At 64.8% G+C, this 55,258-nt stretch carries 54 protein-coding genes (2 of these 54 only partly in view); 29 read left to right on the forward strand and 25 right to left on the reverse strand.

The window, feature by feature from the left end:
* Positions 1-654 carry the 5' portion of a glutamate/aspartate ABC transporter substrate-binding protein gene (locus HMPREF1224_RS37475; protein WP_003082770.1) on the reverse strand. The gene continues 255 nt to the left of window position 1, outside the view, so 654 of the gene's 909 nt are visible here — the first part of the coding sequence; the start codon lies at positions 652-654; the stop codon falls past the left edge of the window.
* 451 nt (positions 655-1,105) lie between these two features.
* On the opposite strand from HMPREF1224_RS37475, the gene pagP reads away from it, so the two are divergent.
* From pagP to HMPREF1224_RS37490, 3 genes are all read left to right on the forward strand, one after another.
* The gene (gene pagP / locus HMPREF1224_RS37480) at positions 1,106-1,564 is read left to right on the forward strand and encodes a palmitoyltransferase PagP (RefSeq protein WP_003082771.1); all 459 of its coding nucleotides are present in this window, start codon (positions 1,106-1,108) and stop codon (positions 1,562-1,564) included.
* A gap of 95 nt (positions 1,565-1,659) precedes the next feature.
* Positions 1,660-2,454, forward strand: coding sequence for an SDR family NAD(P)-dependent oxidoreductase (locus HMPREF1224_RS37485; RefSeq protein WP_010793963.1), 795 nt, complete (start codon positions 1,660-1,662; stop codon positions 2,452-2,454).
* A gap of 183 nt (positions 2,455-2,637) precedes the next feature.
* On the forward strand, positions 2,638-4,227 hold the full coding sequence (locus tag HMPREF1224_RS37490; protein WP_010793964.1) for a RimK family protein: 1,590 nt from the start codon (positions 2,638-2,640) through the stop codon (positions 4,225-4,227).
* A gap of 10 nt (positions 4,228-4,237) precedes the next feature.
* Here the strand turns inward: HMPREF1224_RS37490 and HMPREF1224_RS37495 are convergent, their stop codons facing one another.
* Both HMPREF1224_RS37495 and HMPREF1224_RS37500 read right to left on the reverse strand, forming a co-directional pair.
* A complete protein-coding gene (locus tag HMPREF1224_RS37495; protein ID WP_010793965.1) occupies positions 4,238-5,803 on the reverse strand; it encodes an aminotransferase class I/II-fold pyridoxal phosphate-dependent enzyme in 1,566 nt (521 codons plus the stop codon).
* A gap of 65 nt (positions 5,804-5,868) precedes the next feature.
* Positions 5,869-6,561: a helix-turn-helix transcriptional regulator gene (locus HMPREF1224_RS37500; protein WP_003082787.1), complete on the reverse strand. Its 693-nt coding sequence runs from the start codon at positions 6,559-6,561 to the stop codon at positions 5,869-5,871.
* A 434-nt stretch (positions 6,562-6,995) separates the two neighbouring features.
* Here HMPREF1224_RS37500 and HMPREF1224_RS45700 point away from each other — a divergent pair, with 434 nt between their 5' ends.
* The 4 genes from HMPREF1224_RS45700 (at position 6,996) to HMPREF1224_RS37520 (ending at position 10,032) form a co-directional block, all read left to right on the forward strand.
* A complete protein-coding gene (locus tag HMPREF1224_RS45700; protein ID WP_003112384.1) occupies positions 6,996-7,334 on the forward strand; it encodes a hypothetical protein in 339 nt (112 codons plus the stop codon).
* A gap of 182 nt (positions 7,335-7,516) precedes the next feature.
* On the forward strand, positions 7,517-7,867 hold the full coding sequence (locus tag HMPREF1224_RS37510; protein WP_003082795.1) for a YciI family protein: 351 nt from the start codon (positions 7,517-7,519) through the stop codon (positions 7,865-7,867).
* A gap of 174 nt (positions 7,868-8,041) precedes the next feature.
* Positions 8,042-8,791 (forward strand): DUF899 domain-containing protein, encoded by a 750-nt coding sequence (locus HMPREF1224_RS37515; RefSeq protein WP_010793967.1) that lies wholly within the window; start codon positions 8,042-8,044, stop codon positions 8,789-8,791.
* A gap of 17 nt (positions 8,792-8,808) precedes the next feature.
* On the forward strand, positions 8,809-10,032 hold the full coding sequence (locus HMPREF1224_RS37520) for an RNA polymerase sigma factor (protein ID WP_003082803.1): 1,224 nt from the start codon (positions 8,809-8,811) through the stop codon (positions 10,030-10,032).
* Positions 10,033-10,039: 7 nt separating this feature from the next.
* Here HMPREF1224_RS37520 and HMPREF1224_RS37525 read toward each other — a convergent pair whose 3' ends face one another.
* The 3 genes from HMPREF1224_RS37525 to HMPREF1224_RS37535 all read right to left on the reverse strand — a co-directional run bounded on the left by HMPREF1224_RS37525 (position 10,040) and on the right by HMPREF1224_RS37535 (position 12,296).
* A complete protein-coding gene (locus tag HMPREF1224_RS37525) occupies positions 10,040-11,251 on the reverse strand; it encodes an MFS transporter (RefSeq protein WP_003082806.1) in 1,212 nt (403 codons plus the stop codon).
* 169 nt (positions 11,252-11,420) lie between these two features.
* Positions 11,421-11,834: a VOC family protein gene (locus tag HMPREF1224_RS37530; protein ID WP_003082839.1), complete on the reverse strand. Its 414-nt coding sequence runs from the start codon at positions 11,832-11,834 to the stop codon at positions 11,421-11,423.
* A gap of 36 nt (positions 11,835-11,870) precedes the next feature.
* Complete coding sequence (locus HMPREF1224_RS37535; RefSeq protein WP_003086910.1) at positions 11,871-12,296, reverse strand: YciI family protein; 426 nt, start codon at positions 12,294-12,296, stop codon at positions 11,871-11,873.
* 257 nt (positions 12,297-12,553) lie between these two features.
* Here HMPREF1224_RS37535 and HMPREF1224_RS37540 point away from each other — a divergent pair, with 257 nt between their 5' ends.
* The 3 genes from HMPREF1224_RS37540 (at position 12,554) to HMPREF1224_RS37550 (ending at position 14,495) form a co-directional block, all read left to right on the forward strand.
* Positions 12,554-12,823 (forward strand): MoaD/ThiS family protein, encoded by a 270-nt coding sequence (locus tag HMPREF1224_RS37540; protein WP_003086912.1) that lies wholly within the window; start codon positions 12,554-12,556, stop codon positions 12,821-12,823.
* Between the two features lie 20 nt (positions 12,824-12,843).
* Positions 12,844-13,950 (forward strand): WD40/YVTN/BNR-like repeat-containing protein, encoded by a 1,107-nt coding sequence (locus HMPREF1224_RS37545; protein ID WP_003120473.1) that lies wholly within the window; start codon positions 12,844-12,846, stop codon positions 13,948-13,950.
* A gap of 68 nt (positions 13,951-14,018) precedes the next feature.
* Positions 14,019-14,495 (forward strand): YbaK/EbsC family protein, encoded by a 477-nt coding sequence (locus HMPREF1224_RS37550; RefSeq protein ID WP_003086914.1) that lies wholly within the window; start codon positions 14,019-14,021, stop codon positions 14,493-14,495.
* A gap of 15 nt (positions 14,496-14,510) precedes the next feature.
* Here the strand turns inward: HMPREF1224_RS37550 and HMPREF1224_RS37555 are convergent, their stop codons facing one another.
* Positions 14,511-14,909, reverse strand: a complete 399-nt coding sequence (locus tag HMPREF1224_RS37555) for a VOC family protein (protein ID WP_003106807.1) — start codon at positions 14,907-14,909, stop codon at positions 14,511-14,513.
* A gap of 37 nt (positions 14,910-14,946) precedes the next feature.
* On the reverse strand, positions 14,947-15,603 hold the full coding sequence (locus tag HMPREF1224_RS37560) for a helix-turn-helix domain-containing protein (RefSeq protein WP_031628533.1): 657 nt from the start codon (positions 15,601-15,603) through the stop codon (positions 14,947-14,949).
* Here HMPREF1224_RS37560 and rhtA point away from each other — a divergent pair.
* Complete coding sequence (rhtA, locus tag HMPREF1224_RS37565; protein ID WP_003086919.1) at positions 15,602-16,495, forward strand: threonine/homoserine exporter RhtA; 894 nt, start codon at positions 15,602-15,604, stop codon at positions 16,493-16,495. The genes HMPREF1224_RS37560 and rhtA overlap by 2 nt on opposite strands.
* On the opposite strand, the gene pmpM is transcribed toward rhtA, so the two are convergent.
* The gene (gene pmpM, locus HMPREF1224_RS37570; protein ID WP_003112388.1) at positions 16,478-17,911 is read right to left on the reverse strand and encodes a proton-coupled multidrug efflux MATE transporter PmpM; all 1,434 of its coding nucleotides are present in this window, start codon (positions 17,909-17,911) and stop codon (positions 16,478-16,480) included. The genes rhtA and pmpM overlap by 18 nt on opposite strands.
* A 410-nt stretch (positions 17,912-18,321) precedes the next feature.
* Between pmpM and HMPREF1224_RS37575 the strand changes: the two genes are divergently transcribed.
* From HMPREF1224_RS37575 to HMPREF1224_RS37590, 4 genes are all read left to right on the forward strand, one after another.
* Positions 18,322-18,645, forward strand: a complete 324-nt coding sequence (locus HMPREF1224_RS37575) for a hypothetical protein (protein ID WP_003082848.1) — start codon at positions 18,322-18,324, stop codon at positions 18,643-18,645.
* Between the two features lie 228 nt (positions 18,646-18,873).
* Positions 18,874-19,398: an RNA polymerase sigma factor gene (locus tag HMPREF1224_RS37580; RefSeq protein ID WP_003109590.1), complete on the forward strand. Its 525-nt coding sequence runs from the start codon at positions 18,874-18,876 to the stop codon at positions 19,396-19,398.
* Positions 19,395-20,237 (forward strand): FecR family protein, encoded by an 843-nt coding sequence (locus tag HMPREF1224_RS37585; RefSeq protein ID WP_003086924.1) that lies wholly within the window; start codon positions 19,395-19,397, stop codon positions 20,235-20,237. The genes HMPREF1224_RS37580 and HMPREF1224_RS37585 overlap by 4 nt, the downstream gene beginning before the upstream one ends.
* 77 nt (positions 20,238-20,314) lie before the next feature.
* Positions 20,315-22,756, forward strand: coding sequence for a TonB-dependent receptor (locus tag HMPREF1224_RS37590; RefSeq protein WP_010793969.1), 2,442 nt, complete (start codon positions 20,315-20,317; stop codon positions 22,754-22,756).
* A 195-nt stretch (positions 22,757-22,951) separates the two neighbouring features.
* On the opposite strand, the gene HMPREF1224_RS37595 is transcribed toward HMPREF1224_RS37590, so the two are convergent.
* From HMPREF1224_RS37595 to HMPREF1224_RS37610, 4 genes are all read right to left on the reverse strand, one after another.
* Complete coding sequence (locus tag HMPREF1224_RS37595; protein ID WP_003102000.1) at positions 22,952-23,722, reverse strand: Fic/DOC family protein; 771 nt, start codon at positions 23,720-23,722, stop codon at positions 22,952-22,954.
* The gene (locus tag HMPREF1224_RS37600; protein ID WP_003102002.1) at positions 23,719-23,979 is read right to left on the reverse strand and encodes a hypothetical protein; all 261 of its coding nucleotides are present in this window, start codon (positions 23,977-23,979) and stop codon (positions 23,719-23,721) included. The genes HMPREF1224_RS37595 and HMPREF1224_RS37600 overlap by 4 nt, the downstream gene beginning before the upstream one ends.
* A gap of 166 nt (positions 23,980-24,145) precedes the next feature.
* Positions 24,146-24,982 (reverse strand): PhzF family phenazine biosynthesis protein, encoded by an 837-nt coding sequence (locus HMPREF1224_RS37605; RefSeq protein WP_003109588.1) that lies wholly within the window; start codon positions 24,980-24,982, stop codon positions 24,146-24,148.
* Between the two features lie 283 nt (positions 24,983-25,265).
* The gene (locus HMPREF1224_RS37610) at positions 25,266-26,690 is read right to left on the reverse strand and encodes an IS1182-like element ISPa22 family transposase (RefSeq protein ID WP_003112390.1); all 1,425 of its coding nucleotides are present in this window, start codon (positions 26,688-26,690) and stop codon (positions 25,266-25,268) included.
* A gap of 364 nt (positions 26,691-27,054) precedes the next feature.
* Between HMPREF1224_RS37610 and HMPREF1224_RS37615 the strand changes: the two genes are divergently transcribed.
* Both HMPREF1224_RS37615 and HMPREF1224_RS37620 read left to right on the forward strand, forming a co-directional pair.
* A complete protein-coding gene (locus HMPREF1224_RS37615) occupies positions 27,055-27,807 on the forward strand; it encodes a hypothetical protein (protein ID WP_003112391.1) in 753 nt (250 codons plus the stop codon).
* A 22-nt stretch (positions 27,808-27,829) separates the two neighbouring features.
* A complete protein-coding gene (locus HMPREF1224_RS37620; RefSeq protein ID WP_010793970.1) occupies positions 27,830-29,695 on the forward strand; it encodes a DUF7380 domain-containing protein in 1,866 nt (621 codons plus the stop codon).
* Positions 29,696-30,197: 502 nt separating this feature from the next.
* Here HMPREF1224_RS37620 and HMPREF1224_RS37625 read toward each other — a convergent pair.
* The 5 genes from HMPREF1224_RS37625 to fabF form a co-directional block, all read right to left on the reverse strand.
* Positions 30,198-30,899, reverse strand: a complete 702-nt coding sequence (locus tag HMPREF1224_RS37625) for a DUF2290 domain-containing protein (RefSeq protein WP_003112393.1) — start codon at positions 30,897-30,899, stop codon at positions 30,198-30,200.
* Entirely contained in the window at positions 30,892-31,749 is an 858-nt protein-coding gene (locus HMPREF1224_RS44770; protein WP_177327123.1) for an ATP-binding domain-containing protein, read from the reverse strand. Before HMPREF1224_RS44770 ends, HMPREF1224_RS37625 begins: the two co-directional genes overlap by 8 nt.
* A 104-nt stretch (positions 31,750-31,853) precedes the next feature.
* Positions 31,854-33,158, reverse strand: a complete 1,305-nt coding sequence (locus tag HMPREF1224_RS37630; RefSeq protein WP_010793081.1) for an IS1380-like element ISPa33 family transposase — start codon at positions 33,156-33,158, stop codon at positions 31,854-31,856.
* Between the two features lie 57 nt (positions 33,159-33,215).
* Entirely contained in the window at positions 33,216-34,592 is a 1,377-nt protein-coding gene (locus HMPREF1224_RS37635; RefSeq protein WP_010793971.1) for a DEAD/DEAH box helicase, read from the reverse strand.
* Between the two features lie 719 nt (positions 34,593-35,311).
* Entirely contained in the window at positions 35,312-36,580 is a 1,269-nt protein-coding gene (gene fabF / locus HMPREF1224_RS37640; RefSeq protein ID WP_010793972.1) for a beta-ketoacyl-ACP synthase II, read from the reverse strand.
* Between the two features lie 108 nt (positions 36,581-36,688).
* On the opposite strand from fabF, the gene HMPREF1224_RS37645 reads away from it, so the two are divergent.
* Both HMPREF1224_RS37645 and pdxB read left to right on the forward strand, forming a co-directional pair.
* The gene (locus tag HMPREF1224_RS37645; protein ID WP_003140322.1) at positions 36,689-37,195 is read left to right on the forward strand and encodes a winged helix-turn-helix transcriptional regulator; all 507 of its coding nucleotides are present in this window, start codon (positions 36,689-36,691) and stop codon (positions 37,193-37,195) included.
* A 214-nt stretch (positions 37,196-37,409) separates the two neighbouring features.
* Positions 37,410-38,552, forward strand: coding sequence for a 4-phosphoerythronate dehydrogenase PdxB (gene pdxB / locus HMPREF1224_RS37650; RefSeq protein WP_010793973.1), 1,143 nt, complete (start codon positions 37,410-37,412; stop codon positions 38,550-38,552).
* Between the two features lie 34 nt (positions 38,553-38,586).
* On the opposite strand, the gene aceK is transcribed toward pdxB, so the two are convergent.
* Positions 38,587-40,320, reverse strand: coding sequence for a bifunctional isocitrate dehydrogenase kinase/phosphatase (aceK, locus tag HMPREF1224_RS37655; RefSeq protein ID WP_003082886.1), 1,734 nt, complete (start codon positions 40,318-40,320; stop codon positions 38,587-38,589).
* A gap of 135 nt (positions 40,321-40,455) precedes the next feature.
* Between aceK and HMPREF1224_RS37660 the strand changes: the two genes are divergently transcribed.
* A complete protein-coding gene (locus HMPREF1224_RS37660) occupies positions 40,456-40,989 on the forward strand; it encodes a GNAT family N-acetyltransferase (RefSeq protein WP_003082887.1) in 534 nt (177 codons plus the stop codon).
* A 154-nt stretch (positions 40,990-41,143) separates the two neighbouring features.
* On the forward strand, positions 41,144-41,506 hold the full coding sequence (locus HMPREF1224_RS37665; protein WP_003082890.1) for a hypothetical protein: 363 nt from the start codon (positions 41,144-41,146) through the stop codon (positions 41,504-41,506).
* An 89-nt stretch (positions 41,507-41,595) separates the two neighbouring features.
* On the opposite strand, the gene HMPREF1224_RS37670 is transcribed toward HMPREF1224_RS37665, so the two are convergent.
* Positions 41,596-42,429, reverse strand: coding sequence for an oxidoreductase (locus HMPREF1224_RS37670; protein ID WP_003112398.1), 834 nt, complete (start codon positions 42,427-42,429; stop codon positions 41,596-41,598).
* Positions 42,430-42,520: 91 nt separating this feature from the next.
* On the opposite strand from HMPREF1224_RS37670, the gene HMPREF1224_RS37675 reads away from it, so the two are divergent.
* From HMPREF1224_RS37675 to HMPREF1224_RS37685, 3 genes are all read left to right on the forward strand, one after another.
* Entirely contained in the window at positions 42,521-43,486 is a 966-nt protein-coding gene (locus tag HMPREF1224_RS37675; RefSeq protein ID WP_003159903.1) for an AraC family transcriptional regulator, read from the forward strand.
* Between the two features lie 343 nt (positions 43,487-43,829).
* Positions 43,830-44,084 carry a hypothetical protein gene (locus HMPREF1224_RS37680; RefSeq protein WP_010793975.1) on the forward strand — a complete coding sequence of 85 codons (255 nt, stop codon included), beginning with the start codon at positions 43,830-43,832 and terminating at the stop codon, positions 44,082-44,084.
* A 15-nt stretch (positions 44,085-44,099) separates the two neighbouring features.
* Positions 44,100-44,516, forward strand: coding sequence for a hypothetical protein (locus HMPREF1224_RS37685; RefSeq protein ID WP_003082897.1), 417 nt, complete (start codon positions 44,100-44,102; stop codon positions 44,514-44,516).
* Positions 44,517-44,542: 26 nt separating this feature from the next.
* On the opposite strand, the gene HMPREF1224_RS37690 is transcribed toward HMPREF1224_RS37685, so the two are convergent.
* The gene (locus HMPREF1224_RS37690; RefSeq protein WP_010793976.1) at positions 44,543-46,165 is read right to left on the reverse strand and encodes a two-component system sensor histidine kinase; all 1,623 of its coding nucleotides are present in this window, start codon (positions 46,163-46,165) and stop codon (positions 44,543-44,545) included.
* A 145-nt stretch (positions 46,166-46,310) separates the two neighbouring features.
* Between HMPREF1224_RS37690 and HMPREF1224_RS37695 the strand changes: the two genes are divergently transcribed.
* Positions 46,311-46,943 (forward strand): response regulator, encoded by a 633-nt coding sequence (locus HMPREF1224_RS37695; protein WP_003082901.1) that lies wholly within the window; start codon positions 46,311-46,313, stop codon positions 46,941-46,943.
* A gap of 80 nt (positions 46,944-47,023) precedes the next feature.
* A complete protein-coding gene (locus HMPREF1224_RS37700; protein WP_003082903.1) occupies positions 47,024-47,365 on the forward strand; it encodes a hypothetical protein in 342 nt (113 codons plus the stop codon).
* A 15-nt stretch (positions 47,366-47,380) separates the two neighbouring features.
* Here the strand turns inward: HMPREF1224_RS37700 and HMPREF1224_RS37705 are convergent, their stop codons facing one another.
* Positions 47,381-48,301, reverse strand: a complete 921-nt coding sequence (locus HMPREF1224_RS37705) for a LysR family transcriptional regulator (protein ID WP_003082907.1) — start codon at positions 48,299-48,301, stop codon at positions 47,381-47,383.
* A 204-nt stretch (positions 48,302-48,505) separates the two neighbouring features.
* Between HMPREF1224_RS37705 and HMPREF1224_RS37710 the strand changes: the two genes are divergently transcribed.
* On the forward strand, positions 48,506-51,793 hold the full coding sequence (locus HMPREF1224_RS37710; protein ID WP_010793977.1) for an acetyl-CoA carboxylase family protein: 3,288 nt from the start codon (positions 48,506-48,508) through the stop codon (positions 51,791-51,793).
* Between the two features lie 27 nt (positions 51,794-51,820).
* Here HMPREF1224_RS37710 and HMPREF1224_RS37715 read toward each other — a convergent pair whose 3' ends face one another.
* Both HMPREF1224_RS37715 and HMPREF1224_RS37720 read right to left on the reverse strand, forming a co-directional pair.
* Positions 51,821-52,228, reverse strand: a complete 408-nt coding sequence (locus tag HMPREF1224_RS37715) for an ester cyclase (RefSeq protein WP_003118664.1) — start codon at positions 52,226-52,228, stop codon at positions 51,821-51,823.
* Between the two features lie 77 nt (positions 52,229-52,305).
* Positions 52,306-52,971 (reverse strand): O-methyltransferase, encoded by a 666-nt coding sequence (locus tag HMPREF1224_RS37720; protein ID WP_003158267.1) that lies wholly within the window; start codon positions 52,969-52,971, stop codon positions 52,306-52,308.
* A 92-nt stretch (positions 52,972-53,063) separates the two neighbouring features.
* Here HMPREF1224_RS37720 and HMPREF1224_RS37725 point away from each other — a divergent pair, with 92 nt between their 5' ends.
* Positions 53,064-53,696: a TetR/AcrR family transcriptional regulator gene (locus HMPREF1224_RS37725; protein ID WP_010793978.1), complete on the forward strand. Its 633-nt coding sequence runs from the start codon at positions 53,064-53,066 to the stop codon at positions 53,694-53,696.
* A 131-nt stretch (positions 53,697-53,827) separates the two neighbouring features.
* Here HMPREF1224_RS37725 and HMPREF1224_RS37730 read toward each other — a convergent pair whose 3' ends face one another.
* A complete protein-coding gene (locus HMPREF1224_RS37730; protein WP_003082927.1) occupies positions 53,828-54,055 on the reverse strand; it encodes a hypothetical protein in 228 nt (75 codons plus the stop codon).
* A 170-nt stretch (positions 54,056-54,225) separates the two neighbouring features.
* Between HMPREF1224_RS37730 and HMPREF1224_RS37735 the strand changes: the two genes are divergently transcribed.
* Positions 54,226-55,258 carry the 5' portion of a UvrD-helicase domain-containing protein gene (locus HMPREF1224_RS37735; RefSeq protein ID WP_010793979.1) on the forward strand. The gene runs 923 nt beyond the window's last position, so the window shows 1,033 of its 1,956 coding nt (coding positions 1-1,033); its start codon is at positions 54,226-54,228; its stop codon lies off the right edge, out of view.

The following is a 55,258-nucleotide window of genomic DNA, read 5'->3' on the forward strand; positions in this document are numbered from 1 at the left end:
GTCCGGCTTCTTGGCCTTGGCCATTTCGCCGTAGAGCAGCGCGTCGTCCATCATGAAGGCCACCGCGCGGCCGGACTCGAGCATCATGAAGGACTCGCCGTGGTCCTTGGCGGAGATGATGTTCATGCCCATCTTCTTGTCCGCGTTCATGGCCTTGAGCAGGCGCTCGGAGGTGGTGCCGGCGGTGGTCACCACGTTCTTGCCCTTGAGGTCGTCGAAGTCCTTGATGTTGGCGGTCTTCTTCGACAGCAGGCGGGTGCCGACCTCGAAGATGCCGACGGAGAAGTCGACCTGCTTCTGGCGCTCTTCGTTGTTGGTGGTGGAGCCGCACTCGATGTCCACGGTGCCGTTCTGCACCAGCGGGATGCGGGTCTGCGAGGTGACCAGGTTATAGCGGACCTTCAGCTCGGGGAGGTTGAGTTCCTTCTTCACCGCCTCGACCACTTTCAGTTGCAGGTCGTGGGAGTAGCCGATCGGCTTGCCCGGCTCGGTGCCGAGGTAGGAGAAGGGAATCGAAGCGTCACGGTGACCGAGGGTGATGGTGCCGGTTTCCTTGATCTTCTTCAGCGTGCCGGTGAGCTCGTCAGCGACGACCGGAGCGGACAACAGAGCGGCCACGATGGCGGTGCTCAGCAGACTGGGAGCGATACGCATGAATTTCTTCCTCGACTTGTTTTGATTTTTATTGAGCCGCGAGCGCCTGGCCTCTCCGGGACAGGGTGTTTCGCGGTTTTCCCCGGCGGGGGAAGCCACGAGAGTATCGTGCTTGCCGAACAGTGTAGTGGCAGGATGCATGCCAGCTTATGAAATCCGGCTTTTTTTAGCCTAACTAATTGAAAGTAAAAGAAATTAAATTTGGATGAAAATGCCCCGAAATGGCCTTTCGTCCGCTCTTCCGAATATTTTCGGGGCATGGCGTTCGGTTTTCCGAACGTTTCGCCGAGGTCCGTTCTTGAGCCATTCCGGGTTTTTCTGACGGTTCGTTCAGAAATTGTTCAGGCTTCGTTCAGGCCCGATTCAGGCCGGGTTCAGCAGAATTCACGCTGCGAGGCGCAAGCCGTCACGTCTTGCCTTCCTTACCTGGCGACGGCCGCCTGGAGTCCCCATGCGCTATCTCATCCTGAGCCTGCTGGCCGTGCTCGCCGCACCTGCCTGGGCTGCCGACGACGGCGACTTCTGGTACCTGCAGACCAGCGTCTACACCCGGCATTTCAACCCGGATCCGGAACACAACAATCACCAGGACCTGCTCGGCCTCGAATACAACCGCGCCGATGGCGTGCTGGCCGGCGGCGCGACCTTCCGCAACTCGTTCAGCCAGCGCTCCAACTACGCCTACCTGGGCAAGCGCTTCGACAGTGACAGCTACCCGGTCTACCTGAAGCTCACCGGCGGCCTGTTGCAGGGCTATCGCGGCGAATACCGCGACAAGATCCCGCTGAACCGCTTCGGCGTCGCGCCGGCGATCATCCCCTCGGTGGGCGTTCGCTTCGGCCCGCTGGGCAGCGAGCTGGTGCTGCTGGGCAATTCGGCGGCGATGATCAACCTCGGCCTGCGTCTCTGAGGCCAGGAACGGGCACGGAACGCTGGCTGGTCTAGGCTGTCGTCTGTTCCCCGAGCCGCGTTCCTGAGCGGTTCGTCACTCGACAGGAGACTCCCATGCAGATCGATCTGAGCGACAAACTGGCAATCGTCAGCGGTTCCACCGCCGGCATCGGCTTCGCCATCGCCAGCGGCCTCGCCGCCGCCGGCGCCACCGTGGTGGTCAACGGACGCAGCCAGGCGGCGGTGGACCGTGCGATCACGGCGATCCGGAACGGCCAGCCGGATGCCAGGGTACGCGGCGTCGCCGGCGACCTGGGCACGGCGGAAGGCTGCGCGGCTTTCGTTGCGGCCGAGCCGAAGGCGGACATCCTGGTCAACAACCTGGGCATCTTCGAGCTGAAGGACTTCTTCGACATCGAGGACGCCGAGTGGAGCCGCTTCTTCGAGGTCAACGTGATGTCCGGGGTGCGCCTGGCCCGCGCCTACGTCCCGGGAATGGTCGAGCGCGGTTGGGGGCGAGTGGTGTTCCTGTCTTCGGAATCGGCGTTGAACATCCCGGCGGACATGATCCACTACGGCTTCAGCAAGACCGCCAACCTCTCGGTGTCGCGCGGCCTGGCCAAGCGCCTGGCCGGCACCGGGGTGACGGTGAATGCGGTGCTGCCCGGACCGACCCTCACCGAAGGCGTCGCCGAGATGCTTCGCGAGGATGCGCAGAAGGCCGGGCAGAGCATAGAAGAGGCCGGCACCGCCTTTGTCCGGCAGCACCGTTCCAGTTCGATCATCCAGCGCCTGGCGACGCCCGAGGAAGTCGCCAACCTGGTGGTCTACACCTGCTCGACCCAGGCCTCGGCGACCACCGGCGCGGCCCTGCGGGTCGACGGCGGGGTGCTCGACAGCCTGGCCTGACGAGCGCGCAACGCCAGCGTAAAAATGCTCCTCGGCACTCGCGGCGCGGTACCCGGCGGCCCTGGCCGGTTGCCGCGCCGGCGTCTGGCGGCGGCGCTCGTAAAGCTTGCGTAACGAGGCGCGACAGGAGGCGCCGGCAGGTCTAGAACGGCAGGTACCGTCATTCAGAGGATACCGCCACTCATGTCAGCTGCCTCGTTAGCCACCCTCGACGGGTCGCTCCGCATGACCCCCGTCGAGCAACCCCGACCGCCGGCTCTCGCCGACCTCGGCAGCCGCCTGATGATCGTCGTCGAGCGACGCGAGGACTGGGCCTCCTACCTGCCCAGCGAGGAAGTACTCACCGCCCAGGAATACCTCGAGCAATCGGCGCACGACCACGGCGGCCGCCGCGTGCAGGTGATCAACCTGTGCCGCGGCTACAAGTACCTCGGCCTCGGCTACTACTGTTCGCTGCTGGCCGAGGCCCGTGGCCACCGGGTGATCCCGTCGCTGCGCTGCATCAGCGAACTGGCTCGCAAGTCGGTGTACGGGCTGGCCCTGGGTGGCCTCGACAAGGCCCTGGACAAGGCGCTGTGCCGTACGCCCTATGGCGCCACCGACGGCTTCACCCTGACCCTGTATTTCGGCCATACCGAGTTCGAGCCGCTGGCCGACCTCGCGCGCCAGTTGTTCGAAGCCTTTCCCTGTCCGATCCTGCTGGTGGAGTTCCGTCGCCAGCAGGGCTGGCATATCGAGGGCGTGCGCCCTGGCGTGCTGAACCGCTTGCGCAGCGACCAGGAGGATGTCTTCGCCGATGCCCTCGACGGTTTCAGCCGGCGCGCCTGGCGCATGCCGCGTTCGCGGCGGGTGGCACGCTACGACATGGCGATCCTCCACGATCCCGACGAAGCGCTGCCGCCGTCCAACCCGCAGGCGCTGGCCAACTTCGTACGGGTCGGCGCCAGCCTCGGCATCGACGTCGAACTGATCGGACGCAAGGACTACGCGCGCCTGGCCGAGTTCGACGCCCTGCTGATCCGCGAGACCACCCGGGTCGACCACCATACCTATCGCTTCGCCGAGAAGGCCGAGCGCGAAGGCCTGGTGGTGATGGACGACCCGGCATCGATCCTGCGCTGCACCAACAAGGTCTACCTGGCCAACCTGCTTGGTTGCCGGCAACTGGGCATGCCGCTCACCGAGATCCTCTACAAGGAACGCCCGCAGGACTGGCAGCGGGTGGCCCGGCGCCTGGGCTTCCCGCTGGTGCTGAAGATTCCCGATGGCTGCTTCTCCCGTGGCGTGGTCAAGGTCAACGACGACAGCGAACTGCTGGCGGCGGCGAGCGAGCTGTTCGAGCGCTCGGTCCTGTTGCTGGCCCAGGAGTTCTTCTACACCGAGTACGACTGGCGCATCGGCGTGCTCGACCGCCAACCGCTGTACGCCTGCCAGTACTTCATGTCGCGCGGCCACTGGCAGATCTACAACCACAAGGCCGACGGCCAGGACGTCAACGGCGAGTGCCGCGCCGTGCCGCTGGAGCAGGTGCCGCCGGCGGTGCTGGAGCTGGCCCTGGAGGCCGCCGGGCTGATCGGCGACGGCCTCTACGGGGTGGACCTGAAGCAGGCCGGCGACAAGGTGCTGGTCATCGAGGTCAACGACAACCCGAATATCGATGCCGGCGTCGAGGACGGCCAGCTCGGCGACGAACTCTACCGGCGCATCCTCCAGGCCTTCGTCCAGCGCCTGGAACTCAAGCACCGTGGCCAGTTGAGCAAGGCGCTACGCTGAACGGCGCGCCTCAGTCCGGCCGGCGCGTGGCCAGGCGCAGGCCGGAGCCGCGGGCGAGGGCGGCCGGCCTGACGCAACGGACCCGGTAGCGGCCGCGCTCATCGATCTCGATGCCCTGCAACTCGGGAGCGAAACCGGGAAAGTGCTCGCCGAAGGCCTGCAAGGCCAGCAGGTAGTCGATCAGCGCCGGCGATTCATCGGCCACCCGTTCGCCGGGCAACAGCAGCGGCGCGGCCGCCGGATGGACGCCGACCAGGCTGGCGACCACACGGCCGCCGAGCCTGTCGATCGCCACCGCTTCGGTTTCGTCCCTGACCAGGTGCCCATAGACCGTGGCCGGCGCCAGCGCGGCGTGGCCGGCAGCCCTGGCGGCGGCGTCGGCGAGGGCGGTCAGGTGCAGCCGCAGGCTGGCTTCGTGGATCATCGCGCAGAGTTCGCGCAGGCCGATGTAGCGGTACAGCGGCGAGCTGTCGAGCAACTCCGGCAACACCTGCTTCAGCGGCGCATTGTCGTCGTGCCGGCGTTTGAATTCGCACAGCCTGTCCACCAGCGGCTGCGCGTGTTCCGCCCTGGCGCCCTGGGGAAACAGCAGCAGGAAGCGATAGTCGCCGGTGCGCAACGGGGCGATGCCGTGCCGGCGCAGGTAGCGGCAGACCACCGCGGCGGGTACTCCGAAGCTGGCCGGGCGACCGCGCGAATCGAGGCCGGGGGCGCTCAGGGCGACGCGCAGCGGGTCCAGCAGAGGACTGCTGTCGAGTGTCTCGGCGAGCCCGTGCCAGCGCTTCGCCGGCGTCTCCCGGCCGGCCTCGATGCCAGGCCCCGGGTTGCCCCGCAGTATCTCGAAGAACCACGTATCGCCATCCTCCCTGGCGAGCCGCGCGGCGGCTTCCCAGAGCGCCCGGCGAAAGGCCTCGGCGATGTCGCCGGCGTGCGCCGCCGGGGCTCCCGCGGACGTCTTGCGGTAGGCCGTGGAGAGGTCGTTCAGCGGTGTCGCCAGGCGCTCCGCGGTGCTCCCCGAGCCGATCCGCCACTGCTTGGCCGGCGCCAGGTCGAGGCGTGCGCGGCCGTTGTAGCGGGCGCTCACCGGCGTGCGCGGGACCGGCGGGGCATAGTCGCGCAGCCGCCTGGGGCCCGCCGGGGCGCGCCATTCGCGCAGGTCGCTGTCGATGCGCTCGGCGATGAAGCGTGCGGGGCCGGCGGCCAGGTTGAAGCATCCCTGGACCTCGTCCAGTAGCTGGCTGGACAACTGCTCGATGCGCAGTTGACGAAACAACAGGAACAGCGGGATGGACGGCGCGACCTGGCGGAGTTCATCGAGCGCCGCCAATTGTGCGGCTTCGTTCTCGCCTGTCGGCTCCGCGACGAGCAGGAGGATGCCGGCGGGGTGCGCGGCGTTGCCGAGAAAATCCAGGGCGACCTTGCGGCTTGGCGCCTGGAAGAGCCGATAGCCGCGTATTTCCAGTTGTCGACAAAGCTCGGAAAGACGATTCGCATCATTGGCCGCGTTTATGTTGGAAGTGACGAGTATTGAATGACGCGAAGGATTGTTTCGAGACATGCTGTTGTCCTTGTCCATTCGAACCGCTCGGTTTCGCCGGCAAAAGCGTCGCCCGGCACGCCGAAGGCTCTCGCGAGGCGCGACTAGTGATTGATGATGTACTTGGCGCTGGCGAAGGTCGGCGGGATATAGAAGTTCCACTTCTTTTGCCGGGCGAGTGCCTTGAAGGCGCCGATGCAACTGCAACCGACCTTCTGGAAGATGTTGCTCTTGTGAAACTTGACGGTACTCAGGGAGCGGCTGATCTGTTCGGCTATTTCTTTTTCCGAGAGACCGGAAAGCAGCAGGTAGATCACGTCCCATTCGCGCGAGGTGAACAACTCCGAGGGGGGCGTGAAGGTGAAGGTACCGATGCCGTCGGTGGCGATGAAGCCGCGCGGGGCGACCGAGGTCAGGGTCTTGGCATGGGCGATCACCCCGGTGCGGTTGCCGCGCCGGTCATACAGCGGCATGCGCTCGAAGTACAGGCAGCAGGGCGCCGGATGGTCGTCCGGCCTGAGCAGCGCCAGGGCCTCGATGCGCTTGCCGGTCTGGATGACCAGCTTGTCGTGCTCTTCGATGCTGGCACTGAAGGGGGACAGCAGGGAGTTCTTCTGGCCGAACCGCGGGGTGATCAGTTCGGTATAGCGACGATTGACATAGACGAAGTTGAGACAGTTGTCTTTCACACTCCAGGCCTCTTCGCTCTGCTCCCAGGAAATGATCAGTTCGATGGGAATGTGCACCGACATGTGGTGAGTCATGTCCAGCAGCTTTTCGATATCCAATAGCGTCATTGGCTACTCCACTCATTTACATGTGGGCGGGTCTTTGAATGGAAGAAAGATGGCGAGGCGAGTGCGTGCCGGGATGTTCGTTGGGTCCTGCGGAAGTTTCTCTGGCAAGTGCTATCTTCTTTTCGGTGGCGTTCGACTCCTGCGTCTGCGAAGTGTTACCGGAGCAACTACGCCGGGGCGCAATTCGATTTCAGGTTATATCCGCGACCTCATGCCCAGGCTGTACTTTTGATCGAGTTTTTTTGCGCTGTTCTAATAGGGGGCGGGCGCGTTGTTCGAAAAGTCGATTGACAGCTGACGGAGGTGGCCAGGGTCCTATCGAACAATTCCAGGAGTTCCCTTTTTCCAATGCGCGATGCCACCGGTCCGTACTTCGCTCGCCGGGGCCGTTGCGCGGCTATGGTGGAAGTCCCGAGGCCTATCGAGGCTTTGTCATGTCGCGTGTGCTTTTCCTGCTCCTGGCCATGGTGCTCGCCGGCCTGGGCCAACCGACCCTCGCCGCGCCCCTGCCGGACGAGCTGCCGGCAGCGTTGCCCGCCGCGCCGCCGGTCGCGCCGTTGCCCATGGGCAGCGCGCCACAGCCGCAACCGGAAGCCGCCGAGCCGGACCTGCCGGGTAGCGACGCGGCCAGCGCCGACGGGGAGGCGACGACCAAGGACGGCTTGAAGATCGGCAACGGCAGTCTCCGCCTGCGCCAGGACGATCCCGGGCCGACCCGGGAAAGCCCGCTGCGCGATCCCCGCCTGAATCCCTACGCACCGCGCCAGCCCTGACCGACGGCCCGCGCCCGGTGGCCGGGCGGGTCTAGGCTTGTGCTGCGGTCGGCGGCGTTCCACGGCGAGCGCCGACCGTTCGTCCGCGCCGCGGGCTTTTTTCCCCGCCACTGTCGAAAGGCGCCCTCGCCGGGCGACTACCGAACGAACGGATCGTCGATCCGCACCAGGAGCCCACCGCCATGAAATACCTCTGCCTGATCTATTTCGACGAAGCGAAGCTGGCCGCCGTGCCGGCCGAGGAGCTTGCCGCCATCGTCGACGAGTGCATGACCTACTCCGACCAGTTGGGCAAGGCCGGCCACTACATCGCCTCGCACGCCCTGCAGTCGGTGCAAACCGCCACCACCCTGCGCCACCAGGGCGGGCGGCTGGCGATGACCGACGGGCCGTTCGCCGAGACCAAGGAGCAACTCGGCGGCTTCTACCTGATCGAGGCGCGCGACCTCAACCAGGCCCTGCAGATCGCCGCGAAGATTCCGCCGGGACGGCTCGGCTGCGTCGAGGTGCGACCGGTCAAGGAATGGGAGTGAGGGCGCCCGGCGCCGGAGGTGAAGCATGTGCCCCCTGTGCATCGCATCCCTGTCCCTGCTGTGCGCCGGCGGCGCTTCGCTGGCCGGCTTCGCCCTGGCGACCGGGCGCCGGCGCCGCTGGCGGAACGACCCCGGGCAGGCTGGAAAACCGAGAATTTCCGTGGAGAATCGGCAATGAATCCTTCTTTGCAGGACCACCCGGTGAGCAGCCGGGAACAATGGCTGGACGCCCGTCGCCGCCTGCTGGCGCGGGAAAAGCAACTCACCCGCCTGCGCGACCAGGTCGCCGCCGAACGACGCGAGCTGCCCTGGGTCAGGGTGGACAAGGACTACCGCTTCCAGGGCGAGCGCGGTGAGCGTTCGCTGGCCGAGTTGTTCGGCGGCAATAGCCAGCTAATCGTCTACCACTTCATGTTCGCGCCGGGCTGGAGCGAAGGCTGCGTCGGCTGTTCGTTCCTCGCCGACCACATCGACGGCGCCAACCGGCACCTGGCGCACCACGACGTCAGCCTGGTGGCGGTATCGCGCGCGCCCCTGGAAGAGTTCCAGGCGTTCCGCCGGCGCATGGGCTGGCGTTTCGACTGGTACTCCTCGTACGGCAGCGATTTCAACCGTGACTTCGGGGTGTCCTTCGACAAGGCGCAACTGGCCGCCGGCAGCGTCGACTCCAACTACCAGCCGACCCCCGACGCCGGCGAGGAAATGCCGGGTGCCAGCGTGTTCCTGCGCAATCCGGCGGGCGAGGTGTTCCACACCTATTCGGCCTATGCGCGCGGCCTCGACATCCTGCTCACCACCTACACCTTCCTCGACCTGACGCCCAAGGGGCGCAACGAGGACGCGATCATGGACTGGCTGCGTCACCACGACCGCTACGACGAGGCGCCGAAAAGCGCCTGCTGCCACGCGCAGGCCAGCCATTGAGGGAGCACGGCGAGCCGTTGCGCAGCCGCATCGAGGCGCTGTACCGCGAGGAGTCGCGGCGCGTGCTGGCGACCCTGATCCGCCTGCTCGGCGATTTCGAGCTGGCCGAGGAGGCCTTGCACGACGCCTTCATCGCCGCCGTCGAGCAGTGGCCGCGCGACGGTATCCCGCGCAACCCGCGCGCCTGGCTGGTTTCCGCTGGGCGCTTCAAGGCCATCGACAACCTGCGCCGGCGAGCGCGCTTCGACGCCTCGCAGCGACTGCTCGCCGAGCAACTGGAAGAGCAGGCCGAGGCGCCGGCGGAGGAGGGCGATGCGGTGGAAGACGACCGGCTACGCCTGATCTTCACCTGCTGCCACCCGGCGCTGACCCCCGAGGCACAGGTGGCGCTGACCCTGCGCGAGGTCTGCGACCTGCGCACCGAGGAGATCGCCCGCGCCTTCCTCGCCGCGCCCAGCGCCATCGCCCAACGCATCGTGCGGGCCAAGAACAAGATCCGCGAGGCCCGGATTCCCTACCAGGTACCGACCCTGGAGGAACTCCCCGAGCGGCTGGGCAACGTCCTGCAAGTGATCTACCTGGTGTTCAACGAGGGCTACTCGGCCTCCACCGGCGCCAGCCTGACCCGCGCCGATCTCAGCGGCGAGGCGATCCGCGTCGGCCGCCTGCTGGTCGAGCTGCTGCCCGACCCCGAGGCCCTCGGCCTGCTCGCCCTGATGTTGCTGCACGACTCGCGGCGCCAGGCGCGGATCTCGGCCAGCGGCGAACTGGTGCGGCTCGACGAGCAGGACCGCGCTCTGTGGGATCGTGGACTGATCGTCGAGGGGCTCGGCCTGGTCGAGCGGGCCCTGGCCAGCCGCCGCGTCGGGCCCTACACCCTGCAGGCGGCGATCGTTGCGGTGCATGCCCAGGCGCCGCGCGCCGAGGACACCGACTGGGCACGGATCGTCGCCCTCTACGACGCGCTGCTGTACCTGGCGCCGTCGCCGGTGGTCGAACTCAACCGCGCCGTGGCCTTGGCCATGCGCGATGGCGTCGAGGTCGGGCTGGCCGTGGTCGATGCGTTGCTGGCGCGAGGTGAACTGGCCGATTACCACCTGGCGCACTCGGCGCGTGCCGACTTCTGCCGCCGTCTCGGTCGCCGCCGCGAGGCCCGCGAGGCCTACCGCGCGGCGCTGGCCCTGGCGCGCCAGGAGCCGGAGCGGCGCTTCATCGAGCAGCGCCTGCGCGAACTCGATTGAAGCCGGCTCAGGCGCCGTTGGCGCAGGCCGTACGCGCTTCGCCGCCAACGCCACGGGTGAACCACCAGAACGCCAGGGCCGCCAGGCTGATCGCCGCGCCGAGCAGGCTCACCGCGTCCCAGCCGGCCCAGGCGTACATGGCGGTGCCGGCGCTGGCGCCGAGGCCGCTGCCGGCGGCGTAGAACAGCATGTAGCAACCCACCAGGCGGCTGTGGGCGCGCGGGTCGATGGCGAAGACCAGGCTCTGGTTGAGCACATGGATCGCCTGGCCGGCGAGATCGAGCAGCAGCACGCCGAGAATCAGCGCCGCCAGCGAATGCGCGCCGAGGGCGAGCGGCAGCCAGGACAGCAGCAACAGCAGCAGGGCGCCGCCGCTGAGCGCCTGGGCGTGGCCGCGATCGGCCAGGCTGCCGGCCCGCGCCGCGCCCAGCGCGCCGAGCGCGCCGACCAGGCCGAAGGCGCCGATGGCGCTGTGCGACAGCGAATGCGGCGGCGCGCCGAGCAGCAATACCAGGCTGCTCCAGAACACCCCGAAGGCGGCGAACATCAACAGCCCGAGCAGGCCGCGCACCTGCAGCACGCGCTGGCTCGCCAGCAGGTCGAACATCGAGCCGAGCAGTTGCCGGTAGGTCAGCCCCAGTTCGTTGCTCGGCGCCGCCGGCAGTACCCGCCAGAGCAGCAGGCCGAGCCCGCCCATGCTCGCTGCCGAGACCAGGTAGACGCTGCGCCAGCCGCCGAGGTCGGCGAGCAGCCCGGCCAGGCTGCGCGCCAGCAGCAGGCCGATCACCACGCCGCCCTGCGCCGCGCCGACCACCCGCCCGCGCTCGCCAGGCGCCGCCAGCGCCGCGGCGTAGGCCAGCAGTCCCTGGGTCATGGCGGTGCCGAGCAGGCCCAGTCCGAGCAGCCCCAGCGCCAGGCCGAGGGTATCGCCGGCGAAGCCCACCAGCAGCAGCGACAGCACCAGCAGCAGGAGCTGGACGAACATCAGCCGGCGCCGCTCCAGCAGGTCGCCCAGCGGCACCACCAGCAGCAGCGCCAGGGCGCAACCGGCCTGGGTCGCGCCGAACAGCAGGCCGACCCCGGCCTGGCCGATGGCGAACTCGGCACCGAGGACGTCCAGCAGCGGCTGGGCGTAATAGACGTTGGCCACGCTGAGACCGCAGGCGACGGCGAACAGCAGCACCAGCGCGGAGGGGAGGGAGGATGGCGAGGATGGCATGCGAAGCGCTCCGTAAGGTTTCAATATGAAACTAAAGCGGAGGCTAGGAATTTTGGTTTTAAAATGCAACCTAAATTATCGCAGCAGTGCGTCTATCGATCGCGACTCGCGCACAGTGGAACGCGGGCCCGCCGCTGATTCACCTGGCGGCGGGCCCGCGTAGCGGACGCTACCGGTCCTGCTCGCAGTTGACCATCCAGGCCACGCCGAAGCGGTCGGTGAACATGCCGAAGCTCGCCGCCCAGAAGGTCGGGCCCAGCGGCATCTGGACCGAGCCGCCCTCGGCGAGGGCGTTGAACAGGCGCTCGGCCTCGGCCTTGCTGTCGACGTTGAGGCTGATGGAACAGCCCTTGATGCCTTCGTAGGGATAGGCCGGATGATTGTCCGAGGCCATCAGGGCGAAGCTGCCGACCACCAGCCGTGCGTGCATGATCTTGTCCTTCCAGTCGGCCGGGATGTCGCCGCACTCGGGGCTGTCGCCGAACGGCAGCATGGCCTCCAGGGTGCCGCCCAGGTGCTGGTGGTAGCAGCTGAAGGCCTCCCGGCAATTACCGTTGAAGATCAGGTAGGGGACGATTTGCATGGCGCTTTCCTCGTTCTTGGCGGAGTGCGGGGCGGTTCAGTTGCGTTTTTCCAGCTCGGCGCGCAGGCGCTCCTCGCGCTCGCGCAGTTCCGGGGTGAACTCCTCGCCGAAGTCCTCGGCCTCGAAGACCTGGCGGATCTCGATCTCGGATTCGCCGTCGAATGGGTTCGGGCATCGCTTGACCCACTCGATGGCCTCTTCCAGGGAGGCCACCTGGAACATCCAGAAACCGGCGATCAGCTCGCGGGTCTCGGCGAAGGGGCCGTCGATCACCGTCCGCGCGTTGCCGGAGAAACGCACCCGGGCGCCCTTGGCGCTGGGCTGTAGCCCTTCGCCGGCGAGCATCACCCCGGCCTTGACCAGTTCCTCGTTATAGCGGCCCATCGCCGCGAGCAGTTCCTCGCTGGGCATCTCGCCGGCTTCGGAAGCCTGGGTGGCCTTGACGATCACCATGAATCTCATCTGCGTTCTCCTTGTTGTTCTGCGCAATGACGGCCCGTTCTGGCCCGCCTCCCGAACTGGTCGAACGGCAGGCCGGCGGATCGACAGGCGACGGCGGTTTTTTCGCTGGCCGGGGCAGTATAGGAGGCCCGCGCCGAGCGGCCGGGGTGGCCGACGAGCGTCGCTGCGGAGTGTGCCGACCGCTGGGCGGGCCGCGCCAGCCGTGGCCTGCAGGGCTTCTACACTGTTCCGGCAGAGCCATTTCCGCGAGCCTCGGCATGCCCCGTATCGTCTTCGCCCCGGCCATCCAGCGGCACGTCGCCATGCCCGCGCTGGACGTCGGCGCCGCCACCGTCGCCGCCGCCTTGCAGGCGGCCTTCGCCCGCGAGCCGCGCTTGCGCGGCTACCTGCTCGACGACCAGGGCAGTCTGCGCCGGCATGTGGCGCTGTTCGTCGATGGCGTGCAGGTCCGCGATCGCCGGGGATTGGGCGATCCGCTCCAAGACGATAGCGAGATCTACGTGGTGCAGGCGCTGAGCGGCGGTTGACCAACAGAGGAGGACATCCGGTGAGCGAGCGACTCTATGTCGGCACCCGCAAGGGCCTGTTCGAGCTGCGGCGCAACGCGGCGGGCCAGTGGCTGCCGATGGCCAGCCACTTCCTCGGCGAGCCGCTGAGCATGCTCCTCGCCGACCCGCGCGACGGCGCGCTCTACGCGGCGCTGAATCTCGGCCATTTCGGCGTCAAGCTGTGGCGTCGCGACGCCGGCGCGACGGACTGGATGGAATGCGCGGTGCCGGTCTATCCGCCGCAGCCGCCAGCGGCCGAACCGCTGGAAGGCCAGGCGGCGGAGCCACCCTGGTCGCTACAGCAGTTGTGGATCCTCGAGCCAGGCGGCGCCGACCGGCCCGGCACGCTGTGGGCCGGAACCATCCCCGGCGGCCTGTTCCGTTCCGACGACCGTGGCGCCAGCTGGCGCCTCAACCGCGAACTCTGGGAACGACCCGAACGCGCCCAGTGGTTCGGCGGCGGCTACGACCATCCCGGCATCCATTCCATCTGCGTCGACCCACGCGATAGTCGCCACCTCACCGTCGCGGTGTCTTGCGGCGGCGTCTGGCAGAGCCACGACGACGGCCGCAGCTGGACCTGCACCACCAGAGGCATGCGCGCCGACTACATGCCGCCGGAGCAGAGCGAGGAGGCGGCGATCCAGGACCCGCACCGCCTGGTGCAGTGCCAGGCGCGCCCGGAGTTCCTCTGGGTGCAGCACCACAACGGCATCTTCCGTTCCCGCGACGGCGGCTTGCATTGGCAGGGCGTGGTCGCCGAGCCGTCCAGCTTCGGCTTCGCCGTCGCCGTGCATCCGCGGCAGCCGGACACGGCCTGGTTCGTCCCGGCGACCAAGGACGAATGCCGCATTCCCAGGGACGCCCGTTTCGTGGTCACCCGCACCCGCGACGGTGGCCACAGCTTCGAGACCCTCGAGCGCGGCCTGCCCGATGGCCCGGCCTACGACCTGGTCTACCGCCACGGCCTGGACATCGACCCCAGCGGCGAGCGCCTGGCCATGGGCTCGACCACCGGCGGCCTGTGGCTCAGCGAGAACGGCGGGGAGGACTGGCAGCAGCTCTCCGCCAACCTGCCGCCGATCTACTGCGTGCGCTTCGCCTGAGCGCGCGGCGCTGGACAGCCTCGGCGTGCTTGCATAAGTTCGTGGGTTTTCGCCAAGGAGCCCACCCCATGAGCCTCGAATCCGTCCGGCGGTTCTTCGCCGAGAAAGCCCCGGACCTGCGCATCATCGAGCTGGAAACCAGCACCGCCACCGTCGCCCTGGCCGCCGAGGCCCATGGCGTGGAGCCGGGGCGGATCGCCAAGACCCTGTCGCTGCGGGTCGGCGAGCGCACCGTACTGGTAGTGGCGCGCGGCGACGCGCGGCTGGATAACCGCAAGATCAAGGCCGCCTTCGGCGGCAAGGCGAAGATGCTCGGCGCCGAGGACGTGGTCGAGCTGACCGGGCACCCGGTCGGCGGAGTCTGCCCGTTCGGCCTGGCGACGCCGCTGGCGGTGTACTGCGACGTCTCGCTGCAAGCCTTCGACGAAGTGCTTCCGGCCGCCGGGGCGGTGCACAGCGCGGTCCGCATCGCCCCGCAACGGATGGCCGAGCTGGTGGATGCGCAGTGGGTCGATGTGTGCCAGGAAGTCCTCCAGGAAGCCTGACGGCAACTGCCGGGCTCAGGCCAGATTGAGCTGCCAGGACACCCCGAAGCGGTCGGCCAGCCAGGCGAAACGCTGGCTGAAGCCGTAGTCGCCGAGCGGCATCAGGGCCTTGCCGCCGTCGCTCAGGGCCTCGGCCAGGCGCTCGATCTGCGCGTTGCTCTCGCAGTCGACGAAGAAGGAGAACGCCGGGGTGAAATCGAAGGCGTGCCGCACATGGCTGTCGATGCAATGCACGCTCTGGTCGCCGAGGCGGAACAGCGCCTTCAGCACCGAGCCCTCCGGGCCCGGCCCCTCGGCGCCGTAGCGCTGGATCTGGAGGATCTCGGCGTCGTCGAACAGTGACAGGTAGAAGTTCATGGCCGCCTCGGCCTGGACCCCCTGGAACATCAGGAAGGGTCGTACGCGTGCGCTCATCGCGGTCTCCTCTGGAAGGCTGGCTCGAGGCTAGAGCCTAGCTCACCACGTTGCGGATGAAACGCACCACCTCGTCGCCGTCGCCGTCGTTGACGTAGGCGTACGGCTGGTCGCTGGCGAAGGCATGGAAGTCGCCGGCCTCGATGCGCCGTTCGCCGTCGGCCAGTTCCAGGCGCAGGCGACCTTCGATGACCAGAACCATCTCCCGCCAGCCGGCGGCGTCGGGTTCCGATACGTAGCGCTCGCCCGGTCCCAGCGACCAGGCCCAGAGTTCCACCTCGCGCCGCGCCGGTGCGCTGGCGAGGAGGGTGGCGCGGCTCTCGGGGTGGTGGCCGACCCAGGCCACCGCATTGATCCGCGAGCGGTCGGTGGCCGGTGCCTGGACCAGGTCGGGGAACAGCACGCCGAGGGCGGCGGCGATACGGTCGAGGGTCGACAGACTGACATTGACGTCGCCGCTCTCGATGCCCACCAGCATCCGCCGGCTGACACTGGCCGCGCGGGCCAGCGCTTCCTGGCTGAGGCCGGCTTGCAGGCGCAGGCGGCGGACGTTGCCGGAGACATGTTCGAGGACGCTGGGGCGTTCGGTAGGGTTGGGCAATATATTGCTCACTGTCGCGGTTTTGCGCATTATAGTGCACATCCCGTTTCCCGCAGTCCATCGGGCTGCTTCCCACTGCCGGACCTCTTCCATGACCTCCACCTCCCGCGGCCTCGCCGGAACGCTGTTGCCGGTCGGCCTGCTATTGATCGCCATGGCCTCGATCCAGAGCGGCGCCTCCCTGGCGAAAAGCATGTTCCCCCTGGTCGGCGCCCAGGGCACCACGGCCCTAAGGCTGTTCTTCGCCGCGCTGATCCTGCTGCTGCTCCTGCGTCCCTGGCGCAAGCGCCTGAGCCTGCAATCGCTGCGCTCGGTGGTGGTCTACGGCATCGCCCTGGGCGGCATGAACCTGCTGTTCTATCTCTCGGTGCGCACCGTGCCGCTGGGCATCGCGGTGGCCCTGGAGTTCACCGGGCCGCTGCTGGTGGCGATCCTCTCCTCGCGGCGCCTGCTGGACTTCCTCTGGATCGGCCTGGCGGTGTTCGGCATCTGGCTGTTGCTGCCGCTGGGCAACAGCGCCGAGCCGCTCGACCTGGTCGGCGCCGCCTATGCCCTCGGCGCCGGCGTGTGCTGGGCGCTGTACATCCTCTTCGGCCAGCGCGCCGGCGCCGACCATGGCGCCCAGGGCGCCGCGCTGGGGGTACTGGTGGCGGCGATCCTGGTGGTGCCGATCGGCGTCGCCCACGCCGGCGCCGACCTCCTCGACCCGGCGCTGATCCCGTTGGCGCTGGGCGTCGCGGTGCTCTCCACGGCCTTGCCCTACACCCTGGAAATGGTCGCGCTGACCCGCCTGCCGGCGCGCACCTTCGGCACCCTGATGAGCATCGAGCCGGCCTTCGGCGCGCTCTCCGGGCTGCTGTTCCTCGGCGAGCGGCTGAGCCCGACCCAATGGCTGGCCATCGGCGCGATCATCCTCGCCTCGGTCGGCACTACCCTCAGCGTCAAGTCGCGTGGCGCCGCCCCGGCGCTACCGGCCAAGGACTGAGGCGGCCTCCGCGTCCTCCCGCTGCAGGCGCTCGTGCTGGCGGATGAAGCGCCGCGCGCTGCGCGCCAGGCGGATGCAGAGCATGATCGCCGCGCCGGTCAGGCCCACCACCAGGCCTTGCCACAGGCCGCGCGGTCCGGTGGGTTCCTGGAACCAGTCGGTGAGGCCGAGGCTGTAGCCCACCGGCAGGCCGATGCCCCAGTAGGCGAACAGGGTCATGATCATCGTCACCCGGGTGTCCTGGTAGCCGCGCAGGGCCCCGGCGGCGGTGACCTGCAGGGCGTCGGAGAACTGGAACAGCGCGGAGAACACGATCAGCGAGGCGGCGATGGCGATCACCGCCGGGTCCGGCGAATACATCGCGGCGATCTGCTCGCGCAGCAACAACATCAGGCTCGCCGAGACGCAGGCGTAGCCCAGCGCCGCGGCCATCCCCACGCCGGCGGCGAAGCGCGCGTCGCGCGGCAGGCCGGCGCCGAGGTTGTGGCCGACCCGCACGGTCACCGCCATCCCCAGCGAATAGGGAATCATGAACACCAGCGCGCTGAAGTTCAGGGCGATCTGGTGGCCGGCCACCACGTTCTCGTCGAGCCCGCCGATCAGCAGGGCGATCACCGAGAAGATGCTCGACTCGGCGAACACCGCGATGCCGATCGGCAGGCCGACCGCCACCAGCGGGCCGATGGTCGCGCGATCCGGCCACTCCCAGCGCGAGAACAACTGGCTGGCGCGGTAGATCGAGGCCTTGTTCACCCAGAACAGCATGCCGAGGAACATGAACCACATCACCGAGCCGGTGGCCCAGCCGCAGCCGGGGCCACCCATCTTCGGCATGCCGAAGTGGCCGTAGATCAGCGCGTAGTTGATCGGGATGTTCAGCAGCAGCCCGCCGATCCCCAGCACCATGCTCGGCCGGGTCCGTCCCAGGCCGTTGGTGTAGCAGCGCAGTACGTGGTACAGCGCCGCCGCCGGGAAGCCCAGGGCGATGCCCTTGAGGTACAGCAGGCTCGGCCCGATCAGTTCCGGGCGCACTTTCATCAAGCCGAGGATCGGCTCCGACAACCACCACAGCACCGCCCCCGACAGCGGTCCGATCAGCAGCGCCAGCCACAGCGCCTGGCGCACCAGCGGCCCGGTGCCGGGCTGGTCGCCGGCGCCATGGCGCTGGGCGACCTTGGCCGTGGTGGCGAGCAGGGTGCCGGTCATCAGCAGGAACATCGGGATCCAGATGGAGTTGCCCAGCGCCACCGCTGCCAGGTCGTGCGGACTGGCGCGCCCGGCCATCACCGCATCGACGAAGCCCATGGCGGTGGTCGCCAGTTGCGCGATCATGATCGGCGCGGCGAGGGTCAGCAGTTCCTTGAGTTCGGCGCGGATGCGCAAGCCACGGGAAAGGGGCAGGGCGGGGCTGTTCACGGCAGTCCTTGTCTGGGCAGGGGAACCGCGTAGTTTACGGGTTGACGGGGTGGTCAGGAAGGGTCAGCAGGGTCGTGCCGGTTGCCCAGCCCCCCACCGCGCTACGCGCAGACAAACGACCCCGCGCTGCCCGCTTGAGGCCCGACCCCGTAGGGCGAATAACCGCCTGGCGGTTATCCGCCGGATACCCGTGACAGCGGCGGATGACATGCCCTGGAAACGCCGGACATCTCCCCCAGACTTTTCCGCAGCCTCTCTCAGACGCCCAGGAATTGGATAAAAAACCAGTAGGAGGAAGATGGAGGGGTCGCCAAGTCTGTTTTCTTGGGGGCAGAAAAGACGCGAGCCGCAGGTGCAGGAACACCTACGACCCGCTAACCAGAGACCAGCTTAACGATAGGAGCTGACCCATGGCTAAGGCCGATGATACGTCGAATCCCGCAATAACCGCACAGTCCCCTTCCACCTTCATCCCCCTGCGACGCACCTCGCAATGCAACCAGCACCCCGGTTGCGCCACCCTCTACCTGGACAGCAGCGCAGCCAGCGAAGACCTGTTCGACACCGCCCGCCGCCGGCTGGAGTCGGCGATCGGAACGCTGAGCGTCCTCGACCTGCTCGACGAAACCGAAGAGCCCGGTGAAAGCATCTGCCGCATCACCGGTTCCCTGCTGTCGTTGCTCAGCGACGCCCTGTCACTGTTCGAGGCGGAATACGCACGCAGACACCGATAACCGACGGAGGCGGTGCCCCCCGGCAAGGCCGGGGGGTTGAGTAGCGGGGCGAAAAGGGGATCCCTCTCCGCCCTGGCTCGGCAGTTGCGCGGGCGGGCGAAAGCCACCTGCCCGCTACGCACGCCAACCCAGGCAATCCCTGACGATGACCGGTCTTTCATCTGCGACTGTTTCTCATTTACACTCGACCCCCATTCTTCGGAGCCAGGCTCCTTTCCTGGGTGCATCGTGCCGTTCGATCCCGCCAAGCCGACGCTGTTGTCCACACTGGTTCGTCACTACGAGGAACTGGTCGACCATGTTCGCCGGCGCTTCGGCGACCGGGGCATGGCGCGCGAAGTGGTGCACGACGTGTGCGTGCAGTTGCTCGAACGCGACGAGAAGGAGGACGTGCACACGCCCCTGGCCCTGCTGCGGAAAATCTCCCACGACACCGCCGTGAGCCGCTATCGTAGCGACCGTCGTCGAACCGCCTGGGTAGAAGCCGTCGCCGAGCTTCCGGAAGTCGCCTGCATGGCGGCGACGCCCATGGGTCGCCATGAGGCCGAGCGCGAGTTCCAGGCACTGGTCGACGCCATCGCCACGCTTCCTCCTCGCTGCCAGGCCGTTTTCGTCATGCACAAGATCCACGAAATTCCCCAGGCGCAAGTCGCCGACCGGCTCGGCATCTCCGTCAAGACCGTGGAAAAGCACCTGCGCCTCGGACTGGCGGCCTGCCGGGAACGGCTCGGCCGCGGCGAGGCACGGCCATGACCCAGCCCTCGAAACGGAATGGGCAGGTTCCGCTGGACGACGCCCTGGAGCGCCATCGCGACGCGCTGAAGGACCTGTTCCCGCTGCCGCCCTCCCGGCCGAAATCGCGCAAGGCAAGCAAGGCGGCCGGCGTCGCGCTATTGCTGGCGCTGGCCATCGGCGCCCTGGCCTGGCTGGACCCGGCCTACAAGCGCGAGCGCTTCGCCACCGCCATCGGTGAGCGGCGCGACGTGACCCTGGCCGACGGCAGCCAGCTCCTGCTCGACAGTGGCAGCCAGATCGAGGTCAGTTGGCACCCGCTCAGCCGCCGGGTCGCGTTGCGCGCGGGGCAGGTGCTTTTCGAGGTATCCCCGGCGCGCTATCGGCCCTTCGTGGTGTCCGCGGGTTCGACCGACATCCGCGTGCTCGGCACCCGGTTCAATGTGCGCCGCCTGGACGACGACGTCCGCGTGACCCTGGAGCGTGGCCGGGTGGAGGTCGGCACCTCGGCTACGGCGCAAGCGCCAGTCGTGCTCCTGCCGGGCCAGCAGGTCGATGCCATTGGCGGGCAACTGATGCCGCTGGCCAAGGTCGATGCCGCCACGGCGATGGCCTGGAAAGACGACCGCCTGGTCTTCGAGCGCACGCCCCTGGGCGAAGCCGTCGCGCTGCTGCGCCATTACCGCAAGGCGCCCATTCTCCTGGACGACCCCAGCCTGGCCTCCCTCCGGCTGACCGGCGTCTTCGCCGCGCACAACGTCGACCGGCTGCTCGACCTGCTGCCGAGTATCCTTCCCGTGGCCGTGTCGCGGCAGGAGGACGGCAGCGTCGAGATCCAACGCAAATCGACGCGAAAATAATTCTCGGACGCAGGTAGGGTTTCCCGCGCGCCATGGCGGCTATCCAGGAAAAGCCAACCCGCATAGGAAATCGAGACGTGCATTTTTCCCTCCGCAGTCGCCACCTGCGTCCTTCATTGCTCGCCAGCAGCCTGCTCCTGGCGATGTCGGCCCAGGGTCAGGAGAAGCTCGACGTGGATCTGCCCGCCGCGCCGCTCGGCCAGGCGATCAACGCCCTCGCGCAACAATCCTCGGTACAGATCCTTTTCGCCGGCGATCTCGGCGCCGGCCGCCAGGCGCCCGCGCTGAAGGGGCGTTTCACCCCCGAAGAGGCATTGCGCCAGTTGCTCAGGGATAGCGGCCTGAACGCGCAGGCCAGGGACGAACATACCTTCATCGTCGTTCCGGCCAGCGAAGCCGCCGTGCCCGCTACGCAAGCCCGTAGCGAACCGCTGGACATGGAGCAGATGGAAATCACCGCCTCGCGCACCAGCAGCGACCTGGTCTCCGCCACGCGCCAGTCCACCGTCATCGAGCATGCCCAGCTGGAAGAGCTGCGCCAGGGCTCCGACAGCCTGGCCACCGTGCTGGCCAAGGCGGTGCCGGGGATGTCCGATTCCAGTCGCACCATCACCGAATACGGCCAGACCCTGCGCGGGCGCAGCATGCTGGTGATGGTCGATGGCGTGCCGCTGAACACCAACCGCGACTCCTCGCGCAACCTGGCCAACATCGACCCGGCGCTGATCGAGCGGATCGAGGTCATCCGTGGCAGCAGCGCCATCTACGGCAGCGGCGCCACCGGCGGGATCATCTCCATCACCACCCGTCCGGCCGGCGGCGAGAACCGCGCGGAAACCCGCCTCAGCGCCACCTCGCCGCTGACCCGGCTGGGCAGCGATGGCCTCGGCGGCCAGTTCCAGCAATACTTCGCCGGCTCCCTGGGGGCGCTCGACTATTCGTTCGACTTCGGCACCCGTCACGTCGGCGCTTCCTACGACGCCCATGGCGACCGCATCGCCCCGGAACCCAGCCAGGGCGACCTGTTCGACTCGAACGTCTACAACATCGGCGGCAAGCTCGGCCTGCGCATCGACGAGAACCAGCGCGTGCAGCTCGCCCTCAGCCACTACGACGCCCGCCAGGACACCGACTACGCCACCGACCCGAGGGTCGCCAGGCTGCCGCCGGGCTCGGTCCCGGCCAACGCGATCAAAGGCCTGGAGCTGGACGAGCAGAACCGCATCCGCAACACCCTGGCGAACCTCGAGTACGAGAACCTCGACATCCTCGGCAGCCGGCTCTCCGCGCAGCTCTACTACCGCGACTATTTCACCCGCTTCACTCCGTTCGACGCCCGCGCCGTCTCCACCCGCGGCGGCAATGTCGACCAGATCATGCAGAACAGCGAAGTGTTCGGCAGCCGCCTGACCCTGCGCACGCCGCTGGGCGAAAGCGGCAATACCGAACTGGTCTGGGGCGGCGACTACAACCAGGAACGCAGCGACATGCCGCTCGACGTGTTCGACCCGGCGGCCTACGACGCCAGCGGCGGGCTGGTCTTCGACAAGATCGGCAAGCTCACCTACATGCCGCCGCTACGCACCCGCAGCGCCGGCGCGTTCGCCCAGTTGCAGCATCGCTTCGACGAACACTGGTCGATCGACGGCGGCCTGCGCTACGAATACTCCACCGCCGAATTCGACGACTTCATCCCGCTCTCCGAGTCCAAGGCCGCCTCGCCGGTGACCGTCAAGGGCGGCGACCTCGACTACGACGCGGTGCTGTCGAACCTCGGCATCGTCTATTCGCCGGTGGCTGGCCAGGAAATCTATGCCTCCTTCAGCCAGGGCTTCCAGCTGCCCGACGTCGGCATCCAGCTGCGCAACGCCCGCCGTGGCTTCGATATCGGCTCCTCGAACCTCGAACCGGTGAAGACCAACAACTACGAACTCGGCTGGCGCGGCGCCATCGGCGGCAACACCCTGGGCAGCCTGGCGCTGTTCTACACCACCTCCAAGCTGGGCGACGTGCAGAGCTTCAACAACGGCCTGATCCTCACCCGCACCAAGGAGCGCATCTACGGCGTCGAGGCCAGCGCCGACTGGCTCAGCGACGACGAAGTCTGGGGCGCGGGCGGCAGCGCCACCTGGATGCGCGGACGCGAGAAGCCGGACGGCAAGGACTGGCAGGACATGACCGGCTACCGCGTGCCGCCGCTGAAGCTGACCGCCTACCTGCAATACAAGCCGGATGCCGACTGGAACAACCGTCTGCAGGCCACCTTCTTCGACTCCAAGGACTACCGTCTCGACGGCGTGGAAAGCTTCGGCCGGCGCCAGGTCAGCACCTACACCACGGTCGACCTGGTCAGCCAGTACCGCATCACCCCCGACGACCAGTTGAGCCTGGGCATCCAGAACCTGTTCAACCGCGACTACTACCCGCTCTACAGCCAGTTGCTGCGCAACAACAACAACACCAGCCACCTGCTGGCGCCGGGCACGGTGCTGACGGCGAGCTATACGCACAACTGGTGAGGGGAGGGAGGAGCCACCGGGCCTGGGCCCGGTGGGTGTCTGGGCCGCGGCGTCGAGGGCTGCACGCCTTCGGAGAGAGGACGGTTGGGGGCGGGTTCTTGCGGGGGCGGCAGCTACCGGCCAATTGCGCTCAGTGTGCTGGGCACTCCGGGCCTGGATTGCGCGAAATCCCATACATCCTCCGGCCTGGAGAGGTTAGGGTTCGGAGTCGGGTGTGCCATCTTTGGCTGGGTAGGGATGCTCGGCGTGATACGCCGCATAGACTTTCTGAACCTCGGGATCATCGAGGTTTTCGTAGGTAATGTTCTCACCATCCATACCATCGAGTCCGTTGATTTGCCCGATGATCTCAGGCCACTGATCACGGCTGTGGATAGGCACAACGAATGGGACAAGGTAGCGGTCCAGGTGACCCTTGCCAGGATTGTGAATCTCATCGTCCAGGGCCTGGAGATAGTCGTCCTTGCGTGTGCTGGCCCAGTCGATGGCAAAGCCGGCTCGATAACTGAGCTCCATGTAGAACAGCAGAATCGAGCGTCCGTTGCCGTCTAGAAAGGGATGCGCAAAGCAAAGAAGTCCCATGACCTCACCGGGCTTCTGCATGAATCCCTGCTTCTTGCTCGCCAGGCTCAAGGCATAGTCCACCGCGCGTTCGATCATCGCGGGACTTTCGAAGAAGGTACGTCTGGGAGCGCCCTTGGGACCTTTCCAGACAGAAAGATGAGGGACCAGCTCGAGACGGTCACGCCCGGCCCAGGGGTAGAATTTCTCGAACAACAACCTGTGTACCTGCAAAAGGGCCTGGTAGTTCAGGTTCTTTGTGCGTTCGAGATAGGAAAGGGCTTCATCGAGCCCCATTTCGAAGGAGAAGTGTTCGTTTTCCTTCACTTCCGCCGGATCTTTCAGACCCAAGCTGTTGCGCAGGTAGCCAGTCGTTTCGAAGTCACCAAAGGGATCGAAACTCATCCACCAGGTATCTCTTTCGCCTTGCGCTTCTCGATGACGTAGCGGCGCTGGAGATCGAACGCCTGGGACTTGCTTAGTGCGCCTTTGCGCTTGAGGTTGATCAGCATCTGCTCAACGCTATCGAGAGATACCGAGTCGCCGGCCAGGCACGTGATGGTGAGCGCCATCCGGCTCAGACCATCGCGCTCCGCGCTAACGCCATTGGCCTGGGCAAGTCTCTGAATTTCGGTTGCGACTAAGCCTTTGCTCTTTTTCATCGGTAAACCCCTTTCCATTCCGCAACTTTAGCATCAAAGCCATACATACGCGGGACCGCTCGACAGCACGAACTCGGCTGCCCCAGCACGTCAGTGTCGCGGCACGCATCCTCCAGCCCTGCATCGAGTGTCCGCTCACGACCGGTTTTGCCTGCGACGAATGGGCTCAGAACACGACCTGCCCTGACATGCCCGGCTGCACCTCGCCGCCGATCCAGATATCGCCGCCGATCTGCTCGACGCTTATCCGCCCCCGGCGACCCAAGGCCGTGCCCTGGCTCGCCGTGTAGCGCCCGGGCATGACTCCCGTGCCGATCAGCCATTGCGCCAGGCTCGCGTTGAGGCTGCCGGTAACGGGGTCTTCATTGAGTTCCTCGCCCATGAAGGCGCGCACTTCCACATCCGCCTCCGCCTGGGGACCTTGCCAAGGCGCGACCACGCCCACGTTGAGCCCGTCGAGCTTCGCGTAGTCCGGGCGGATGGCCAGGACCTCGTCACGCGTGGCCAGCCGAACGGCGACCCAGCCGGGTCCGTTGTCCACCCATTGGCTGCCGAGTACCTGCCCCGGGGACAGGCCAAGCCCGCTCTCGATCCGTCGCAACACCTCGTCTTCGACCGCTCCGCCACGAAGCAGGGGAGGCGCCGCGAACGACAGCAAGGCGCCCTTGCGGCGGATGCGGATCAGGCCCGCCAGACACTCCTGGACGATCTCGTCAGCAGCATTGCCGCCCCCCTGGTTCAGCCAGACCTGGCAGCTCCCCAGCGTCGGATGCCCGGCAAAGGGCAACTCCCGCAGCGGGGTGAAGATCCTCACGCGATAGTCGGCTTCGGCAACGGTCGGCCGCAGCAGGAAGGTCGTCTCGCTCAACTGGGTCCAGGCAGCGAACTCCAGCATCTGCTGGCTGCTCAGGCGGTCGGCACCAATCACCACGGCAACGGCGTTGCCTTTGAAGGGCTGTTCGGAGAAGACATCGACTTGCTCGAAGGGTAACGAAACCGGCATGGGGCCTCCTGGGGTTGTGGCGGGGGAGGATAAGGCAGGGGGCGGACGTCTGAAACCGGGGTGCGGATTTTCGGGGGGGCTTGGGGGCTCTCGTCAGGGGCCGCAATCGGCCCAGGCCGTGTAAAAAACACAGCGAGCGCTGGGTAGCCGGATATGGAATGGTTTTAATGATATCCGGCGGCCTCCTGGACGCGTGGTGTGTCCATCCGGGGCATTCAGCTGATTCGGCAAGTGCTGCTTCCACGATTCTGTGCGAGGCGTTCGGAGGGCTGCCAATGAGGTTTCAGGCCTTCATTGCCGCTATCAGCGCACTATTGCCCAGCAGGTTCAGCACCCGTTTGAAGTTGTAGGCGAGCACATGCAGGCTCATTTCCGTGCTCACGCGGTTGAGCGTCTTGGTAAGGAAATGGGTGGCGCCCATCCATGCCTTCAGTGTGCCGAAAGGATGCTCCACTGTCTGGCGGCGGATACGCATCATCTCCGGTGCCTGATCCAGGCGGGACTGCACCGCGTTGAGCACCGACTCGTGCTCCCAGCGACTCACTCGCCGCTGCGCGCTCGGTGTGCACTGATCTTTCAACGCACAGCCTTGGCAATTCGAATTCCAGTAACGGTGCAGCTTCAGGCCTTTCTCAACCGTCGCAAAACGCCAGATCAGGCGTTCTCCCGCTGGGCAGCGGTACTCGTTCTGGGCTGTGTCGTAAATAAAATCATCTCGACCAAAGCGACCCGCTGCGGCAGCGCCTGAAGTCTTGGCTTTGGGGACGAAGGTGGTGATGCCAGCCTCGTGGCAGGAGAGGATTTCTTCGCCTTTGAAGTATCCACGATCGGCAACCACCGACAGCGATTGCGTTCCCATTGCCACCCACGCCTGCTTGGCCATCGCACTCAGTTGATCGCGGTCGATGCCATTGTTGGTGACCTCGTGCGTCACGATCAGATGATGCTTCGCCTCAACCGCAGCCTGGACGTTGTAACCGACCATGCTAGTGCCGCGCGTCATCATAGAATGTGCGTCGGGATCAGTAAGCGAAATCTGTTTGTCCGGGGTGGCCTCCAACTGAACTTCGATATCCCTGAGTTCCTGCATCTTCAGGGCGGCAATCTTGCTGTGCAAACGCTCGGATTTGGCCCGTGCCACAGCAGGCTCTTGCCGGTCGGCAGTGTCCAGCGCAGTGAGGTAGCGGCTGATGCAGGATTCGATCTCCTCCATTCGCCGTTGCAGCTTGGCACTGGTGAAGTTGCGGTCGCGAATGTTGACCGCCTTGAACTTGCTGCCGTCGATTGCCACCAGCGCTTCGGAGAACAAACTGAGTTGCTGGCACAGCACCACGAACTGCCGGCAGACACCACGAATGGCTTTGCCGTTGTCCTTGCGGAAGTTGGCGATGGTCTTGAAGTCCGGCATCAGGCGTCCGGTCAGCCACATCAACTCGACGTTGCGTTGTGCTTCACGTTCGAGGCGGCGACTCGACTGGATGCGGTTGAGGTAACCGTAGATACAGATCTTCAGCAGGACGGCCGGGTGATACGCAGGGCGGCCAGTTTCGGCGGGAACCACGCCGCCGAAACCCAACCGCCCGAGATCGAGTTCATCGACGAACACATCGACTACTCGCACCGGATTGGTGTCCGCGACGTAATCATCCAGTCTCTCGGGCAGCAGTGTGCATTGGCCTCGATGCTCGCCTTGGATGAAACGCTTCATGGACTGTCCCCGCTATGACTGCCGACGGCAGGATAACAAGAGCACTAGCCACGTTTTTACACAGCCTGGTCCGGTTGCTGCCCTTGGTCAGAGACCGCTAGCGACTCTGGATTCAACCGATCGCCGGAGCCTTACGGCCGGAAGTAGGCACTCCAGAACTCTTCAGGTTGGTCTCTCCGTTGTCAGCTTGACCTTCTGCATCGGGAACTCAGTCTTCAGGTTTGTACGCCCTTGCTACGAGCCTAGTGTTTGCCTGGAGCTGTCGGTACATGAGTCTCCTCTCCTGCGGTTCAACGGCACAATTCGGTCGGAAATCTGCTATATAGGCCATTTCCCCATGAATGTATGGTCAAGGAAGGACGATATGAACCAGGAGCAGTTGGCGTCAGTAAACCTAAAGATAGGCAACTGTGACTTTAAGGGCGCAGCCGACGAAATGTTGGCGATTGCCAAATCTTTATCCGAGTCCGGCAGTGAGTCTTTGTCTGATTTTTTAGCCAGCTATGCGCACGGCTTGGCGGGAAGGAAATCTGACACCAGCAAGTTTTCACAGAGCCTCAAGGATAAAATTGAGAGGGGTGAAAAAGACCTGTCGGACAAGGGAGATCAGGTAAATACTCTCATGCATGAGGTATATGGCTATTTTCTGGAATTTGAGAAGATATCCATCCTCCAGAATGCGCTGCTATTGCGCCCCATGTTTTTCAGGCTTGAGAATCGGGAAAATTTCCCGTTCATTGAAAAGTTTGTTAATGGTAGCGACACTTATATAACGGGTGAGAATTTTTACGAAGTATTCAAGAAGCAAATTAATTTCTACTTAAATCTGAGTGCGTATGGGGAGAAGTCAGTTTTACATATAGGGCAAAGGAAGACCAATATTGCTAAAGGGAAATACTGGAAGTTCGTCGAGCTTAGTGGCCAGTATAAACAAAAAATATCCTGCCTTGATCGGGTTCAGGTTTTGCTAGATGAGCAAGAGTCCTTGGAAAAGGAGTTGACGGGACTTAGAAGCAAGCTCAGAAGTAATAATGCCGCTGCTCATTTGTCTCAATCAGAGTTTAATAGGGATTTAGAGTCATTTATGACTGGTTTGGCCACTGAAGAGACTAAATAACCTGGATGAGTGAGGTGGGTTTGTGTCGAGCAAGGATGAAAATAAGAAGAATTCGCTGATGGATCTGGCGACTCTGGACGATTTTGCACGTATCAATCCAGCCTCAATTATGGCGATGAGTAACTCGTTGCACTTTCATACCCTGGAGCATACGTTTAGAGAGGCGGCCCAGACCGCAAAAAACGCTGGCGATGTCGCTGCTTTTAGGGCATTCAACGTCTTGGCGGTTGTCTGTAGCTACCACTTCAATCCCAGTAGACCAGATACCTTCTCTCCCCAGATCATTTTTAAGGGCAAGCGGACGCTTATTCCGAGTGATTACCTAGGCGAACAACAGGGAATTCTTGTCCAGATAGCCGAGCAGATTGACCATCCATTGCTTCGGGCTCGGATCGCTGATAGCTGTTGGCACGTCAACCGAAGACTCCATGCTGTCGCCGCACTTGCCGCGAGTTCGTATTTGAATGCGGTAGAGCTCTTTTTCAAAAGAGAGCTGCTCGATCAATACGAGTCAGATTTTGCGGTTCCATTCAAGGTAGTTGATCTCATTGATCGGGCGTTTGCTATTTACGCCTTAGCTGGCAAGCAGAAAGAGATCCCGGAGAGTGCCAAGGATGTGCTGAAACTGGCCTATGAAACAGCCAAGGACAATGAGTGCCTTGTCGCCTTCGTGAAGTTGTCATCCATTGCCCAGACCTGTGGGTTACTTGAGTGGCAAGACATTGCTGGCGCAGCAGAAGCGATAGCGAACGCCACGAAAGATAAGCTGTATGCCGATGCCGTTAAGAGGGTGTGGCTCCAAGCGGCTCGTGCTTATCTCAAGATGGACGACAAGGAATCTGCTGTTAGATGCAGGGTGAATGCGGTCGAGCAGACGCTGCGAATGCGGGACGCAGTCAGCTCCGCCATGGCAAAAGCCTCATGGACACGCAGCGCTATTGGTGAACTCCGTGCAATTGGCGGTATGGCGGTAAGAGTCGAGAGCCTCAAGATAGAACTCCAGCAGTACGAAGAGGATTCGCTTTCCGAGTTTGGCTCGTTCAGTGTGCCGGTGGACTTAACGGATGAGCGCCAGGCGACGATAGAGGAATTCGAGTCACTTGATGTTCACGAAATGCTGCTTAGGTTGGCATTCACATGTCGTGCCCCAGAAAAAATTGCCCTTCATAAAAACTGCCTGGAGAAGAGAGAAAAATACTTCTTTTCGTCGATGTCGGGTAAGTCCTATGCTGACGAACGAGGAAAGGTGATCGCGACAGCGCCGCCTGTGCCTCTAGGTAGTCAACCGCCAGAGGAATGGTTTGCTCACGAAAGCCTTAGTGAAGCGGGGCTTCACTACCATATTGCGACAGAGGCCTTTATTCGGCCAGCGTGCATAACGATGAGCCGTTGTCAGCTCATTGATGAGCGGCATTTTGAGCCCATTGTCTGTAGCAGTGGATTCGTGCCGCCAGGGTTCGAGGCAATTTTCTCACAGGGCTTTTCTAAGCTAGTACAGGGGGACATGGTCTCGGCAGCTCACATGTTGATCCCGCAACTTGAGAACGCCCTTCGACATGTGCTGAACAATCGTAGATCGAATACCGCCAAGCTAAATGTAGATCTCACGCAGGAAGATCAGTCGCTCAAGCAGTTGCTCTCGAACTACTGGAGGGAAATAGAGCAGGTGTTCGGGGTAGATAACACGTATTTATTCCACATCCTGTTCAACCTAAAGGGTGGCCCTATGCTAAGGCACGAAGTGGCGCACGGGAAGCTCTCAACGGCGCAATGCTATGAGCCTTCATGCATATATGCGTGTTGGTTTATTTTCCACCTTACGTGTGTTCCTCTAGCCCCGCAGTGGAACTCAGTAATGGCAGGAGCGATTCAAGAAAATGCGAGCTAAGAGGTGGTGCTTAGGAGCTGTCTAAATCTCGAGGTTGCAATGCTCCACATGGGGCTGAATCGCCCCTAATTTCGTAGGCACCACAGCAAAGACGTTTGAAGACCAGTTTAAGCCTCCCATCTGCGAAGTAGGTTAGGGGGCTAAGCGAGGGAGGGCGACTCCTCTCTCGCTTAATGGATGGAGGGTAAGTGTCGCTAAAGGTGCTGGTTGTAAGTACAGAGCCTTCCACGCATATCCTTCAGCAACGGTGACGCATTGAACGGCTGCTCTGAGGTGTGAAGGCAGCTCAGGCGACTGCCCCTGGCCGTGCTGCCTCTGGCGAGAGGTTGATACCGACCCATTGCTGCCGTTCATGGTGGTGATGACCGGTCAGATGCGGACAGTGATCCCGAGAAAATCTGTCCGCTTTTTCTCATGTACATATTATCCAATCTTCTCGCCACAAAGCGAAACTCTCGGATTCTGATTCTACCGCTTCTATTTGGATTTTCTTTTCGTATTCTTACGCGAAATAGAATGATCTTTCCTCAATCTCTTCAAAATTGATATAATCAACGAGCCGGCACAATGCTTTTTCACTGATCAGCTCTTCTTCATGGCTGTTGCCTTCTTCCATTTCCCCATTATCTCCAGATGCTCTCCAAAAACTACCGTAATAGTTTTTGAATACCAATAGTGAAAAAGCGTAGGGAGTCAATATGCGTCTGACTGGCCATCTGTTTTCCGAGTGAAAGCCAATATGAAAGTGCGAGCACGGATGTGCAAACTTCTTTCTTTGGTCTGGAGCATTTTCATACCTGAGCATAGGTATACCACTCATTGCAGACCTTTCTGAAAGAATTGTTAGATATTCCTCGTGCTGCAATAGCCCGGACTCTACTAGCTCCTGCAAGCGTCTAAACGACTCTAGCTCATTATCCTTTCCGGAAATAAATGGATTAGGGTAGTACGCATAGCGTACGTAATTTTCACGATCCCAGCTAAACTGAAAGTACGAGTAGTCTGTTAGCAGTATGTTATAGTGCGACAAACTGAGGCCTGCCACATAAACACTTGAGTAAGTAGTTTTGGAGGAAAGTATTAGATCTCTAAATTCTTCGTTTAAAGGCAGTAAGCCAGCGTTTGCAAAGGACTCGTTCAAATTTAACTTTGAGGCGATCTCCCAGGTCTTATTAATCCCCCTGGTTACGTCTGTTCTATTCATCTTTCTCCTCCAGAGAAAGAATGTCTGCGATTTCGTCCTCGGTGAAGCCTTCGTCCTTCAATTTTTGTATATATTCATTCCTGATTTTCTTGGCCTTAATACTTCTCTTGCTTAGATCCCTTTGTATAAGGTCAATTTCAGAAATGTCTGGCATTTTGAATTTAAGGTGTGGGAAGTTCCTAAGGGCAGTGTCTATTTCGACTGCTACTCTTCTTGCTGAATCACCAAGTCCTGAGACCCTGAGCCATGCCTTTGTTCTTGTAAAAGCGGCGAAAATCTTGTTTCTATCAGCGCGAAGGCGTAAAGACAAAGCATCAACACCTAGCGCAAAAACCACAGCCGCCTCGTTTCCTTTTGCACGATACACCGTAGATAGCGTGATCTTCCCGCTTATACTGAATGGCGGTTCTGAATAGGGGTCTGCATGTATGTTATTCACTGATATTTCATGCGATGCGAGACTTTCTGACAAATAACGGAAATAATTTCTCATGTGACGGTCATCTAACGCCACCACAATAATATCTTCCGGAAGAAGTCCCATATCAAGAAAGTTTATTATCTCTTTAGTTATCCAGCTTATTTCTTTTTCAAAACTGCTTGCTATGAAGTTACCTATTAAAGGGGGGAGGCCATCCGTATCAAGGGCTACAGGGCTATTCTCTACTGGTCTAAGAATTTCAATGTCATTTCCGACTTGAAAATCTGGTGTTAGCACATCATACCCAACGTCACGCCAATGATCAGGGCTTTCAAGTAGCTGAACAATATTTGAATATATCCCAAACCCTAGCCCGGATTTCTCATGAGGCCGGCAGGCGTGGCCGGTGAAGCCTCGGTGTATCAACAACCTGCCTTCCACCGCTAAAAATTGATCGTTTTTTATTCAATTCCCGCGTATGGGGCGCACTGCCCCCTTTCCCCCATTGAGCCGGGCCGGGGGCGCCCGCCTGTTCAGGTCGGCTTGAGGCGGGCAACCAGCCCCGCAAAGAGTTCCTGATGCGGATAGGCCTCGCTGATCAGCACGCGGATGCGCCGGCTGTTGCGAATGATCACCGCACCGATCTTGAGCAGTTTCAAGCGCAGGTTATGGATGCTCATGCGCGCCAATGCGGTGCCCTGGAGATGATCGCGTAGCCGTTCGAACAGCACATAGGCAAAGGCCGACAGCATCAGCCGCCACTGGTTGGTCCACCAGCGTGGGCTGGAGGTGCGGTCGGCGAACAGATCCAACTGTTGGTCCTTGATCCGATTCTCCATGTCGCCACGGCCGCAGTAGTCTTCGTAGTACTGCTGGGCAGCATCCTCGGCAAAGCGGGACACGACGATGAAGCGTGGATTGGCACCCTGCTCGCCATGTTCCAGGCGCGACACGACCAGGCGGCGCCTACGCCAACTACCGGCCTGATAGAGGAAGCGATACACGCCGGACATCTTCTGCCCGGTTTCTTGGTAGGCCTCGGCGACAGCTTGCATGGCCGGCGCCGCCATCCGCTGCAGGCGGGTGTTGCGGGCCAGACCCACCACATAATCCACCTGCTTGCGGTCACACCAGTCGAGCATGCGATGTCGGCAAAAACCGCCGTCACCGCGGAACACGATGCGGGTCTCTGGCCAGAAGCGGCGAATGAACTTGACCAGCAGTGCCAGGATGGCCCAACTGTGTCGGGCGCCATCGATGTTGCTCGGGCGCAAATAGCTCACCAGCAGATGGCGACCACAGAACACATAGAGCGGCAGGAAGCAGTAATGGTCGTAATAGCCATGGAAGAAGCGCCCTTCCTGATCACCATGCACCGGCACATCGGTCGCATCGAAGTCGAGCACGATCTCAGCCGGCGCCTGGTCATGCTGGGCGATGAAGTGCTCCCACAGCAGGCGATGGGCTTGCACCACCGTTTCGCGATCGGCTTGCTGTTCCAGGCGCCCCAGAGTGGATTTGCCGGCCAGCGGTTGCAGGCGGTTGACCGCAGTCTGCAGCGCGTAGTCATGGCGCAGGCCGTCATGATCGTTGAGATCCTCGTAGCCGGCGGCCAGTGCATAGATACGCTGGGCGAGCAGTGTCTGCAGTCCATGCTGGACACGCCCAGGATCACGCCGATCGGGAACGATTTTGGCCAGGCGGCGGGTCAAGCCATGTTGCCGGTCGACCTCGCGCAGCAGCAACAAGCCCGCATCCGAGGTGATGTGACCACCGGTGAAAGAGGCCTCGACGAGGCGGCGAGAGAGGGGTGAAAAGTGGAGTTTTTCTGGTAGCATTTTGTGCGCGGCTGAAGACTTATGGGGCTTTGTTTGGCGACAAGAATCATAAGGCTTTCAGCCGTTTTTGTTTATGCGGTCATGAGAAATCCGGGCTAGGGCATGTGCTGCTACGAGAACTTCTCTTTGGTTTCTATAGCATTTACTAAGTACTGTATCGTTAGTTGCTCCAGGCGGTAGATTCTTTTCGGCCCTAGCTAGAGAGATACGGGGCTCTCCATCATCGTCCTGTCCGAATAGCTCTGCTGGAGAGCGCATTTTTACATTTAGAATATTTTGCAGCTCATCATATGCCCATACTATATTTTTTTTGTCTCTATCGCCCTTTGCCAGTTCAAAGCAAAGTTTATAAAACCCGTCTGGAAAGTCCTGCCCTTCGTCGATGAGTATATGGTCGTAGTATTCAAGGCTTTGAGCGCTATTGATCAATTCCTCACATGCGAAGCTAAATGGCTCGACTCCCCTGGGCGCAGCATCCCTTGCTGAACTATATGAGCGGGGCATTCTACCTGATCTTCTGCAAGCATCTGCGTAGGTTCCGCTGCTATTGCTACCTCCCCAGCCATGCCTTATGTGGATGTTGTTCCAGTCGGGATCAATCTCTTTGTAATGCCTATAGAACTTTGTTACTAAGTCTTTAATCGGTGATCTAAGGCTTTTTGTGAAAAAAGTTACCAGTATTTTATCGTTGGGCCTTGTCATATGAAGGTGTGCTGCCTTCATAGCCAAGATAACCGTTTTTCCCGACCCGGCCAGGCCTCGTATTCGTTGAGGGCCATCTATTGTTACAAGTGCTGCCCGTCTCTGCTTCTGATCAAAGTTGGCAATTTCTGACTCAAGTTTGGCTAGGGCGGCAGCTGCTGGTGTAACTTCCGGATCTTCAACAATCCTTTTGGAGGCTCTGGTTAGCGCTTTTGCACCTTCCAGAACAGATCGAATCTCTGAAAGAGTCTCTGCGTTAGACTCTCTGTCTTTAAGTTTTTCAATTAAGGCTTCAAATGCGCCATACGACGACACGAGCTCACAATCAAGATCTTCGGGTAATACATCTGTTTTTTGATCGCAATATATAACGGGTGTGACTTCAAAGGAAAGCTTTGATCTCCCTTCTCTTAGTGGCTTGCTTTTTAGCAGGCGGCCAATCAGTATGCTGCAGAATTGATTAAGTGACTCATCGGCTTGTGAGAGTGCACCTTGATTTAGTCTCGCCAGGTTTATTAGTCGTATTGCTAAAATCCCGTGGGCGGGACTAAGTATAAGCACATCTGGCTTGTGAGTTACCGTGTCGTAGTCGGAGTATGCCGGAAAATCGTAATAAAGAGCACTTCCCGCCAGGTTTAATCGGTCACTATTACTTTCTATATAGCTAATGAATTCTCGACCTAGCGGATCTTTGTTTAGTCTGTCGGTAGTTACCAGAATATCTATTGACATTTCACGCCCTTAAATCAGTTGGCTCTAAGGTTGTGCGCCTAAGTGTTCGAAGGCACTTATTAATAAGCTATTTTTTCAATAAAAGCGCGCAAGCTTGCAATGAAGTGGTGTGCGCGTTCATAATAATCAATTTTTCTTTCACTGTTTGCTCGGAGTCCTTTTCTTTCGGGAAGACTAGCGCCTAGCTGATTATTCAGCAATCGCCATCCCGAGAGATTGACCCAAGTTTCGGTAGGATTTTCCGTAGGCTAGGCTAGTTTGGCCTGCTTCCGGCATAACCTATCCGGTGCAGATCCTCCATTAGTTGTACGCCGCATGACGGTTCACCGGGGGCTGGATCATTCTGCCGGCGAGCATCAACTCCATCACGCAGAGCTCCCCCTCGTGGGCGATAAGCAAAAGCGTGCGCGCGCGCCCTCAAGGGCAAGACACTGGAAAAGTGAATGCAGGGCGATAATTGAATTTCCCGTCTAGCTTAGCTGGACCAAGACCAGAGTGGAGGACCAAACCAATTCGGCGTCCGCTTCTGGCCGAAATCGGCCATCGAACGCCCACTCCACAAGCAATTTCCCGCTCCCACGAATCCAGATCGTGCCTACACACCGTCACGACGCAGTTACAGCATTAGGAAAACCCACACGCGCTGGTGGGGCATGCGACATGAGTGGCTTCCCCTCCGCCAGCGCGCTCAGGAACGACTGGCAGAGGGGTCGCCCACCCTACACCCAGCGCCGGAACAACAGGCTGGCATTCACCCCGCCGAAGCCGAAGCCATTGGACAGCGCGTGTTCCATCGGCCAGCGCCGGGCTTCGCCGCGAACCAGGTCGAGGCCCTCGGCGTCGGTGTCGGGCGTTTCCAGGTTGAGTGTGGCGGGGGCGAGCTGGTCGCGCAGTGCCAGGACCGTGAAGATCGCCTCGATGCCGCCGGCGGCGCCCAGGAGGTGGCCGGTGGCGGATTTGGTCGCGCTGATGGCGAGCCCGCTGCCGGTGCCGAACACGGCCTTGATGGCGGCCAGTTCGCCCTTGTCGCCTACCTGGGTGGAGGTGGCGTGGGCATTCAGGTGCTGCACCGCGGCCGCTTCCACGCCGGCCTGGCGCAGCGCCTGCTGCATGGCCCGGCGGGCACCGCTGCCATCTTCCGGCCCGGCGGTCATGTGGTAGGCGTCGGCGCTGGTGCCGTAGCCCACCAGCTCGGCGATGGGCCTGGCGCCGCGCGCCAGGGCGTGCTCCAGTTCCTCGATGACCAGTAGGCCGGCGCCTTCGCCCATGACGAAGCCGTCGCGGGCCTGGTCGAAGGGGCGCGAGGCGCGTTCGGGGCTGTCGTTGAAATCGCTGGACAGGGCGCGCGCGGCGGCGAAGCCGGCCAGGCTGACCCGGTGGATGGTCGCTTCCGCGCCGCCGCAGAGCGCCACGTCGACCTCTCCCGCGCGGATCATCCGCGCCGCGTCGCCGATGGCTTGCACGCCCGCCGCGCAGGCGGTCACCGGGGCGCCCAGCGGTCCCTTGAAGCCATGGCGGATCGACACATGGGCGGCCGCCATGTTGCAGAGAAAGGACGGGATGGTGAAGGGCGACAGGCGTCGCGGTCCCTTGCCGTCGGTGGTCCGCACCGCTTCGGCGATGGCATGGAAGCCGCCCACCCCGGAGGCGATGACGGTCGCCGTGCGCTCCTGCGCCTCGGCGCTCTGCGGCGCCCAGCCGGCCTGGGCCAGGGCCTCTTGCGCGGCGGCCAGGGCGAAGAGGATGAAACGGTCCATCTTGCGTTGTTCCTTGGCGGCCAGCAGCAGGTCGGGATCGAAGCCGGCCTGCGGGTCCCGGGCGCGGTCGGGGACCTGGCCGCCGATGCTGATGGGCAGGTCGCCGATCAGCTCCGCCGGGAGCCTGGCGATGCCCGATTGCCCGGCCAGCAGGCGTTGCCATATGGGTTCGACTCCGCAGCCCAGCGGGCTGACCGCGCCCATGCCGGTGACGACGATACGTTTGCTCATGAGGGTCCGAGTCCTTCTGTTCCGATGGAATAGCAGTCAGTGGACGTAACTATCATCATGAAAGTAACATGCGGACCAGCACTTTGTGAGCCTCGCCAAGGAAGAACCATGCAACGCAAGACCTTCGCCGATGCCGAATGCCCCATCGCCCGCAGCCTGGAACGGGTCGGCGAATGGTGGAGCATCCTGATCATGCGCGATGCGCTACAGGGCCTGCGCCGCTTCGACGAATTTTCCCGCAGCCTGGATATCGCGCCGAACATGCTCACCCGGCGCCTGAACGCGCTGGTGGAGGCGGGCCTGCTCGAACGCCAGCCCTACAGCCAGCGCCCGCTGCGCTATCAGTACGTGCCCACGGCCAAGGGCGAGGATTTTCGCGTCGTGCTCATGGCTTTCGTCGCCTGGGGCAATCGCCACTACGCAGAGGAAGGGCAGAGGGTGCAGCTCGTCGAGCGAACAAGCGGGCGGCCGGTGCGCTCGTTCATGGCGGCTCTCGCCGATGGCCGAACGGTACCGCTGGAGCAATGCACCGTGCAGGCCGGGCCTGCCGCCAGCGAGGAAATGCGCCAGCGCCTGGCGGCCATGCCGGAGCGGAGCGAGCTACCGGCTCGATGAACGGGCTCCCTGGCGTCCGCCGCCTGGTCGAGGAGGCGGACGAGGCGTTCGCGGTTCTGTTCCTTGTAGCTGGCCATCGTTCGCGGTCGTGGTTGGGAGAAACGCGATCGTCGAGGCTTGCGCATGGCGCTGGCAGGTCCGCCTCGCGAGCCGTTCGCCAACACCGCGAGCCCTCGGCCTGCTAGAGTGTGCAGCCTCGTTCGCGGAGGTCTGCATGCGTATTCTCGCTGATGAAAACATTCCCGTGGTCGACGCCTTCTTCGCCGACCAGGGCTCCATTCGCCGCTTGCCCGGGCGCGCCATCGACCGCGCGGCGCTGGCCGAGGTCGACGTGCTGCTGGTGCGCTCGGTCACCGAGGTCAGCCGCGCCGCGCTGGCCGGCTCGCCGGTGCGCTTCGTCGGCACCTGCACCATCGGCACCGACCACCTCGACCTCGACTACTTCGCCGAGGCCGGCATCGCCTGGTCCAGCGCGCCCGGCTGCAACGCCCGCGGGGTGGTGGACTACGTGCTCGGCTGCCTGCTGGCGATGGCCGAGGTGCGCGGCGCCGACCTGGCCGAACGCACCTATGGGGTGGTCGGCGCTGGGCAGGTCGGTGGGCGGCTGGTGGAGGTGCTGCGCGGGCTGGGCTGGAAAGTGCTGGTCTGCGATCCGCCGCGCCAGGCACGCGAGCCGGACGGCGAATTCGTCTCGCTGGAACGGCTGCTGGCCGAGGTCGACGTGATCAGCCTGCACACTCCGCTGAACCGCGACGGCGAACACCCGACCCGCCACCTGCTGGATGAACCCCGCCTGGCCGCCCTGCGTCCCGGCACCTGGCTGGTCAACGCCAGCCGTGGCGCGGTGGTCGACAACCAGGCCCTGCGCCGCCTGCTCGAAGGCGGCGCCGACCTGGAAGTGGCGCTGGACGTCTGGGAAGGCGAACCGCAGGCCGACCCCGAACTGGCCGCGCGCTGCCTGATCGCCACGCCGCACATCGCCGGCTACAGCCTGGAAGGCAAGCTGCGCGGCACCGCACAGATCTACCAGGCCTACTGCGCCTGGCGCGGCATCGCCGAACGCGTGAGCCTGCAAGACGTGCTGCCGGAAACCTGGCTCGCCGGCCTGCAACTCAACCCCGGCTGCGACCCGGCCTGGGCGCTGGCCACGCTGTGCCGCGCGGTGTACGACCCGCGCAGCGACGACGCCGCCTTCCGCCGCAGCCTGACCGGCGACAGCGCCACCCGCCGCGCCGCCTTCGACGCCCTGCGCAAACACTACCCGCCGCGCCGCGAGATCACCGGCCTGCGCGTCGCCACCGGTGGACAGGCGGAGTTGCAGCGGGTGGTGCGGGCGCTGGGGGCGCAGTTGGTCTAGGGGCGTGCGGCTGGGTCGATTCCTGTCTCCGCACCTACCCGAGCAACTGCTCGGGCGTCTCCTGCCGCCGATAGGGAAACACGTCGATCACCTTGCCCTCGCGGATCTGCTCCTGCAGGCCCTGCCAGTATTTGGCGTCGTAGAGGTTGCCGTGCAGCTTGGCGAATAGCCGGCGCTGGTTGAGGTCGACGAACAGGAAGCGCGGGAATTCTTCCGGGAACACGTCGTTGGGCCCCACCGAATACCAGGGCTCGGACGACATCTCGTCCTCGGGGAAGCGCGGCTCGGGGATGTAGCGGAAGTTCACCTCGGTGAGGTAGCAGATCTCGTCGTAGTCGTAGAACACCACCCGGCCATGGCGGGTCACGCCGAAGTTCTTCAGCAGCATGTCGCCGGGGAAGATGTTCGCCGCCGCCAGTTGCTTGATCGCCAGCCCGTAGTCGTTCAGCGCCTCGCGGGTCTGCGCCTCGCTGGCGTTCTCCAGGTAGATGTTCAGCGGGGTCATGCGCCGCTCCGTCCAGCAGTGGCGGATCAGCACCACGTCGCCTTCCATCACCACCGTCGACGGCGCCACTTCCAGCAGTTCGGCCAGGCACTCCGGCTCGAACTTGCTCACCGGGAAGCGGAAGTCGGCGAACTGCTGGGTGTCGGCCAGGCGTCCGACCCGGTCGTGGTTCTTCACCAACTGGTACTTCTGGATCACCGTGGCGTGGTCGACGCTCTTCGACGGGTTGAAGCGGTCCTTGATGATCTTGAACACCGTGTTGAAGCCGGGCAGGGTGAACACGCTCATCACCATGCCGCGCACGCCGGGGGCCATGACGAAGCGGTCGTCGGTGGTCGCCAGGTGGTTGATCAGGGCGCGGTAGAACTCGCTCTTGCCCTGCTTGTAGAAGCCGATCGAGGTGTACAGCTCGGCCAGGTGCTTGCCCGGCAGCAGACGCTTGAGGAAGGCCACCAGCTCGGCCGGCACCGGCACGTCGACCATGAAGTAGGAGCGGGTGAAGGAGAAGATGATCGAGACTTCCGCCTCGTCGGTGATCACCGTGTCGAACTGGATGCCGTGGCCCTCGCGGTGCAGCAGCGGGAACACCAGCGGCCACTGCTCGTCCGGGGTGAACAGGCGGCCCACCAGGTAGGCGCCCTTGTTGCGATAGAACACCGAGCCGATCAGCTCGATGGCCAGGTCTGGGTCCTTGCACACCCAGTCCGGCAGGTTGCTGTGCAGCAGTGCGTCGATCCGTTCGAGGTCGCGCTCGCGGTCGTCGTAGGGCACGTCGAAGCGGTAGTCGTCGAAGATCTTCTCCAGCGCCTGGCGCAGGTCGCCGCCCGGCCGGTAGGTGCGGGTGTAGGGCGCGCGGGCGTGGGCGCGCAGCGAGGGCCGGGTGGTGTGCACGAACATCGTGCCGTCGCTGATGTTGTCGTGGCTGAACAGCCCGCAGAAGATCGAGTTGAACCAGGTCTCGGCCAGCTCGTCGTCCAGCCGCAGGTCGATCTGCGCGATGTAGGCGCTCTTGATGATCGGCCAGCGCTCCACGTCCAGCAGCTCGCTGTCGGCCAGCCCCGCGCGCAGCCCGGCCACCGTCTCGGCGACCTTTTCCTCGTAGAGGTTGATCCGCTGCGCCGAGGCGCGCTGCGCTTCCTGCCACTGCGCCTGCTCGAAGCGGGCACGGGCGCCGTCGGTGATCTCGCGGAACTGCTCTCGGTAATCGTCGAAACCGCGCAGGATGAGGGCGGCGATTTCGCTGGCTGGGGCGCTCTGGACCATGCTGGCGTCCTTTCGTTGTTCGAAGGTCGAGCTTAGCCAGAGCCGCGCGGCAGGGAAAGCGCGATCTCCGACCGGCTGGTCGAGCCCGGCGCAGACGCTTATGCTGGGTGGCCAGACAGCCCAGGGATGACCGCAATGACCGCCGAATCGCCGACGATCCGCCTCGAACGCTACAGCGAACGCCACGTGGAAGGCCTCACCGCCCTGTACAACGACCCCGCCGTGGCCCGCCAGGTCCTGCAGATGCCCTACCAGTCGGTGGAGCAGCGCCGCAAGCGCCTGCACGACAGCGCGGACGACGACCGCCTGCTGATCCTCGTCGCCCTGCACCAGGGCGACGTCATCGGCAGCGCCAGCCTCGAACAGCACCCGCGCATCCGCCGCAGCCACAGCGGCAGCATCGGCATGGGCGTCGCCGTCGCCTGGCAGGGCAAGGGCGTCGGCAGCCGCCTGCTCGGCGAACTGCTGGACATCGCCGACAACTGGATGAACCTGCGCCGCGTCGAACTCACCGTATACACCGACAACGCCCCGGCGCTGGCGCTGTATCGCAAGTTCGGCTTCGAGACCGAAGGGGAGATGCGCGACTACGCGGTGCGGGATGGGCGCTTCGTGGATGTGTACAGCATGGCGCGCTTGCGGAGGGTCGAGGGGCGGGTGGGAGAGTGAGGGGGCGGGAGCGACGAGAGGTTGCGGAGCGGCGCGACCTCCAGACCACCCAATGGCTCGCCGGGCTTCCGTTCCACGACAGGTTCGTCCTGGGCTTCGGGCATACGGTGACAGTGGACAAGCAGCGCGGCTGTTATCTGGGAGGCGAGGGCGCGTGACGAAGGATCCTGCAACGGACAGCGGCCTGAACGTGCGTCTGGTCGCCGCGTTCGCCGGCTGGAAAGGCATTCCCTGGCTGTGCTGGGCCCACAGCGACCTGTCCCCGCGGCTGGTCCTGCATGCGGACCGTGTCGAATTCCGCGTCATCCGCACGCGCTCGAAGCCGTATTCCAGCATTTCCCGGGTGGACTACCGGAAATGGCACTACACCGAGAACATCGTGCTGGAGTTCACCGACTCGCTGACGACCTTCATCGGCAATACGATGAACCCCGCCACGGCACGGCAGGCGATTCGGTACTTGCAGGAAAAGGGCTGTCCGTTGTCGGAGCGGGCCAGCAACCTGGCCATGGCGTAGGGCGAATAACCGCAGCGCGGTTATCCGCCGGTTCGGCGCGGTATCGGCGGATAATGCCGTGGAATTATCCGTCTACGACTTTCCAAACCTCATCCATCCGTCGACCGCGTGACCTCTTCCCACGCCGCGATTTCCTCCTCCAGCGCCTTCAGCTTCTGCCGCACCAGCCCCAGTGCATCGCTGCCCAGCAGCAGGTGCGCCGGCGGGTTTTCCGCGTCGATGGCCTGGAGCATGGCGCGCGCGGCCTTGCGCGGGTCGCCCGGTTGCTTGCCGCTCTTTTCCTGGCGAGCCTGGCGGACCGGGTCGAAGAGCGCGTCGTAGTCGGCGATGGTGCGCGGGCTGCGGACCATCGAACGGCCGGCCCAGTCGGTGCGGAAGGAGCCGGGGGCCACCGCGGTGACGGCGATGCCGAGGCCGGCCACCTCCTTGCCCAAGGCTTCGGAAACCCCTTCCAGGGCGAACTTGCTGCCGCAGTAGTAGGCGATGCCGGGCATGGTGATGTAGCCGCCCATGGAAGTGATGTTGAGGATATGACCGCGGCGGCGCCGACGCATGTAGGGCAGCACGGCCTGGATCATCGCGACCGCGCCGAACAGGTTGACCTCGAACTGCCGGCGCATCTCGGCCAGCGGCGACTCCTCGAGGATGCCTTCATGACCATAGCCGGCACTGTTCACCAGCACGTCCAGCGGACCGATGTCGCGCTCGATGGCTGCGACCGTCGGCTCGATGGCGGCGAGGTCGGTGACATCCAGCAGCCGGCCGAAGGCCTGGCCCGGCGCCACGGCTTCCAGTGCGCTCCTGGCCTCCTCGCTGCGCACCGTGCCCACCACGCGGTGACCGGCATCCAGGGCCTCGCGGGCCAGGGCCTGGCCGAAGCCGCTGCTGGCGCCGGTGATCAACAGGGTCTTGCGAAACGACATGGTGTGACTCCGTTACGGGGGAATGAGTGCACAATACGCAGCAATCTCCCCGTTTAAGAGACCTGTATTTCTCGTTTTATTGCCTGATCCTATGAACACATCACCGCCTGATTCAGAAGCTATCCGCTCCGCCGACCGACAGCGCATGGTCGCGTTGCTCGAAAACCTGGCGCCCCGGGAGGGCTACAACCTCACCGGGCTCGACAGCGTCCGCCTGCTGCGTTCGGACCGACCGCTGGCGCGGACGCCGGTGCTCTACGATCCGGGGATCGTCATCGTTTGCCAGGGGCGAAAGCGCGGCTATTTCGGCGAGCAGGTCTACCTGTACGACGAGCAGCACTACCTGGCCGTGGCGGTGCCGGTGCCGTTCACCATGGAGACCGATGCCACGCCAGAGCGACCGCTGCTGGCGATCTACCTGCACCTGGATTTCCCGCTGGCGGCTGGGCTGGCGGTGGAGATCGACCGTCAGCGCGCGCTTGCGCAGGTCGAGGCACCGCGCAGCCTGCTGTCCAGCCCTATGGATGCGCCGCTGCGGGCATCGGTATTGCGCTTCCTGGAGGCGCTGGGCGATCCGCTGGAGACAGCGATCCTCGCGCCTGCGCTACTGCGCGAGCTGTACTTCCGCGTGCTCACCGGCCCTCAGGGTGGCGCCATGCGAGCGGCCCTGGCCATGCGCGGGCGCTTCGGCAACATTGCCCGGGCGCTGCGCCGCATCCACGCGCAATACGCCGAACCGCTCGAACTGGCGCAACTGGCGGGCGAGGCGGGGATGAGCGTGCCGTCGTTCCACAGTCACTTCAAGGCGATCACCCAGACCTCGCCGATGCAGTACCTGAAGTGCACGCGCCTGCACCAGGCGCGTCTGCTGATGGTGCGCCAGGGCATGAGCGCCCAGGCCGCCTGCCATGCGGTCGGTTACGCCAGCGCTTCGCAGTTCAACCGCGAATTCAAGCGTCTGTTCGGCCGTTCGCCACTGGTCGAGGCCCGGCGCCTGCGCGCGGGATTCTTGCTGCCGCCGGCGCAGGGGGAAGAGGAGTACGTGTCGTCGCATTAGTGGGGAGCGGACGCTGAGGTGGGCCCTTGCCATAGAAAATCGGCCTAGTGGCGCCCGGATGGGTTCGGACGAGGAAAAAGGAACGGATCCAACCGGTCATGCAACACTTTTCAGTTCCACTACAGGCAGATTGAGCTCGGACGACACGACCCCGTCGCGTTGCAAGGCCCGCCACAAGCTTCAACAGGGGCTGCTTTGAAGTGGCTGCGTGGTCAAGGGCCCGAACCGAAAATAGTACCTCTGTGCTATTCGAGCTTCTTCGCCGCGACGCTATAGTCCCGCCCTTGATCCCCGCGTTTCGCGGAAACCGGTTGTGCAGGACGCACGCGACTTGGAAGGAACCATGACTCGGCAATCCGCACTCGCCACCGGCCCGGAGGCCGGCGATTGGTGGTGCTTCGGCAGCGGCGACGAGCTGGCGCGCGAGTCGTTCTCTGCCGGTGGGTGTTCGCTTGCGGCGTCGAGGAAACCCGTCGGCGCACAGAGCGGAATGGCCGTGGCCGAGCAGGCGAACCGCGCGCAAGCGTCCGGGCAGGACGCCGCGCCGGGCCTGCGAGCCTTCGACCTGCTGCCTGGCAACCCGCCGAAGAACCCCTAGACACGGAGTCAACCCATGCGCCGGATATTCATCGCGCCGTTACTGGCGTCGCTTTCCCTGGGCGGCTGTATCCAGATGGACACGCTGCCCGAGGTCTATGCCCGCAGCCAGTGGAAGGGCCGCTCAGCCGAGGAAGCGATAGCCTTCTTCGGTACGCCGCAGAACATGGAGCGCACCGCCGACGGCTCGCAGGTGGTGATGCAGTGGTACACCGACACCAGCTATTCCCGCTATGAAGTGGTGGGCTCCAGCTCGGAGATGCAGGGCAACGTGATGGTGAACACCAACTACTGGGATACCGTCAACCACCCCAATCGCTGCATCATTTCCGTCACCGTCGACAAGAGCAAGCGGATCACCCAGTTCGAGGCCGACGACGGCGAGTTGCTGCTGTCGCACGGCTGCGCCGGCATCAAGTACGGCCCGCCGTAGGCCTGCGCTTCTCGACCGGCCTTGTCTCAGGAGGCGTGGCTGGCGGCCGCCGGGCGCTCGCGCAGGGCGCGCAGGGTGGCGCGCAATTCCGTGGGGCGCACGGGCTTGGAGAGCAGGGCGATGTCGGTGTCTTCGACGCTGGCCTGGATACGCTCGATGTCGTGGCCGCTGATCACCAGCGCCGGTATCGCCTCTCCGCGTTGCCGCCGTACCCGCTCGATGCACTCGACGCCGGAGGCGTGGGGGCCGAGGTCGTAGTCGACGACGAGGATGTCGCAATCGGTTCGCCAGCCGTCCGCCTCGGTTTCCGCCTGGACCGTGCAGCCCCAGCGTTCGAGCAACGCCGAGGTGGCGCGCAGGACGTTGCGATCATCTTCCACCAGGCACACCCGCAAGCCGGTGAGCAGGCCGGCCTGCAGGGGATCGTCGCGGCGGGGCAGGGCTTGCGCGGCGACCGCCGGCAGGCCGTGCAGGGTCACCGCGGTGCCGCGTCCGACCCGCGAGCGCAGCGTCACCTCGATCCCGGTCAACTGCCCCAGGCGGCGGACGATGGACAGCCCCAGGCCGATTCCCTCGACGTCGCGGTCGCGCGTCTCGCGTACCCGGTAGAACTCCTCGAACACCCGCGGCAGGTGTTCCTCCGCGATCCCCCGGCCCTGGTCGTAGATGGCTACGGCCAGGCCATCGCCTCGCCGCCGCACGCCGATCAGCAGCGGGCGCTCGGCGGCGTACTTGAGGCTGTTGGAGAGCAGGTTCTGCAGCATGGTCGACAGCAGCCCCGGATCGGTTCGCGTCCACAGGCGGCAAGGGCGCAGGCGCAGTTCCACCCCGGCCCAGCGCGCCGCTTCGGCGTTGCGCCGGACCAGGTCGCGCAGCAACTCGCCCAGGTGGACGTTCTCCTGCTTGGGTTGGAGCCGGCCGTTGTCGAGGGTGTAGAGATCGAGGATGGAGCGGAACAGTTGCGAGACGTTGAGCAGCGAGCGGTCGATGTTGTCCACCAGGCGCCGTTCCTCGTCGCCCAGGCGGGCGTCGCGCAGGCAGGCGGTGAACAGGCCGATGGAGTGGATCGGCTGGCGCAGGTCGTGGCTGGCCTGGGCCAGCAGGCGCGATTTCTCCTGGTTCGCCTGCAACGCTTCCTCGGTGGCCTTGCGCGTGCGCTCCAGCAGGAGGTGCGCGTAGAAGGGAATGACGGTACTGGTGGTCATCAGCATCAGCACCATGAACGGCTGAGCCTGCCAGGCCGGGGTCAGTCGATAGATGACCAGTAGCGCGAGCAGCGCCAGGGCGGTGGCGATGGCCAGGTAGCGCGAGCCGTAGCGCATGCCGTTGCCCAGGTTGATCCAGACCATCACCGCGTACAGCGGCAGCGCTGCCTCGCCGCCCACGATCAGGCCGAACGAGGTGCCGGCGTAGTCGTGCAGCATGCAGAAGATCCGCCGCGCCGGGTAGTGCCCCGGCCAGCGCACGATGGCCTGGCGCAGCAATATGGAGGCGATCAGGAACAGGCCGTAGTAGGCAACGATCGGCAGGTAGGTCTCGACCTTCAGGCCGGGCAGCAGGCCGATCAGCACCACGTAGAGAATCGCGCAGGTGGCCACGATCAGTCGCAGGTTGGCCTGGTCCAGCTCGGTATTCTTCTCGAACTTCATGTGCACCTCCGTGTGCATGGGAGCGCCGCGCGCCTTTTCCTCTGTTTCGCCCCCTTCGTCACGAAGACGGACGAAGGGTGGGCGCGGCGGTAGCGGGCTAAGGTAGCATGCGCGGCGGAAACTGCGACTCCTGGAGACTACAAGAATGACTGGCCGCATCATCGTCGCCGATGATCATCCGCTGTTTCGCGAGGGCATGCTGAGTATCCTCCAGCGCCTGCTGCCCGAGGCCAGGATCGAGGAGGCCGGCGATCTCGCCGGGGTCCTGCGCCTGGCTGGCGAAGGCGAGCAGCCCGATTCGCTGATCCTCGACCTGCGTTTCCCCGGCCTGACCCGCATCGAGATGCTCGCCGACCTGCGCCGCCAGTTCCCGCGCACCACCCTGATCGTCGTCTCGATGGTCGACGACCCGCAGCTCATCGGCGAAGTGATGAACGCAGGGGCCGACGGCTTCCTCGGCAAGAGCATCGCGCCCGAGGAACTCGGCCAGGCGATTCTGGCCATCCGCGCCGGGGAAGTGCTGGTGCGCTACGAACCCTCCGGCCTCCTGCCGCTGCAGCCCAGCCCACGCCTGGAAGGGCTCACCGAGCGCCAACTGGATGTCCTGCGCCTGCTGGCCCAGGGCAAGAGCAACAAGGAGATCGGCCGCGCCCTGGACATCTCCCACTACACGGTGCGCATCCATGTGTCGTCGCTGCTGCGGGCGCTGGACGTGCCGTCGCGGACCGCGGCGGCGGTGAAGTACCGGGCGCTGCTGGGGCAGGGGGATGCGGAGTAGCACCATGGGCACGCCGCGGGTGCGCCGAGGCGCCGGGGCTGTTTTAATGGCGCACTCTCCATGGCCAAGGAAACGGACACATGCGTAGCCCGCTTGCCACGATTGCCTGCGCCTGCCTGCTGCTCGGCGGCTGCTCCAAGTCCGCCGAGGACAGCGCCAACCCATTGCTGGGCAAGGATGCCGAGTGCCTAGAACTGTTCGCCCGCAGCAATGCGCTGTACTGCGACATCCGCGAGGACGAACGCGAATCCCAGGCGAACGGTACGCCGCGCCGGCACACCGACTACGAGGTAGCCGATGCCGCCTACCTGCTCAAGGCCACCGGGGAGCGCTGCGCGATCGATACGACCTATGTCACGGAGTGTTCGGCGAAGGCCGGGCAGTGGCTGCAGAAGGCCCGCGCCAAGGCGGCGAAGCCCTAGTCGCAGCGCCCGCGCTCAGCGCAGGCGCGTCGCCAGCTCCGCCAGTTCGCCGCGCAGCCAGAGGCTGCCGGCTTCGTCGTCGGCCTGGCGCGACCAGTAGAGATTCAGAGTCACCGCTGGCAGGGCCAGCGGCATCGGCAGCAGGCGGTTGCCCAGGCCGCGGTTGATCAGTTCGGCGTAGCCTCGGGTCAGGGTCAGCAGGTAGCCGCCCTGGGCCACCAGCAACGCCGCCGACAGGTAGTGCTGGCAGCGCTGGCGCACCTGGCGGGTCAGGCCGAGGTGGCCGAGGGCCAGGTCTTCGATGCAGATGCCGCGTCGCCGCGAGGTCACCGCGACATGGTCCGCCGCCAGGTACTCCTCCGCACTCAGGTCGCCGGCGAAGCCCGGCCCGGCCATCACGCACAGGCTGTCGTCGAGCAGGTGCTGGCGGCGCAGGGCGGCGTCGGTGGGCCGGGCGATCTCGATGGCGAGGTCGATGCGTCCGGCGCCCAGTTCCGCCTTCAGGTCCGCCCAGTGCAGGCTGTTGCAGCGTATCTCGATGCGTGGCGCGGCCTGGCGCAGGTGGGCGAGAATCGCCGGGAGCACCAGCGGCTCCAGTTGCTCCGGCATGTTCAGTTGGAAGGTCCGCGCGTCGCGCCGAGGGTCGAACGTCTGGCAGCGATTCATGCTGCGGTGCAGGCCGGCGAGGGCGTCATGGATGCCCGGCGCCAGTCGCTCGGCCAGCGGCGTCGGCGCAACCCCGCGCCCCTGGCGGACGAACAGCGGGTCGCCGAGCTGGTCGCGCAGGCGCGCCAGGGCGTGGCTGACGGCCGACTGGCTGAGATGCAGGAGGCCCGCCGCGCGGGTCAGGTTGCGTTCTCGATAGACCACTTCGAAGACCCGGAACAGGTTCAGATCGAAACGGCTGAGGGGCGACCATTCATGTGGCTGATTCATGTTTGCGCGCGCCTGTCTGGGGAAGGCGCCAGCCTAGCAGGCATGCTCGCCGATAGAACCATGCATAGACTTCATGGATGTCGATGAATAAGCCTCAGTTCTGCCGCTTCCTTCGGCTGCCTAAGATGCCTGCGACGATGACCAACGCGCCGCCGGGCCAGCTCCTTTCGCCGGCCGCCTGACCCGCTCCCCGGAGAACCTGCCGTGACCGCTCCCTTCAACGCCTTGCTGATCGCCAACCGCGGCGAGATCGCCATTCGCATCGCCCGCGCCTGCGCCGACCTGGGTATCCGCTCGGTGGCGGTGTTCGCGGAAGACGATGCCGCGTCCCTGCACGTGCGCAAGGCCGATGTCGCGCTGCCGCTGGCCGGCCGTGGCGTGGCGGCCTATCTCGACATGGATCGGCTGGTCGCGCTGGCCCTGGAGCAGGGCTGCGAGGCGATCCATCCGGGCTACGGTTTCCTCGCCGAGAACGGCGAATTCGCCCGTCGCTGCCAGCGCGCGGGCATCCAATTCGTCGGGCCGCAAGCGGAAGTGCTCGACCTGTTCGGCGACAAGGCTGCCGCGCGCGCCCTGGCCGAGCGCCTGGAGGTGCCGCTGGTGGCCGGGATCAACCGTGCGGTCAGCGTCGAAGAGGCCGAGGCGTTCCTGGAAGGGCTGGGCGATGGCGCCGCGGTGATGCTCAAGGCCCTTGCCGGTGGCGGCGGACGTGGCATGCGCGCGGTGGAGGAGGTTGCGCAACTGGCCGATGCCTACCGCCGCTGCCGTGCCGAGGCGCAGGCGGCGTTCGGCCGGGACGAGTTATACGTCGAGCAACGGGTAGCGCGGGCGCGGCACATCGAGGTGCAGGTGCTCGGCGACGGCAGCGGTGCGGTCAGCCACCTCTGGGAGCGCGATTGCAGCCTGCAACGGCGCCAGCAGAAGCTGCTGGAGATCGCCCCCAGCCCGGACCTGCCGGAGGCCACCCGCGAGGCGCTGATCGATTGCGCCCTGCGCATGGCCGGCGCGGTGCGCTATCGGGGGATCGGTACCTTCGAGTTCCTGGTCGACGACGAGCGCCCCGGGCGCTTCTATTTCATGGAAGCCAATCCGCGCATCCAGGTGGAGCACACCGTCACCGAGGAAGTCACCGGGGTCGACCTGCTGCACGCCCAGTTGCGTCTCGCCGCCGGCATGGAGCTTGCCGCCCTCGGCCTGGAGCGACCGCCGGCGATCGGCGGCTGCGCGGTGCAACTGCGGATCAACCTGGAGACCCTGGCGGCCGACGGCAGCGCCCGTCCGGCGGTGGGCACTATCGGCGCCTACGAACCGCCCAGCGGTCCCGGCCTGCGGGTGGACGGCTACGGCTATGCCGGCTATCGGGTCAGCCCCAGCTACGATTCGCTGCTGGCCAAGCTGGTCGTGCGTGGTGCGGATTATCCCGCCGCGTTGCGCCGGGCCTACCGGGCGCTCTGCGAATTCCGCCTGGAGGGCGTGGCGAGCAACCTGGATCTGCTGCGCAACCTTCTGCTGCATCCGGCGGTACAGGCCAACCGGGTCGACACCCGCTTCGTCGAAAGCCACCTGGAGACACTGCTGGCGCCTATCCCGGCGAGCCATCCGCGGCTCCGCGCCGAGTGCCCGCTCGCCGAGGACGCCGCGCCTGCGCGGGTCGAGGCGCCACTCGGCAGCCTGCCGCTGTCTGCGCCGAGCAGCGGGGTGCTGGTGGCCCTGGAAGTGGCCGATGGCGAACGGGTGCGTGCCGGCCAGCGGGTCGCGATCCTGGAAGCGATGAAGATGGAATTCGAGGTCAAGGCACCCGGCGGCGGTATCGTCCGGCGACTCGCGGCGAGCCTCGGGGAGCCTCTGGAGGAGGGCGCGACGCTGCTGTTCCTCGAACCGACGGAGGATGACGACGAGCAGGCACCGACCGAACAGGCGCTGGACCTGGCGCATATCCGCGCCGATCTCGCCGAGGTACTCGAGCGCCAGGCAGCGCTGGGCGACGAGCGTCGTCCGCAGGCGCTGGCCAGGCGGCGCAAGACCGGACAGCGTACCGCGCGGGAGAACGTGCTCGACCTGCTGGACGAGGGCAGCTTCAGCGAATATGGCGGTTTCGCCCTGGCCGCCCAGCGTCGCCGGCGCTCCGCCGAGGAGTTGCTGGAGCTGAGCCCCGCCGATGGCCTGGTCGCCGGCACCGGTACGGTGGGGGCCGCCAGCTTCGGCGTGCAGGCCGCGCGTTGCCTGGTACTGGCCTACGACTACACGGTGTTCGCCGGCACCCAGGGGGTGATGAACCACAAGAAGACCGACCGCCTGCTCGGCCTGGCCGAACAGTGGCGCTTGCCGCTGGTGCTGTTCGCCGAGGGCGGCGGCGGGCGCCCGGGCGATACCGATTTCGTCGGCGTCGCCGGCCTCGATTGCCATACCTTCGTCGGCATGGCCCGGCTCTCCGGGCTGGTGCCGCTGGTGGGAGTGGTCTCCGGTCGCTGCTTCGCCGGCAATGCCGCGTTGCTGGGCTGCTGCGATGTGATCATCGCCACCCGCGACGCCACCATCGGCATGGCCGGCCCGGCGATGATCGAGGGCGGCGGCCTGGGCCGTTTCGCCGCCGAGGAGGTCGGTCCGACGGGCGTGCAGGGGCCCAACGGAGTGATCGACGTACTGGTGGAGGACGAGGCCGAAGCGGTCGCGGTGGCCAGGCGCTATCTCGGCTATTTCCAGGGCCCGCTGCCCGACTGGAGTTGCGCCGACCAGCGCGAGTTGCGCCACCTGGTGCCGGAGAACCGCCTGCGTGCCTACGACATCCGCCAGGCGATCGAGGTCCTGGCCGACCGGGGCAGCGTGCTGGAACTGCGGCGCCAGTTCGCTCCCGGCCTGGTCACCGCGCTGCTGCGCATCGAGGGCCGGGCGTTCGGCCTGATCGCCAACAACCCTGGCCATCTCGGCGGCGCCATCGAGGCCGCGGCTGGCGACAAGGCCGCGCGCTTCATGCAGTTGTGCGACGCCTTCGACATCCCGATCGTCTCGCTCTGCGACACCCCTGGCTTCATGGTCGGCCCGGAGGCGGAAAAACAGGCCACGGTGCGCCACGTCTCGCGGATGTTCGTCAGCGCCGCCAGCCTGACGGTGCCGTTCTTCACCGTGGTCCTGCGCAAGGGCTACGGACTGGGAGCCCAGGCCATGGCGGCGGGCAGCTTCCATTCGCCGCTGTTCACCGTCGCCTGGCCCAGCGGCGAGTTCGGCGCCATGGGCCTGGAAGGCGCGGTGCGGCTGGGCTTCGCCAAGGAGCTGGCGGCCGAGGAAGATCCCCAGCGGCGCGAGGCGCTGTTCCGCGGCATGGTGGACAAGGCCTACCGCAACGGCAAGGCGCTGAACATGGCCAGCTACCTGGAGATCGACGCGGTGATCGACCCGGCGGAGACCCGCGCCTGGCTCCTGCGCGGCCTGGCCGTCGCCGGAGAACCGGCGCCGAGGGCGGGGCGCAAGCGGCCGTTCGTGGATACCTGGTAGATGGTCGACCCGCAGTGCCCTGGCGCCTCAGGACGACGGCGGCGTCGCCTGAACCTGCGCGGCGACCGCCGCCTTGTCGATCACCGACCAGACGCCGGCGATGCGCTCGTCTTCGAATTCGTAGAAGACGTTCTCGGCGAAGCGTACCCGCTGGCCGTTGACCGGGATGCCGAACAGCCGGCCGCTGGGTGTGCAGTCGAAGTGCAGGCGGCAGGCGACGCCCGGCGGATCGACGAGCAGGCGTTCGATCTCGAAGCGCAGGTCGGGGATTGCCAGGAAGTCGCCTTCGAGCATCCGCAGGTAGCCGTCGAGTCCGATCTGCACGTCGTTGTAGCGCACCCGGTCATGGACGAAGTCGCCCAGGCGCGCCCAGTCCTGGCGGTTCAGGCAGTCGATGTAGGCGCGGTAGCGCTCGGCGAGTCGGTCACGGGTCATGCGGGTCTCCTTCGAGCTGTCCGGGCGGCATGAGCCAGACCCTAGCAAACCCGCGAGACGCCGTCAGTCGCTAGGCTTCAGCCCAGGCGCATGGACAGCTCGACATCCTCGGCGAAGGGCGTCGACAGGTAGCCGTTGGCCGGCGAGCGGACATGGGCCAGGTACTCGGGACTATGCTCGGCGTTGTCGGCGATCACCAGCGCGCCGGGGCGCAGGCGGCTTTCCAGCAGGGCGAGGACCTCCGGGTAGAGCGCCTTGGCGCCGTCCAGCAGGACCAGGTCGATGCTGTCCGGCAGGTCCTTGGCGAGGGTTTGCAGGGCGTCGCCCTCGCGCAGTTCCACCAGGTCGAGCAGCCCCCCGGCGGCCAGGTTGCGCCGTGCCCGCTCGGCCTTGGAGGGTTCGAACTCGCTGCCGATCAGGCGGCCACCGCCGTTGTCCCGCAGCGCCGCGGCGAGGTGCAGGGTGGACAGGCCGAAGGACGTGCCGAACTCGACGATGCTGCGCGCCGAGCTGCTGCGCGCCAGCATGTAGAGCAGGCTGCCGGTTTCGCGGGAGACGGGCAGCGCCAGGTCCTTCAGGCGGCCGTAGAACTCGCGGTATTCGGTCTTGCTGCCCATGAGGCGCTTCAGCTCGGCCTCCGAGAGGTCGGCGAGGGCGGGACTGTCGCCCGGTGCGCTGGCTTCGGCTTCGGCGAACAGGCGTTGCAGGAGATCGGCGAGCGGGGCGTTGGTGAGGGTATTCATGGATGGCTCCGGGAATGTTTGAGCGCGTAAGTGCGTGGACCTAGAATGCGATGGATTCATCGCATTCCGCCATTCGCATTCCGGAGCCTTCCATGAGCGACAAGCGAAACCCGCGTATTTCCTCGCGCAAGCAGCCGCAGCAGGCCCGTTCCAGCGAACTGGTGGCGAGCATCCTGGAGGCGGCTGTTCAGGTTCTGGCCAGCGAAGGCGCGCAACGTTTCACCACCGCGCGGGTGGCGGAGCGCGCCGGGGTGAGCATCGGTTCGCTGTACCAGTATTTTCCGAACAAGGCGGCGATCCTCTTCCGCCTGCAAAGCGACGAGTGGCGGCGCACCACGCGTCTGCTCGGCGAGATCCTCGAGGACACCACCCGGCCGCCGCTGGCGCGCTTGCGCCGGCTGGTGCTGGCATTCGTGCGCTCGGAGTGCGAAGAGGCGGCGATACGCGTGGCGCTGAGCGACGCGGCGCCGCTGTATCGCGACGCCGACGAGGCGCGGGAGGTGAAGGCGGAGGGCGCGCGGGTGTTCCAGGCATTTCTCCGGGAGGCCTTGCCGGAGGTCGCCGAGGCCGAGCGCAGCCTGGCCGGCGACTTGCTCACCACCACCCTCGGCGCGGTCGGCAAGCAGTTCTCCGAACAGCCGCGCAGCGAGGCGGAGATCGAGCGTTACGCCGAGGCCCTGGCCGATATGCTCTGCGCCTATCTCGCCGCCCTTGGCGAGCGCTGAGATGCCGTGTGGCCGGAGCAAAACCGTCGCTTGGCCCAGCGGCCCCAGGTACGCCGCTGGCGCGTTCGTAGGCTTGGCGGAGCAGGCGTTTATCGGCGGAAGCGACCGGCGTCTGCCGGTCGCGGGAGGGATCAGGCTTCGGCGATGCCGGTGACGACGATGCCGAAGCGGCGCAGCAGCAGTTCCGCCGGCTCGTCGCTTTCCAGCTTGCCGGTGCTGTAGTGGCCCGGCTTGAGGTTGGCCTCGGCCCATTCCAGCAGGTGCTCGGCGACCTCTTCGGGGCTCGGCTTGTGGGGGAACGGCAGGACTTGGCGCTCGGTGGCTTCGTCCTTGCTGTAGGTGATTGCCCAATCGCTCATGGGTAGGCTCCTTGTTTTCGCTGAGTTGGCAGGCCGGCAGGGCCCGAAGGGTAGACCGGCGCGGTCGCGCAAGGGTTGCCCTGGCGCGATGGGCGGTCCGCGTCCGACTGTCGGCCGAGGGCGGAAAACACTTATGATTCAGCCACATGCTTTGTCTGGACCGGTCCCCGATGCTGTCTGCCGTACGGCGCTACAAGTCGATGCTCTCCAGCGCCCTGGCGCGTTGTTTCCCGCGTACCACCGCCTACCTGCAGGCCGAGCGCGAGGCTCGCGAAGCCTTGTTGCAGCCGGCCAAGGCCCGCTCCAGGAAGAACGCCGCGAAGGCTCCGGCCAAGGCCGCCGGCAAGCCTGCGAAGGGCGCCGTTCGGGGGGCCCCACGCAAGCCCGCTGCCGCCTCGCGGCGCGCGCCGCAGGGAATCTATCCGGCTGCCGCACTGAAGGTCGACGAATCCCAGGAGCGCGCCATGCGCGAGCAGGTGGCGCAGGCTGTGACGCTCGGTGTGGTCAGCCCGCCGTCCGAGGAACAGTGGGCGATGATCCTCTGCCGCCAGCCGCTGGCGCGGATCTTTGCCGGTGCCGGCTCGGGCAAGTCGACCACCCTGGTCCTGCGGGTGGTGTTCATGCTCTGCCACCTGGGCGTCGAGCCGCAGCGGCTGACAGTGATTTCCTTCACCAACGCTTCCTGTGCGCAGTTGCGCGAACAATTGCTGCGGCTGCTCGCGCACTGGCAGTACCCGTTCGACGCGGCCCAGGCGCGGCAGTGCGTGCGCACTTTCCATTCGGCGCTCGGCAGCCTGGCCCGCGAGGTGCTCGGCAATCCGCGCTGGTTCGAACAACTGGACGACCGCGACCCCGCCGCCGAGCCGGACAACCCCCTTGCCGCCGGACGCCTGCGTCCGGCCCAGCAGCGCCTGCTGAAGCAGGCCTACCAGCAGTGCTACGCGGAAAGCCCGGCGTTCCGCGCCAAGACCCACAAGCTGCTGGAACTGCCGCCGCCGGCGGAGCCGGAAGAGGGCGCGCGGCGGCAGCCGAAGGCGCCGCTGGAGCCGTTCAAGCTGGCCGGCGAGTTCCAGGCGCTGCCGCTGTACGAAGCCTTCCATGCCCAGGCCGGGTTCGCCGAGAGCCTGGGCCTGCGCGTCGAACGCCTGGACAGCGGCAAGCTGGAATGCGGGTTGCGCGAGAAGATCTTCGTCGAAGCCATGG

It is taken from the genome of Pseudomonas sp. P179, from assembly GCF_000478485.2.
GTDB classification, from domain to species: domain Bacteria; phylum Pseudomonadota; class Gammaproteobacteria; order Pseudomonadales; family Pseudomonadaceae; genus Pseudomonas; species Pseudomonas aeruginosa.

Bases quoted from the DNA above. Each gene is read 5' to 3' on its own strand.
- HMPREF1224_RS37635 (WP_010793971.1), bottom strand. From the start codon at position 34,592: ATGTCAATAGATATTCTGGTAACTACCGACAGACTAAACAAAGATCCG.
- HMPREF1224_RS37630 (WP_010793081.1), bottom strand. From the start codon at position 33,158: ATGCTACCAGAAAAACTCCACTTTTCACCCCTCTCTCGCCGCCTCGTC.
- HMPREF1224_RS37695 (WP_003082901.1), top strand. From the start codon at position 46,311: ATGACTGGCCGCATCATCGTCGCCGATGATCATCCGCTGTTTCGCGAG.
- HMPREF1224_RS37485 (WP_010793963.1), top strand. From the start codon at position 1,660: ATGCAGATCGATCTGAGCGACAAACTGGCAATCGTCAGCGGTTCCACC.
- HMPREF1224_RS37690 (WP_010793976.1), bottom strand. From the start codon at position 46,165: ATGAAGTTCGAGAAGAATACCGAGCTGGACCAGGCCAACCTGCGACTG.
- HMPREF1224_RS37495 (WP_010793965.1), bottom strand. From the start codon at position 5,803: ATGGACAAGGACAACAGCATGTCTCGAAACAATCCTTCGCGTCATTCA.
- HMPREF1224_RS37560 (WP_031628533.1), bottom strand. From the start codon at position 15,603: ATGGAAGAGGTCCGGCAGTGGGAAGCAGCCCGATGGACTGCGGGAAAC.
- HMPREF1224_RS37685 (WP_003082897.1), top strand. From the start codon at position 44,100: ATGCGCCGGATATTCATCGCGCCGTTACTGGCGTCGCTTTCCCTGGGC.
- HMPREF1224_RS37575 (WP_003082848.1), top strand. From the start codon at position 18,322: ATGGCTAAGGCCGATGATACGTCGAATCCCGCAATAACCGCACAGTCC.
- HMPREF1224_RS37585 (WP_003086924.1), top strand. From the start codon at position 19,395: ATGACCCAGCCCTCGAAACGGAATGGGCAGGTTCCGCTGGACGACGCC.
- HMPREF1224_RS37700 (WP_003082903.1), top strand. From the start codon at position 47,024: ATGCGTAGCCCGCTTGCCACGATTGCCTGCGCCTGCCTGCTGCTCGGC.
- HMPREF1224_RS37550 (WP_003086914.1), top strand. From the start codon at position 14,019: ATGAGCCTCGAATCCGTCCGGCGGTTCTTCGCCGAGAAAGCCCCGGAC.
- HMPREF1224_RS37535 (WP_003086910.1), bottom strand. From the start codon at position 12,296: ATGAGATTCATGGTGATCGTCAAGGCCACCCAGGCTTCCGAAGCCGGC.
- HMPREF1224_RS45700 (WP_003112384.1), top strand. From the start codon at position 6,996: ATGTCGCGTGTGCTTTTCCTGCTCCTGGCCATGGTGCTCGCCGGCCTG.
- HMPREF1224_RS37610 (WP_003112390.1), bottom strand. From the start codon at position 26,690: ATGAAGCGTTTCATCCAAGGCGAGCATCGAGGCCAATGCACACTGCTG.
- HMPREF1224_RS37660 (WP_003082887.1), top strand. From the start codon at position 40,456: ATGACCGCCGAATCGCCGACGATCCGCCTCGAACGCTACAGCGAACGC.
- HMPREF1224_RS37625 (WP_003112393.1), bottom strand. From the start codon at position 30,899: ATGAATAGAACAGACGTAACCAGGGGGATTAATAAGACCTGGGAGATC.
- pdxB (WP_010793973.1), top strand. From the start codon at position 37,410: ATGCGTATTCTCGCTGATGAAAACATTCCCGTGGTCGACGCCTTCTTC.
- HMPREF1224_RS37515 (WP_010793967.1), top strand. From the start codon at position 8,042: ATGAATCCTTCTTTGCAGGACCACCCGGTGAGCAGCCGGGAACAATGG.
- aceK (WP_003082886.1), bottom strand. From the start codon at position 40,320: ATGGTCCAGAGCGCCCCAGCCAGCGAAATCGCCGCCCTCATCCTGCGC.
- HMPREF1224_RS37500 (WP_003082787.1), bottom strand. From the start codon at position 6,561: ATGACGCTATTGGATATCGAAAAGCTGCTGGACATGACTCACCACATG.
- HMPREF1224_RS37525 (WP_003082806.1), bottom strand. From the start codon at position 11,251: ATGCCATCCTCGCCATCCTCCCTCCCCTCCGCGCTGGTGCTGCTGTTC.
- HMPREF1224_RS37510 (WP_003082795.1), top strand. From the start codon at position 7,517: ATGAAATACCTCTGCCTGATCTATTTCGACGAAGCGAAGCTGGCCGCC.
- HMPREF1224_RS37645 (WP_003140322.1), top strand. From the start codon at position 36,689: ATGCAACGCAAGACCTTCGCCGATGCCGAATGCCCCATCGCCCGCAGC.
- HMPREF1224_RS37730 (WP_003082927.1), bottom strand. From the start codon at position 54,055: ATGAGCGATTGGGCAATCACCTACAGCAAGGACGAAGCCACCGAGCGC.
- HMPREF1224_RS37715 (WP_003118664.1), bottom strand. From the start codon at position 52,228: ATGACCCGTGACCGACTCGCCGAGCGCTACCGCGCCTACATCGACTGC.
- HMPREF1224_RS37540 (WP_003086912.1), top strand. From the start codon at position 12,554: ATGCCCCGTATCGTCTTCGCCCCGGCCATCCAGCGGCACGTCGCCATG.
- fabF (WP_010793972.1), bottom strand. From the start codon at position 36,580: ATGAGCAAACGTATCGTCGTCACCGGCATGGGCGCGGTCAGCCCGCTG.
- HMPREF1224_RS37530 (WP_003082839.1), bottom strand. From the start codon at position 11,834: ATGCAAATCGTCCCCTACCTGATCTTCAACGGTAATTGCCGGGAGGCC.
- HMPREF1224_RS37595 (WP_003102000.1), bottom strand. From the start codon at position 23,722: ATGAGTTTCGATCCCTTTGGTGACTTCGAAACGACTGGCTACCTGCGC.
- rhtA (WP_003086919.1), top strand. From the start codon at position 15,602: ATGACCTCCACCTCCCGCGGCCTCGCCGGAACGCTGTTGCCGGTCGGC.
- HMPREF1224_RS37725 (WP_010793978.1), top strand. From the start codon at position 53,064: ATGAGCGACAAGCGAAACCCGCGTATTTCCTCGCGCAAGCAGCCGCAG.
- HMPREF1224_RS37600 (WP_003102002.1), bottom strand. From the start codon at position 23,979: ATGAAAAAGAGCAAAGGCTTAGTCGCAACCGAAATTCAGAGACTTGCC.
- HMPREF1224_RS37555 (WP_003106807.1), bottom strand. From the start codon at position 14,909: ATGAGCGCACGCGTACGACCCTTCCTGATGTTCCAGGGGGTCCAGGCC.
- HMPREF1224_RS37615 (WP_003112391.1), top strand. From the start codon at position 27,055: ATGAACCAGGAGCAGTTGGCGTCAGTAAACCTAAAGATAGGCAACTGT.
- HMPREF1224_RS37670 (WP_003112398.1), bottom strand. From the start codon at position 42,429: ATGTCGTTTCGCAAGACCCTGTTGATCACCGGCGCCAGCAGCGGCTTC.
- pagP (WP_003082771.1), top strand. From the start codon at position 1,106: ATGCGCTATCTCATCCTGAGCCTGCTGGCCGTGCTCGCCGCACCTGCC.
- HMPREF1224_RS37605 (WP_003109588.1), bottom strand. From the start codon at position 24,982: ATGCCGGTTTCGTTACCCTTCGAGCAAGTCGATGTCTTCTCCGAACAG.
- HMPREF1224_RS37490 (WP_010793964.1), top strand. From the start codon at position 2,638: ATGTCAGCTGCCTCGTTAGCCACCCTCGACGGGTCGCTCCGCATGACC.
- HMPREF1224_RS37720 (WP_003158267.1), bottom strand. From the start codon at position 52,971: ATGAATACCCTCACCAACGCCCCGCTCGCCGATCTCCTGCAACGCCTG.
- HMPREF1224_RS37680 (WP_010793975.1), top strand. From the start codon at position 43,830: ATGACTCGGCAATCCGCACTCGCCACCGGCCCGGAGGCCGGCGATTGG.
- HMPREF1224_RS37675 (WP_003159903.1), top strand. From the start codon at position 42,521: ATGAACACATCACCGCCTGATTCAGAAGCTATCCGCTCCGCCGACCGA.
- HMPREF1224_RS37705 (WP_003082907.1), bottom strand. From the start codon at position 48,301: ATGAATCAGCCACATGAATGGTCGCCCCTCAGCCGTTTCGATCTGAAC.